Genomic DNA, 57,671 nt, shown 5'->3' on the forward strand with positions numbered 1-57,671 from the left:
TCAGGAATGGCATCATGGATGGTGGCTTTGGTGTAAATCCCGTTCGTGTTCGTAGCGATAATCAGAATATCGACATCTAATAATACAGCCGTTAAAGCGGCTAATTTATCGTTGTCACCAAACCGAATCTCATCTGTTGCCACAGTATCATTTTCATTGATAATCGGAATATAATTGTTCTTGACCAGCACATTGATTGTGTTTACGATATTAACCTTGGATTGTTCTTTTTCAAAATCAGAATAAGAGAGCAAACACTGCGAAATCAGCAATCCTAAATCGCTGAAGTTTTCATGATAAATCCGCATCAAATGAGGCTGACCAATCGAAGCTAATGCCTGTTTTACAAAAACATCTTTGTCTTGATTTTCCAGTTTTACAAATTGTTTGGCTGCGGCAATAGCACCCGAACTCACAATGATAAACTCGTAATCGTCTTGTAAAGCAGCTATCTGCATTCCAATGTCTTCAATCTTTCCTCTCGAAATATGATTGGTTTCTTTGGTTAACGTGTTGCTACCTAACTTTAATAAAATTCTTTTTTTAGCCATTTTTTTAACCGCAAAGTGCGCAAAGTTAATTTTAAACTAAACGTTTATAAACGCTAAGTTCGCAAAGTGTTATGTTAATATTCTGTATTCTTACCTTTTCAATCTTCAATCAAAAATCTTTCACCTGACTTGCCCATTTCCGTAAATATACCATTTATTAGTAACTAAATGTTGCAAACCAATAGGCCCACGTTGGTGTAATTTGTCGGTGCTTATTGCCAATTCTCCTCCTAAACCAAATTGTCCTCCATCAGTGAATCGGGTGGAGGCGTTTTGATAGACAGCTGCAGTATCCACGTTTTCCATGAATTCCTGAGCAATTGCATCATTTTTTGTGATTATCGAAGCCGAATGTCCGCCACAATATTTATTTATTTTGTCAATCGCTTCTTGGTCCGAATTGGTTGTTCCAATAACAATTTTATAATCTAAAAACTCTTCGTGCCAAATTAAATCCGATTCGATCTCAGGAACATTTGTGGCGCTAGAAATTGTTTTATCTCCTAAAACGGTTACGTTTCTTTGTTGTAATTCCTGAATTATTTTGGTAGCAAAAGCTTCCCAATTTTCAATATTGGTATCAATTAAAACTTTATCTAAAGCATTGCAAACGGATATGTTTGAGGTCTTTCCGTTAATAATAATAGCGAGCGCTTGTTCTAAATCAGCTTCAGCGTTTACATATACAAAATTATTTCCTCGACCACTTATAATCACCGGGCAGTTGGCGTGTTTTTTAACAAAAGCAATCAATTTCTCACCACCACGCGGAACAATTAAATCTACTTTTTGCGTTGGTTTCTCTAAAAATGCCTGCGTTTCTTCGCGATTGTAATTCAAATATTCCACCCACGTTGTAGCAACATTATTTGCTTTTAATGCTTGATGCCACAATTCTACAATCTTTAAGTTGGATAGTAAAGATTCTTTTCCGCCTTTCAACAGAATTTTATTTCCAGATTTAAAGGCAATTCCACCTGCTTCAACAGTCACATCGGGTCTGGATTCATAAATAATCATTATGGTTCCAAAAGCGGCTGTTTTATTTATGATTTTCATTCCGTTTTCATGATCGAAATTAAAACGCTCCACACCAATAGGGTCTTCTTGACTCGCTAATTGTCGCAGGGACAAAATCATTCCGTCAATTTTAGCATCATCAACTAATAGACGTTTTTCCATTGCCAAATCATCCCCGGAATAATTACTTAAATCCAGCTGGTTTATAGTTTTAAGATCGGCTCTTTCTTGCTCAAGAAGTTCCGCCATAAGGCTTAAAACCGCATTTCGTTTTTCGATCGAAAGTAATGTATTCATAGTCTATTTTTTTATTTGGGCGTGACCCTCCAAAAAAGTCGGGTCGGGCTATTCGTTGCAATCTTTTTGATTGATTTTCGCTATCGCTACAATCAATCAAAAAGGATTTTCACTTCTATCCCTCACGCAAACTAATCACGTAATGGATTAACTAAATCAGCTCATCTAAGTCTTTAACTTGAATGATGTTTCTTGAAGGTTTAAAACCTTTGTTTTGTTTTAGACGGTCAGAGACCGTTATTCACATCCTCAAAGTCGGAGACTTTGCGGAGCATTATGATTTTAATTCTGCTAAACTTTCTTTTAAAGCAATGATAAAAGTATCAATCGCTTCTTTCTTGATTGTCAATGGTGGAAGGATTCTCAATAAGTTTTTATTACTAGCACTACCTGTAAAAATATGTTTCTCCAAAATCATTTTTTTACGAAGGGCGCTCACATCAAAATCAAATTCAACGCCCAGCATTAATCCTCTTCCTTTTACTTGAATAACTTCGGGAACGCTTTTTATTTGTTCCTGAAAATAATCAGAAATTGCGATAGCATTTTCCATTAAATTTTCTTTTTCTATGATATCTAAAACGGCTATCCCTGCAGCGCAAGAAAGATGATTCCCGCCAAAAGTTGTTCCAAGCATACCGTAAACTGCCGGAATATGATTGCCAATTAGAACGCCACCAATAGGAAAACCATTGCCCATTCCTTTTGCAACGGTAATAATATCTGGTTTAATATTGTGATGTTGAAATCCAAAAAATTTGCCAGTTCTTCCGTATCCTGCTTGAACCTCGTCTAATATAAGAACGACATCATACGTTTTACACAACTTTTCGAGTGCTTGAAAAAAATGGGTCGAAGCTTGATCTAATCCCCCAACGCCTTGAATAGATTCGATTATAACTGAGGATACATCGCCTATTTTTAATTCATTTTCTAAGGCCTCAATATCATCAAATGGTAAAAAGGTAACTATTTGTTGCTTGTTTAATGGCGCATTTATTTTTTCATTATCTGTGACAGCGACTGCCGCCGAAGTTCTTCCGTGGAAAGAGTTGTTAAATGCTATTATTCTTGATTTTCCATTGACAAACGAAGCTAATTTTAACGCATTTTCGTTGGCTTCGGCACCAGAGCTGCACAGGAATAAGTCATAATCTTCGCAGCCTGAAAGCTTACCAAGTTTGGTTGCTAATTCTTCTTGAATGGGATTTTGAATCGCATTAGAATAAAATGCAAGCTGATCCAATTGGTTTTTAAGTTTGGCTACATATTCGGGATGCGCATGTCCTACTGAAATAACAGCATGACCACCGTAAAGGTCTAAATATTCTGTGCCTTGATCGTCTGTAATGATGCAATCTAATCCTTTTACAGGAGTTACATCGTATAAAGGGTAAACGTTAAATAAGTTCATTGTATTAAAATTTAAAGATTTAAAAATTGAAGAATTTAAAGATTTTAGTATTGTCTAAATTTTTAAATTTTGATAATCAAAATTTCATAATTTTTCAATCATTTAATCCTTCAATCTTATAATTTTTTTTTAGAAACCAGATGGTTTCAAATGCAATCCCGTAGTTTCTTCCAATCCAAACATTAAATTCATATTTTGAATGGCTTGTCCGGAGGCTCCTTTTGTTAAATTATCAATTACGGAGGTAATCAGTAACCGGTTTCCTTTTTTCATTAAACTAATAATGCATTTATTGGTTTGAACCACTTGTTTCATATTGATTCCAGTGGTCGTAACGGTTACAAAAGGTTGCTCTTGATAAAAAGCTTCATATTTTGTAACAATATCTTCTAAACTTTCTTCGATTGTGGTGTATAATGTGGCGAATATTCCCCTGGCAAAATCACCTCTGTTGGGTAAAAAAATCAATTCGTTGGTATAATCGGATTGTAATTGGCTTACACTTTGGTTTATTTCGCCCAAATGTTGATGTTCAAAAGCCTTGTAATGCGACATATTATTGGATCTCCAACTAAAATGCGTCGTTTCTGCTGGCGTAACTCCCGCTCCTGTACTTCCAGTTGTGGCATTGATATGAACATCTGTTGTAAGCATTTTGGCTTTCGCCAAAGGTAAAAGCGCCAGTTGAATCGCGGTTGCAAAACAACCCGGATTGGCTATAAACTGAGCATTTTTGATGCTTGCTTTGTTCAATTCGGGTAAACCGTAAATAAACGATTTACTGCCGAAATCTTTGTCTTTTGTCAAACGGAAATCATTTCCTAAATCGATGATTTTAGTATGGCTCGCAAATTGATTTTGTTCTAAAAACGATTTGGATTTACCATGACCCAAACACAAGAAAACCACATTCACATTTGGATTCACAGTATCGGTAAAGTTCATTTCGATATCGCCCATCAAATCGTGATGCGCCACATGAAGCGGTTTCCCGGCGTTTGTTGTACTGTACACAAAATCCAGCGTAGCATGGGGATGAAACATCAATATTCTGATGAGCTCTCCAGCCGTATAACCTGAACCGCCAATTATTCCAATATTAATCATAATTTTAAAATTTTATTTAAACCATTAAGAGACATTAAGCTTAATTAAACTTTACAGCTTAATGGGATAACTAGTTTGCAAAAGTTTCTGTTAAAAACGAAACTTCTATGGTAGCCCCGATTGCAGTGAAAATCCTTTTCCTTTTTTTAAAGGAAAAGATTGCAACGGAAAGCGGGACAGTTGTTCTTGAAGAGCAAAATATTTCTGCTCCTTAAAAAGAACGTTAAATGTTACTCGTAAGTTTCCTTATTTACGGATGAAAATATGTTTTGTGCATTTCCCAGAATCTTGATAAATCCTTTGGCATCATCAGCTGTCCAAGCGTTATTCATCTCGCCATACTGTCCAAAACCGGTATTCATCAAATCATTTTCAGACTCAATTCCGTCCAAAGTAAAGTGATACGGCTTCAAGGAAACGATCACCGTTCCGTTTACCGTGGTTTGTGTATCCTCCAGGAAAGCCTCGATGTTTCTCATTACGGGATCTAAGAATTGTCCTTCATGAAACAACATTCCGTACCAGTTTCCTAATTGTTCTTTCCAGTATTGTTGCCATTTACCTAGTGTATGTTTTTCTAATAAATGGTGCGCTTTGATGATGATTAAAGGTGCAGCGGCTTCAAAACCAACTCTTCCTTTGATTCCAATAATCGTATCGCCCACGTGAATATCTCTACCAATCGCGTATGCATTGGCCAGTTTTTCTAATGTTACAATATTAACTGAAGGTTTGTCTTTTATTCCATTTACAGCCACTAGCTCTCCTTTTTCAAATGCTAGTGTTACTTTCTCTTCGCCCGTCTTTTGCAATTGCGAAGGGTACGCTTCGCTAGGTAATGCTTGATTGGATGTCAAAGTTTCTTTACCGCCAACGCTGGTTCCCCACAGTCCTTTGTTGATGGAATATTGTGCTTTTTCCCAAGAATAATGCACTCCATTTTTAGACAAATAATCTACTTCCTCTTGTCTTGATAATTTTAAATCACGGATAGGAGTGATAATTTCGATTTCGGGAGCGATGGTTTGGAAAATTAAATCGAAACGAATTTGGTCATTTCCTGCACCTGTACTTCCATGAGCAATTGCCTCGGCACCTACAGATTTTGCATATTTAATGGCTTCGATAGCTTGAAAAACACGTTCTGCACTTACAGATAATGGATAGGTATTGTTTTTTAATACATTTCCATAAATCAAATATTTAATGGCTTTGTCGTAATATTTATCTACGATTGTAAGGTTAGCATGTTTAGCACTACCTAACTCGTAGGCTCTTTCTTCAATTGCTGCTAATTCTTCGTCATCGAATCCGCCGGTATTGATTAAAACTGTGTGAACTTCGTATCCTTTTTCATTTTTTAAATATTTTAGGCAATAGGAGGTGTCTAATCCTCCACTATAAGCTAATACAACTTTTTTCATAATATTATTGTTTTTTTTCTCCTCCCAACCCCCTCCGAAGGGGGCGCCATAACTGGCAAAGGGGGATTTTGTTTGTATTTTTTTCTCTCTTTGGCTCCCTCTCCTTCGGGGAGGGCTGGGGAGGGGATCTATTTTTTTAAGAACAATGCTTCTTTAATTGATTTTAATCTGTTTAAAACTCTGACATTAAAAGGATGTTTTGGTGGGTCTTTCGGTTTCTCTTTTGGATCATAAAGCATTCCGGTACACAAACACATTTTGTTGTCTTTACTTTGCAAAATTTCAAAATTGGTGCAGGTTTTACAGCCGGCCCAAAATGTTGGGTCTGTTGTCAATTCTGAAAAAGGGACTGGTTTGTAGCCCAAATCAGAGTTGATTTTCATAACTGCTAAGCCAGTTGTGATTCCAAAAACCTTAGCATCAGGATATTTTTTCAAGGAATAATCAAAGACAAATGATTTAATTTTTTTTGCTAAACCTAGATTTCTAAAATCGGGATGTACGATTAATCCTGAATGTGCCACAAATTTCCCGTGTTGCCAACTTTCGATATAGCAAAAGCCAGCAAATTTCCCGTCGACTAATGCGAGGACTGCATCTTTGGTTTCCATTTTTTTTTGGATGTACTCAGGAGTTCTTTTAGCAATTCCCGTACCTCTCAATAATGCGGATAATTCTATGGTATCGCATATTTCTTGCGAGTACTTATAATGTTCTTCCTGAGTTATAGTGATAGAAATATTCATTTCAAAAGCTGAATTTTTGAGTTATATAATGATTGTTGAATTTGTTTTTGAAATGCAATTTTGCCAAATTCAAATACATTATTAAAATAGTTGATTGTGGTGCAATAAATTGAACTACAATACAATAGTGATAAATAAATAGTATTTTTTGGATGTATTAATCCAATCGGAAATAAGGTTGATTTCAAAACTAAAAAAATGAAAAATGAATAAAATACGAAACAGCTTTTGGGTACTATAGGGATAGTGTCCGTACTTCGGGAGAAGTGGTAGGTCTGTTTGTCCGTGACAAAGAAGTTATATGTAAACTTGTTTTATTCATTGGTGCAAAAGTACACATAATTTTAAAACACAGCACTGTTTTTATTTTTTCTAACAAAACTTTAATGGATTGTTGATTTTTTATTTAATTCTACAAATTACAGCACTTTACAGAATACATTGGTGAAACATATAAGTCATATAAGTTTTTAATTGGAATAAAATCAAGTAAAACCATAAGTTCATGTAAGCAAAGTCACATAGCCTTACAAAGAACACTTTTAATTTAAATTCCCTTTAAATCACTATTTGAGAAACTAATTTTTTTAATTTATAGGTTTAAAATTAAACGCTGTTTATTGTAAACATATAAGTCATATAAGTTTTTAATTGGAATAAAATCAAGTAAAACCATAAGTTCATAAAAGGAAAACCACTTAGTCTTAAAAAGAATATTTAAACTGAATTTCCCATTAAACCACTATTTGAGAAACTATTCTTTTTTAACTTATATGTTAAAAATTAAATGCTGATTGTTGTAAATATATAAGTGATATAAGTTTTTAATTGGAATAAAATCAAGTAAAACCATAAGTTCATGTAAGCAAAGTCACATAGCCTTACAAAGAACACTTTTAACTTAAATTCTCTTTAAACCACTATTTGAGAAACTAATTTTTTTAATTTATATGTTTAAAATTAAACGCTGTTTATTGTAAAAATATAAGTCACATAAGTTTTTAATTGGAATAAAATCAAGTAAAATCACAAGTTCATTTAAAGAAAGCCACATGGCCTTACAAAGAACATTTTAACTTAAATTCCCTTTAAATCACTATTTGAGAAACTAATTTTTTTAACTTACATGACTTATATGTTTAAAATTAAATGCTGTTTATTTGAGAATATATCGGTTTTTTTTAAACAAAAAAACTCCTTGATAGCTTTAAATATCAAGGAGTTTTATGAAATGGGATGTGTTTTATAGGATTAGTTTCTAAATCTATTTCTGGTGATAATATCCTTTATTTTTGCTTTTAAATCTTCTCCGGTATCATAAACCATCTGTTCACTACTAGGAAAAGTTACCACTCTTCTATCAAAATAGGAGTAATAATTATCGTCAGAGGCACGTTTATCCCCTTTGTATGTTGCGTAAATATTTTCAAAAATAAACTCGCTACTTAAAGGGAAAGATTGTAATAATTGATTACTTCTAAAATTAATATAGTCAATTTTAGCGGAAATTTGACAGGATTTAAACTGTCGAAATTCATAAATGCGTACGGTTGCATTTCTCATATTATCCACCATCACTACTTTTCCTTTTTCGTCTAGTACTTCTTTTCCGTTGGCATCAATGAGTTTTTTGACACCATCTTTAATTACACGTTCTTTTACAAACTCTCTTTCTTTTATTTGTTCCGGCGAAATATAAATTTGTCTAAAATTGATGATCATTCCGTAATCATAATCAATTCCTTTTTGTTTGTTACTGTGGTAAACCGTCCATTTGTCGTTTAAACCATAAGTACTGAAATCCAATAAATCATTTTGAAGGCGAACCGGAATAATCATGTTCGTTTCGTTTTTGGTGTAGACCGAAACATAATCAGATCCCTTAAATTTGGATTCCTCCATGAGTTGTAACCCGTTTTTATAATTTGGAGTTATTTGATTTAAATAGTCCAGATCATCATATGCTTTGCGGTAATTCATTTTGTCTGAAGTTCCCATTAATTTTTTTGCATTTGCATACAAATAGGCTGATAAGGCATTTTTGCTGTCAATGATTTGATCGTTGTAATTTTCAAATGGGAAAATGGCATTTCTCCCTTCTTTAAGTAACTTTAATGGAAGTAATGATTTTAATTTTTCCTGGCGGGAATTTAATTGTAAATAAATATTGTACATTTTTTCCAATTGAGCAGGATTAGCCTCTTTTGCCAACATATTTATGGCATTTAAATCGCGTTCTTTTGCTTTGGCGAAAGCCTCTTCCAACAAGTAAACATAATCTTGTTTGCTTTTTTTATCTTTATTGGTTCGTAAATTAGATACCGCATTGTCAATTGCTTGGTCGTAATTTCCGGAGTTTAATAAGTTTTGGGTTTGCTTAGCACCGCATGCTGAAACAAGAATAAATAATAATAATAACAGTGTAATTTTTTTCATAAGCGATGCTTTTTATCAAGTTTGTATCAACTCGTGTCGTTTAAAAGTGGCCCAAAAATATGAAATTTATTAGAGCTTCATAATTTTATTAGTCAAAATATAATTAATACAAAACTATTTTAATGGAGGTTTTGCAGCTATTCTTTGTAAGTTTATTGGCGACAGGTTATTTTTTGTAGTTCCAAAAGGAGCTTCATTTGATCGTTCTTTTTGAACAACAACAAAACAAAACTTATATTGCTTTTCACTGCTATTTGGACTGTTGCGTGACGTATAAATCAGTACATTTGAATTCTCACAAGTGAATTATCTAGAAATATAAATAAGTCCTGTATGTTTGAGAACCCTTTATTTTTAATTCCATTTATGGCAGGAGCACTCTTTATATTTGCGGGTCTTATCATGCTTAAATTTCCTCCAAAGAAAATAAATTCACTTTACGGATATAGAACTTTAAACGCAATGAAAAGTCAGGAAAGATGGGATTTTGCTCAAAACTATTCCGCAAAAGAAATGATTAAGCTGGGTTTATTACTAATTGTCTGCTGCATTTTGAGTTTCATAACAAAATTTGATCCTATTACAAATAGGAACATTGGTCTATTTTTTTTGATTTTAACTGTAATTGTGCTTTTGGTTCGAGTGGAAAAGGCGATCAAAAATAAATTTGGCAGGCTGTAAAAACTACATTCTATTTATTTTAGTTGTTTTGTTTCGTGAGGATTGATTTGAAACGAAAAAATCTAAATAGACGAGACCCAGAATTTTTGACAAATCTATAATTAATTTGATAACCATGAGCTCGATAAATTTTCTGGCTCATTATGTTTAATACTTTCGTTGTTGGATTAGTTGATCTATTTTTCGTTGATTTAGTGTTTTAAATCTTTTAGAAACAATAAGTTGGATTTAAAAATCAAGAAATAATTTAAGGATTGCACTAGCTCAGTAATTTACTCAACATGCTTTTTTTAAATCATTTTATTTGAATAACTACTGATTTAGACTCATTTGGTTTTTCAATCCTTGGTCCGAGTATAAGGAGAGGTTTTTGTTATTTGAGTGCTTAAAAGTTAGCAATCAAAAAAAAGCATTCAACGAATTTTATGGAAAAAAATAATCAATTCTATTTCTTTAATGGGACTTAACATAAATCCCATTAAAGAAAAATATAATTTATGATTCATCTTTTGTTGTGCGCACTAAGCTAATTCCAGATACAAAGAAAATGATTCCAAGAATACCGTATATTATTAGTGATTTGATTTCGGTTGTTTCACCTGAGGTTCCAGCAAATATAACTGCCGTGTAAATAAGACCACCTATTCCGAGAGCTGTTAGTAACGCTCCAAAGATTCTTTTAAGATTCATGCTATTTAATTTTTAAGATTAATACTTTTTTTAACGGTTTGTTTAAAAACTGAAAGGTTTGCAAACAAAAAATTAAAATTATTTGTTCCGCTTTTCCTTTGCAGACTAATTACTTCACAAATGTATTTTGATTGTCTCCTCCAAGTGTTATACAATTGTTAACAAAAGTTATATCATTCACACTTTAATATAAAAAAAGATGATTTAATAGATTAATTAACATTTTATGTAGGATATCAATCTTATTATTCTGCATTTAATCAATAAATCGAATATAAATTATTGTAGTAGTTCAACTATTTTCGAATATAATAATTTTTCATCAATAGGTTTAGCAATATAATCATTCATTCCAGCACCTTTACATTTTCCCAGATCTACCGTAGTAACATCAGCTGTAAGTGCAATAATTGGGATGTTTAATTTCATGATTTCGCGAATGTGTTTTGTAGATTCAAAACCATTCATTACAGGCATTTGAAGGTCCATTAAAATAATATCGTATGATTTTTTTTCCAGTTTTTCTATAGCAATTTTGCCGTTTTCGGCAATATCACGTTCAAAACCAAAATCATCCAATATTGTTTTCATTAATAATTGATTCAGTGGCATGTCTTCAACAACCAAAACTTTAATTTTTTTTACCATAGTGTTGGATTCAATTAAATTAATCTCTGCCTCAGTATGATTTATTGTCTTTTGAAAGGGTAACGTAAAACTAAATGTAGAACCTTCATTTAGTTTACTTTTGATACGAATGCTACCTCCTTGTGATGTTACTAATTGTTTAACAATGGCTAATCCTAAACCCGTTCCTCCATAATGGCCTGAAGATCCATTACTGGCTTGTTGAAAATTTTCAAATATTAAATCTATATTATCTTCCGGAATACCTATGCCACTATCTGTAATTACAAATTCAATTATTACTTTATCAGCATCTTCAAACAATAGATCAGTACTCACCATAATAGTACCTTGAGAAGTAAATTTAACTGCGTTGCTAACGAGGTTTAAAATGATCTGATGCAGTCGAATGGAGTCTCCTAAAAGAACTGCTGGTATTTTTTTGTCATAATTAGTGATTAATTTTAAATTCTTTTCTTGGATTTTTGTTTCAAACAATTGAAGCATTGAGGCTATTGAAACGGCCATTTCAAATGATTTTTTTTCAAAAACCATTTTACCTGCATCTACTTTAGCTAAATCAAGAATATCATTTATCAATGCAATTAACGTATCGCCACTTAACTGTATGGCTTTTAAATATTCTATTTGTTTAGTAGTCAATTCCGTTTTCAAAAGTACTCTGGTAAATCCAATTATTGCATTCATAGGAGTCCGAATTTCATGACTCATATTAGACAAGAACTGTTGCTTTGCTTTCACAGCATCTTCCGCAACTCGTGTCGCTTTTTCCGCTTTGATTTTTGCTTCTTCGGCTGTTAAAGTTGCCAACTCTGCAAATACTTTTGATTCTATTATTTCAGCTTCAATTCTTTTTTGATCGGTGATATCTCTAGCAACAATAACTACTCCTAAAACATTCGCTTGGTCATCTTTATAAACGGAACCGTTTAATAATACATCCGTTAGCTTGCCGGTCTTATGGCGAAGTTTAAGAGGCGAATTAGTGATAAATCCTTTGGCAAAAACTTCCTTATAAATAGCTTGAGCTTTTTCAGGTTCTGTAAAGTAGCCAAAGAAATCAGTACCTTTAAGTTTCTCTCGCGATAGTCCTGTTATATTTACAGTCGCTTTGTTCATGTCTGTAATCTTCCCTTCGTTGTTTATTGTTGTCAAAGGATCGAGGCTTGCTTCGATAAGACTGAGCGAATATTTTTCTTTGAGATAATACCGAGAACGATCTGTAATGTCTTCAATAGCAAGAAGAATTAGTGGTTTTTTGTTTGTTTTTTGAACAATCAAGTGAGCGTTAAGCAACATTATTCGTTCTCCAATATCAGAAAAGCTATGGGTTACTTCAAAATTTTCGAAACTATTATTTTTGATAAGTATATCATTTAGAACTTCACGAAGTTTTGCAATATTCCATTGTTTATTGCCTAAATCAAATAATAATTTACCTTCTGTTTCTTCCTTATCTACGAGAAATTTTTTATAAAAAGATTTATTAGCGGATATTACATGAAAATCTTTATTTAAGATAAGCATGGGTTCATGGATTGTGGCAATAATAGCTTCAGAATATTCATGTGATTCTATTAATAGATCATGACGCATTTGCAATTCCTGATTGGTAGAAATCAGTTCTTCGTTAGTGGCTTCAATTTCTTCCTTTGAAGTTTCTAATTCTTCATTCAACGTCTGAAATTCTTCGTTAGAAGAAACTATTTCCTCATTAGCTGCTTGTAGTTCCTCATAAATATTTTCTTGTGATTCAATAATATCGATCATTTCAGCACGCGTAGTATTGAGTTCCTCAGTAAGTTTTTTTATTTTTAAATCTTTTAATTTAGTACTGCTTGGTCCATCTATGTCTGATTCAATAATTTTTTCGATCCTTTCCTGCGGTTTAAAAACAATTAGTAGCAATGGTTCGTCCCACTCAATTTTAAGAGGACTAACTTCAAAAGACATCAACCTTAAAACGGACTCAATTTTGATTTCAATACCCGCTTTAGCTACTGATTTCTTTGTTTCTATTACTTTATTAATGGCGTTGCGGAGTTCAAATGCAAATTCTGGTTTGGCCATTTTTAATATATTGAGACTGGCTTTACCTGCTGAATGCTCTAAGTAGGAGGAGATTGGTCCTCTAAACTGGAGTATTTCAAGATCTTTGTTCACTACGGCACAGGCTGGCATGTAGTTTGAAAGAAGTTCGGAGTCAATAGCATTTTTTATAATTTCTTGATTGACACTTATGTTTTTAGAGGCAGTATTCACTTTTTTATTGGACATAGTTGTACGTGTAAAACGTGGTGTTAATTCTAATATTTTGCGTACTCCCAAATTATTTTTTCGAGAATAAATTTTAAATTTATTGTTAACTGATGAGAAAAGCTGTGAGGCTGTACCAATGCTTTCGGCTTTTCCAAGCATTAAATATCCAGTGTCATTCAAAGCAAAATGTAAGGATGCAAAAACTTTCTTTTGTGCAGCAGAATCAAAATAAATCAGGAGATTGCAGCAACTTACTAAATCCATACGTGAAAAAGGAGGATCTCGTAAAATGTTGTGAGGTGCAAATATGCACATTTCTCTAAGTTCTTTAACAATGCGGTAATTTTCACCCGTTTTTGTAAAAAAACGAGTCAAATATTTTTTAGGTATTGATTCAACAGCACTTTGAGAATATTCACCTAGTCGGGCCTCTCTAATGGCCTCTTCGCTCAGATCAGTGGCAAAAATTTGAACCGGTATTTTATTAATTTTTTCCTCTTGCAATTCGGCAATAATCATGGCTATTGAATAAGCTTCCTGGCCTGTAGAGCATGCTGGAACCCATATTCGGAGTGTTTCATCATCAGTTTTATTTTTTAAAAGCTTTATTATTAAATTACTTTTTAAAAATTCAAAAGTTTCCGTTTCCCTAAAAAAGCTAGTTACATTTATTAAAAGGTCAGTGTATAGAATTTCAATTTCATTATTTTTTTGTAATAATAATTCTATGTAATCTTGCATTGACTTTATTCCATATTGATTCATTTTATGATTTATTCTTCTCTTAATGGTAGGCATTTTATAGTGACTAAAATCCACACCTGTTGCTTTGAGTAAAAGTTCAAAAATGGTATTTATATCGTAATTGTTATTTTTAAGAGGAGCTTCTTTTTCGTTGATTTCCTTTTCAGGGTGATCCTTTTTAGTTTTTATTTTCCTTAAACGAACTATTTGGTTGGCAATTTCAACGGGTGATAAAACATAGTCTACCACTCCTAAAGAAATGGCTGCTTTTGGCATGCTACTGGCTTGAGCCGTTTCATCTTGAGCAAAAGTAATACCTCCAGCATCTTTAATGGCTTTGAGTCCCATCACACCATCACTGGCATAACCGGAAAGTATGATTCCAATAACATTAGCTTTATGTGTTTCAGCAAGTGAGGAAAAAAGAAGATCTATAGAGAGATTTGGATTGTTTTTATTGATGCGTGGGTGCAATTGAATGTGACCATTAACTACTTCAATTATTTTATTGGGTGGAATAACATAAACATTGTTTGGTTCCATTTTTTCCATGTTAACGATTTCCTGTACTTTCATTTTAGTGACCTTAGAAAGAATTACAGTCAGTAAACTTTTATGGTCAGGACTTAGGTGTTGAACATAAATATAAGCCATACCAGTATCTACGGGTAGATTTTTAAGTAAAAGGCTAAATGCTTCCAGTCCTCCAGCTGATGCGCCAATGGCTACAACGGGAAAGGAGTTTTTTTTCACCTCTTTTTCTGAGATCAATTTATTAGAAGTAACTTTCTGAGCTGATTTCATAATAGATCAAATATGTGTTTTTATTTTATAATTATGAAATTGGCTCTAATATTATTCCTTACAGAAATTCAAGATGCCTAACATTTTAAAAAGCTAAAAATTATTCATTAAATGTAAGGAAATATGTTTTGTTATAGAGTAAAAAAATAAGGATTTACAAAACAACTAACCAATTAAAACTGAATTTAGACCAGACTATATTAATTTTATAGATTCTTTTTAAGAAGATGAAGTTCTTCTTCTAATTCTTTACATGCCCTTAAACAAACATCTTCTAGTTGTAATACTAAATCATGTATATCTTCATTTTTTTCATGTTCGTTTGCAAAATCTTGAATTTTCTTAGCCACGTTTTCAAAATCTGGATTAATTCCCATGATTGAAAAAGAGGGTAGCATTTTGTGTACCGCAGCACCTAATAAAGTCCAATTTTTCTGCTCTAAACTTTGTATCATTGTTTGTAATAACGGTGGGGTTTGAGCTAAATAAAGTGAAATCATTTCCGTCATTAATTTCGGATTTGATTTTGTCCGCTGCTTTAAATATTGAAGATCAATATATTTTGTTTTAACCTTAGAATTATTGTTTTCCTTCCATTTTTTAGTAAATCCTTCAGGAGGAGCTGTTTTTAAAATGGATGCTATTTTACTATATAACAGTTTTTCATCAATAGGTTTAGCAAGGTAGTCATTCATTCCTGCTGCTTTACATTTTTCTACATCAACAGTGGTTACATCTGCGGTTAGTGCAATTATAGGAACGACAGAATTTAGCGTATTTCTAATGTGTTTTGTTGCTTCAAAACCATTCATTTCTGGCATTTGCAAATCCATTAACACGATATCGTACTCTTGTTCTTCTAGTTTTTCAATAGCTACTTTACCATTTTCAGCAATGTCACTGATAAATCCAAAATCATCCAAAAGTGTTTTCATAAGTAACTGGTTGAGAGCAATATCTTCAACGACTAATATTCGCACGTTTTTTATTTCTGAATAGACTTCTTTTACTTCGTTTTCTAATTCTGTATCGGCATTTGCTTTTTGAAACGGTAAGGTGAAACTAAATATTGAGCCCTCATTTACCGTACTTGTTACACGAATACTACCACCTTGTGGCTCTATTAATTGCTTCACAATAGCTAAGCCAAGGCCAGTTCCTCCATATAATCTTGAAGTTCCGCTAGTTGCTTGCTGAAAATTTTCAAAGATGGTCCCTATTTTGTCTTCGGCGATACCAATTCCTGTATCTATTATTGCAAATTTTAGAATTATTTTAGCCTCATCTTCATATAATAAATCTACACTCACAGTAATCTTTCCTTTTGTAGTAAATTTTACAGCATTGCTAACTAGATTTAAAATCACTTGGTGCAAGCGAACCGGATCTCCTACTAAAACAGTTGGAATATTATTGTCGTATTCCTTAACTAATTCTAAGTTTTTTTCCAGAATCTTTGTCTCAAATAAATGAAGCATGGCTGAAATGGAAGATTTCATTTTGAAAGGTGTTTTTTCGAATGTCATCTTGCCTGCATCAACTTTTGCTAAATCCAGAATATCGTTGATAAGTACAATTAAGGCATCACCGCTTATTTTAATAGCTTCTAAATATTCTTTTTGTTTACCATTCAAATCTGTTTTTAAGACCACTTTTGTAAATCCTATGATTGCATTCATAGGTGTCCGAATTTCGTGACTCATATTGGACAAGAATTGCTGTTTTGCCTTCACTGCATTTTCAGCAATAAGAGTGGCATTTTCTGCTTTTAATTTTGCTTCTTCTGCAATTTCTGTGGCTAATTCTGCAAAGACTCTGGCTTCAATTAACTCCGTTGCGATTCTTTTTTGATCCGTAACATCTCTGCCTACAATTACTACTCCAAGCACTTTCCCTTTGTCATCCTGATACACTGAGCCATTGAATAACACGTCAATCAACGTTCCTTTCTTATGGCAAAGGATCAAAGGAGAATCAGTTATAAGTCCTTTTTCAAACACTTTTTGATACACTTCTCGCGCTTTTTGCGGTTCTGTGAAATAATCAAAAAAATCAGTGCCTATTAATTTTTTGCGAGGTACACCCGTTGCTTTTACAGAGGCATTGTTCATATCCGTTATTTTTCCTTCTGGACTAATAGCAAATAGAGGATCATGACTTGCCTCAATTAAACTAAGGGAATATTCTGATAGTAGTTTTTCAGCAGTAAGGTCGGTATTTAGTTTTTTCAGTTGTTCTGCCTGAACTAATAATTCCTGATTCTTTTTATGTAAATCCACAAAAATCGCCACTTTTGCTTTTAATATTTCTGGCGAAAGTGGTTTTATCATATAATCAACTGCACCGGCTTGATACCCCTTGAAGATTTGTGAAGAATTATCGATACTGGCTGTTAAAAAAATAATGGGAACATGTTTGAGCTTTTCGATCTGGCGAATTAAATCTACTGTTTCAAACCCGTCCATCATTGGCATTTGAACATCTATTAAAATGATAGCAAAATCTTGCTGGTGCAGCAGAATTTTTAAGGCTTCATTCCCTGAATTTGCTTTGACACATAAATAATTTTCATTAGAAAGAATTACTTCTAAGGCAAATAAATTTTCTGGTAAATCATCTACTAGTAAAATTTTGACTGGGCTGTTTATTTTCATTTTTATTGTAAAATAAATGTTTGAATGTTAAATACTCAAAAACGAATTTTAAGTTTCAACAAAAAAATGAGTTACTATCTTTCGCAGCACTACCTGTACGAAGGTATATAGTTATTTACTTAACCATACCCGCATCAAGGACAAAAGGCGTTCTACATCTATGGGCTTTGTAATATAATCGTTGGCTCCAGCATCAATGCATTTTTGTTTATCGTCTTTCATGGCTTTTGCGGTGAGTGCAATGATAGGCAATTTTTTGAACTTCATTTGAGATCGTATGCGCTTCATTGCTTCATAACCATCCATTTCTGGCATCATAATATCCATTAAAACTAAATCAATGTTAGGATGTGTAGCTAGCATCTCTAGAGCATTTTTGCCATTTTCTGACTTGATCACTTCGATTCCTCTTTCTTGTAATATTTTAGATAATGCAAAAACATTTCTCATATCATCATCTACTAAAAGTATTTTCTTTGATTGAAATATAGTGTCTTTATCATGCAAACTATTAATCATTATTTGCTTTGATTTAGGTAAATTACTAATGGTACGGTGCAGAAAAAGAGCCGTTTCATCCAGTAATCGTTCTTCGGATTTTATTCCTTTTATAATAATGCTCTCGGCATATTTATGAAGTAGATTATTTTCTTCTTTTGTAAGTTCTTTTCCAGTGTAAACAATAATAGGAGGCATGTTGTGTCCTTTAATATCTTCGAGTTTTTGAATAAGATCAAATCCGCTCATGTCTGGCAATCCAATATCTAATATGACACAATCAATTTGATTTTCCTGATAAATTTCCAAGGCTTCCTTACCCGTTGCTGCTTCAAAACATTTTACATCACCATTTCCAATGAGTATTTTCATTGCTTTTCTGGAATTTTCACTGTCTTCAATAATCAAAAGATTTTTTATTTTTCTATTAACAAAATTTTCAATGCGGTTGAAAGCTTCTTCTAGACCCTCTTTAGAGATTGGTTTCATCAAATATTCTACCGCACCTTCTCTTATTGGCTCGAGCGAACGATCATTTGCCGAAATAATATGAACTGGAATATGTCTTACAATTGGATTTGCTTTTAACTCCTGCAACACTTCTTTCCCATTCATTCCTGGCAAGCCCATATCAAGGATAATGGCTTGTGGTAAGTATTTTGAAGCAAGTGTCAAACCATCTTCACCACTGGCTGCTGATAAGCATTTGAATCCTTTTTTGTTGGCCTGTTTTAAAAGTATTCCTGCAAAATTTCGATCGTCTTCAATAATGAGTACTATTTTGTCTGTTGCGTTTATGGTTTCTCTATCATCTTCAATAGTTTTATAATTGAGAAAGTTAGCGTTATTTTCAGCACGCGGAATATAGCGTAAAGGTTCCCTTACTGTTGACGAAGTAGGCTCTTGTTCAGGATGAATTTCTAGCGGGATGTGGAGTGAGAATGTAGATCCTTCTTCCGGTTTGCTCGTTACTCTAATCTCGCCTTCTAATAGTTTTGCAAGTTCGCGAGAAATTGAAAGACCTAATCCTGTACCGCCATATTTTCTTGAAGTACCACCTTCAGCTTGTTGAAAAGCTTCAAATATTGCAGCTTGTTTGTCTTCTGATATTCCAATACCCGTGTCAGAAACCGATAGGACTAATGTAGTTTCAGTGCCTGGGTCAATATGTATGTTTACACTTCCTTTTTCTGTGAATTTAATAGCATTAGACAGCAAGTTTTTCAATATTTGATTCAAACGCTGTAAATCGGTGTGAATGAATTCAGGTAAATTAGTGGCCAATTGGCAGGTGAGTAGCAATCCTTTTTGTTCTGCTTGATGTTTAAAATTGAGTAGTAGTTCGTCTGTGAAATTTTTCAAGAATACTTTTTCAACATTAATAGACATTTTTCCTGCTTCAATTTTAGAGAGGTCTAGTACTTCATTTATTAATACAAGAAGATCATGACCACTTTTATAAATAATTTCAGCACTTTCAACTTGCACGTCATCTAAGTTTTTCTTTCTGTTTTCTGATAAATCTTTGGACAAAATAAGTAAACTATTAAGTGGTGTTCTTAGTTCATGCGACATGTTAGCCAGGAATTCCGACTTATACTTGCTGCTAATTTCAAGTTGTTTTGTTTTTTTCTCAATATTATCTTTAGAAGCCTCTACTTCTTTGTTTCGCTCTTCTAACGATTGTGTTTGCTCTTCCAATTCTTCATTGGTCATTTGCAATTCTTCTTGTTGTTGCTTAAGATTTTGTGCTTGCTGCTCTAGTTCCTCATTTAATTGTCTAAGTTCTTCTTGTTGTATTTGAAGTTCTTCAGCTTGATTAGAAAGTTCTTTATTAGCAAAAAACAACTCGACTGCTCGTTTTTCTTTTTCTTCATTTTGGTATGCTAATTCTTTATTAGCAATTCCCAACTCTGCGGCTCGTTTTTCTTTTTCTTCATTTTGAAAAGCAAGTTCTGTATTGGCTATAGCCAACTCAGCAGCCCTTTTTTCCTTTTCTTCGGCTTGTTGAATCGTGTTCACACTTATTGCTATACTCCTCATAGAAACAGCAATAAATTCTTTTTCAGTTTCGGTAAAATCAGTAAGCTTGCCAATCTCTATTACTCCTTTTGTTTTTCCATCTAATAAAAAAGGAGTAATCAGAACATTTGTTGGTTTGGCATTTAGCACGGTAGAAGTAATGCGAATTTGATCATCAGTAATGGCTGTAAACAAAAGTTGTTTTTGTTCCCAAGCAGCTTGTCCAATCAATCCTTCGTTCAACTTAAAGTTTTCTTTAGCTTCATTTGCAGGTGTAAACGCAAATTTTCCGCTAAGTAAAAGAGTATTTTCTTTTTCATCTAATAAATAAACGGCGCCTATGTTGGCTTGGAGATAGGAACATAAAAAGCTAATAGTATTGTTTGCCAATTCGATCATGCTTTGGTCACCTATTAATTTTTCATTAAGCATTGCGTTTCCTGTAAGCAACCAGTTTTTGCTAGCCGTTTCTAATTCGGAACTTTTCAGTGCTTTTAAATTAGTAGTCACTATATTATAGACTACTACAAGAATTAAAGTAATGATTAACAATAAAATGGCAAATACAATGTTAAATCTGCTGGCATCTTGTTCACTGGCTTGAATCCTTTCTGTAAGTAAGAGATTTTCAGTTTCCTGAGCCTGATCAACTAAATTTCTGATTTCATCTTGGATCTGTTTTCCTTCACCAGAAGCAACAAATTCTTGGGCTGGTGCATAACCTTTTTTACGAAGAGCGATGCATTTCCTAAAATTATCGAAACGCATTTTAGTTTTCTTCTTTAGCTCTTCAATATTCTTTTGCTGGTTTGGATTGTCTTTTGTTAGTTCTTTGACTTTATTGAGTTGCGGAATTATATTGACATTAGAAGAAGTAAAAGGAATTAAAAAATCATCATTTCCAGTAATTACATAGCCTCGAATTCCTGTTTCGGCATCAACAGTTAACATCAAAATTTGCTCGAATTCATACAAAACAGAATTGGAATGATTGACTAAGGTATTAGAGGCGATGAATTTTTCGCTGTTTTTATAGGAGAAAATTGCCACTCCTAAAAGTACTATTGCACAAGCAATAAATCCTGTCGCTATTTTTTTACCAAGGGTCATTTTCATTTTGTTAGTTGTAAAATTGATTTTGATTATCTCTTTTGTTGTTCTATTTTTATTAAAAATTCGGCGATATCATCTAATGACCCTATAAAATTAGGTTCAATAGCTGCAATTGCCGCCTTTGGCATATAGGCTGATTCTGCAGTTTTTGGGTCCTGAATTATAGTTAGACCACCACATTCTTGTATTCGTTTGATGCCTTTTGTACCGTCATTATTAGCGCCAGTGAGTACTATTCCAATTAATTTGTTTCTATAGGCTTCAGCGGCCGACTCAAATAACACATCAATAGATGGTCTTGCATAATTTACGCGTTCATCTATAGTGAGGGAAAAGGTTTTGTCTTTTTCTATCAACAAATGATAATTAGGAGGAGCAATATAAATGGTGCCTTTTTCAATTTTTTCTTTTTCATCTGCTTCCTTGATTTCAAGCTGACTTTTATCATTCAAAATAGTGATCCATTGGCCATCAGAGTGTGCTCCTAGATGTTGCACAATAATAATAGGTATACTAAAATGTGCCGGCATGGCTGAGAATATAATTTTTATAGCATTCATACCACCAGAAGAAACTCCTATTACAATTGCTTCGTACTGCATTTTAGTATTTCTTTTTAAATATTCTTTGTTTAAGATCTAATTCGCTATAATCTTCAAAATAATCGGTAAACCGAATACTTTCTTTAGATCCCAACGATAAAACACCTCCATTTATCAGGCTATTATAAAAAAGAGATTGAACTTTATTTTGTAAATTTTGATCAAAATAAATTAGTACATTCCTACATAATATTAAGTGTACTTCGGCAAAAACACTATCGGTTACCAAATTATGATTGGCCCAAACAATATTTTTTTTTAAAGATTGATTCATAATAACATTATCGTAATGTGAAGTATAATAACTTGAAAAAGATTCTTTTCCTCCTGACAATTGATAATTAGAAGTGTATTCTTTAATTAATTTATTCGAAAAAATACCTTCTTTAGCACGATTCAACGCCAGCTGATTAAAATCAGTAGCATATATTGTCGTTCTATCATACAAACCTTCTTCTTGCAATAGAATTGCCATCGAATACGCTTCCTCTCCTGTAGCACAACCAGCATGCCATATTTTTATAAAAGGATAGGTTTTTAAAATAGGAATCACTTTTTCTCGCAATGATCTATAAAATGCAGGATCGCGAAACATTTCGGTAACCGTTATTGATAAATCTTGTAAGAGTTCTGAAGCGAATGGTACATTATTTAAAACCATAGATTGCATTTGAGCTATATCTTCAAAGCCAGAAAGTGCCATTCTATTTAGTATTCGACGCCTAATATGCGCTTGCGAATACTCTCTGAAATCGTACCCATATTTCCGATAGATGGCTTCTAATAGCAATGAAATCTCCAGATCTGATGTGTCTTTATACTGCATTTTTCTTAAATAATATTGGTTTTAATAGAACCAAATTTAAGTGTGATTAATCTAATTAGGAATAAGTACTTGTGTAATTAATTTACATGCGATCCATATACCAATTTAATTCTTTTTCCATTTTCTGGTATTTAAAAATAGCAGTGATTATTTTTTGCAAGCGAACAAATGCAGTTTCACTTTTCACTACATAATCAAATGCCTTGTGGTGCATGCAGTTTATAGCCACTTCAATTTTATCTTGAGAGGAAAGCATAACCACAGGAATTTCTGGATTAAAAGCTTTAACTTTATCTAAAGTTTCAAGACCGTTCATTGCATTTTCTACAATACCATCTAGTTGATAATCTAAGATTACTACATCCGGATTGTGTGATAAGTTTGCAATGCAAAGTTCTCCTGTAGGATACGTTTCTACTATAAAATCAGCATTTTCTAAAAATTCAATTTCTAAAGATTTTAAAAATAGGGCATCATCATCTACTAGAAATATTTTTACTTTCTTGTTGTCGTTCATTTTATGGTATTTATAATTATGTTTAATTCTTCTTCTAATTCACTGCAAGCTTGCTCACAAACTTCTTCAAGTTGTTGAACTAAAGCTTTAATTTCTTCTATATCTTCTGGCGCTGTTGTTATCTCTTGAATTTGTTTGGCTATGTTTTCAAAATCTTGACTTATTCCCACAATAGCAAACGACGGAATCATTTTGTGTGCCGCAGCACTTACTAAATGCCAATTTTGGTTGGCTAAACTTTCTTTGATCGTTTTTATTATAGCAGGCGTTTGGGTTAAATAGAGTTTGATCATTTCTTCCATTAAAACGGGATTTGATTTTGTTCTTTGTTTCAAATACGTCAGATTAATGCACTTTACTTTTTTTACTATAACTTCTTCTTCTTTCACACGTTCAATATTTATGGCACTAGGAATGGTTTTTTTTAAGAGTCCAATTATCTTACTGTATAGCAGGCGGTCATCCACGGGTTTTGCAAGATAGTCATTCATTCCCACTGCTTTACATTTAGCTAAATCTACTGTAGTCACATCTGCTGTTAAAGCAATAATTGGTATTTTTGATTTCAGTGTATTTCGAATGTATTCTGTTGTTTCAAATCCGTTCATTTCTGGCATTTGCAAGTCCATTAAAATGACATCATATTCCTTATCTTTTAATTTTTCGATTGCTATTTTACCGTTTTCGGCAATGTCACGCTCAAATCCAAAATCATCAAGAAGTGTCTTCATTAACAATTGATTCAACGGAATATCTTCAACAACTAAAATTTTTATATTTTTTATTTCGGTATCCAAAGCAATAATCTCATCTCCCATTTCAGCATCAGAATTTGTCTTTTGAAAACTTAATGTAAAACTAAATGTAGAACCTTTACCTACCACACTCCGGACACGAATAGTTCCTCCTTGTGGTTCTATGAGTTGTTTGACAATGGCTAAACCTAATCCTGTTCCTCCATACAACCTTGATGTTCGGCTGGATGCTTGTTGAAAATTCTCAAATATTTTTCCGATTCTGTCTTCTGGTATTCCGATACCGGTATCCGTGACAGCAAATTCAATAATTACTGTATCAACATCTTCATGTATTAAATTGACGCTTACAGTAATTTTTCCTTTGGATGTAAACTTGACTGCGTTACTGACTAAATTTAAAATTATTTGGTGCAAACGAACTGGGTCACCAATAAGAACTTGTGGAATTTGAGGATCGTATTCTTTAATTAATATTAAATTTTTTTCTTGAATTTTAGGTTCAAATAAATGAAGCATCGCAGATACCGAAGAATTCAATTTGAAAGGAGTTTTTTCAAATGTCATTTTGCCGGAATCAACTTTTGCTAAATCCAATATGTCGTTTATAAGTACGATTAATGCATCTCCACTCATTTTAATAGCATCTAAATATTCTTTTTGTTTCAGCGTCAAATCTGTTTTCAGTACCACTTTGGTAAAACCAATAATCGCATTCATCGGGGTACGAATCTCATGACTCATATTCGACAAAAATTGTTGTTTTGCTTTTACTGCATTTTCAGCTATAATAGTGGCTTTTTCTGCACTTCTTTTAGCTTCTTCTGCTATTTCTGTGGCAAGTTCTGCAAAAACTCTAGCTTCAATCAATTCGGTAGCAATTCTTTTTTGATCTGTAATATCTCGGGCAACCACCACCACGCCTTGTACATTTCCCGCTTCGTTTTTATAAACGGAACCGTTAAACAATACATCAGTCAATTTGCCGTTTTTGTGACGCAGTGTAAGTGGTGAATCAGCAACAGAGCCTTTTTCAAATACTTCCTGATACACTTCACGGGCTTTTTGTTGTTCTGTAAAATAATCGAAAAAATCAGAACCTGTGAGTTCTTCGCGGGTTTTTCCGGTACTGTTGACCAAAGCCTCATTCATATCCGTAATCTTACCTTTTGTATTTATGGTTACCAAAGGATCCCGACTAGCTTCAATCAAACTAAGCGTATATTTAGAATCTAATTTTGTAGTATAGTTAAGTTCTTCAAGCTCTTTATTAACAATTTCCCTTTTCTCTTTTTCTTGGTTTTGAAAAAGAAGTTCTTTATTAGCAATAATTAATTCGTTGGCTCTTTTCTCTTTTTCATCATTTTGAAACGCCAATTCCTTATTGGCAATAACTAATTCAGCCGCTCTTTTTTCTTTTTCTATATTTTGAAAAATAAGTTCTTCGTTAGCAATGATTAATTCGTTCGCTCTTTTCTCTTTTTCGTTGTTTTGAAACGCAAGCTCTTTGTTAGCTATCACTAATTCAGCTGCACGTTTCTCTTTCTCATCATTCTGAAATGCTAATTCTTTGTTAGCTATTACAAGCTCAGAGGCTCTTTTTTCCTTTTCTTGGTTTTGAAAAAGAAGTTCTTTATTGGCAATAATTAATTCGTTAGCTCTCTTCTCTTTTTCTTCATTTTGAAATGCCAATTCTTGATTTGCTATAACTAATTCTGCGGCTCTCTTTTCCTTTTCATCATTTTGATACGCCAGTTCTTTATTAGCATTTTGTAAATCCAAAGCCCATTTTTGTCCGCCTGTATTTCGCGCTACGATAACCACACCTTGAACCTTACCAAGATTGTCTTTATAAACAGAGCCATTGAAAAGTACGTCAGTTAATTTGCCGCTTTTATGCCGAAGTGTTAACGGAGAGTCTTCTATGGCATTATTTTGAAAAACTTGTTGATATACTTTTTGTGCTTTTTGTTTGTCTGTGAAATAATCGAAGAAATTAGAACCAGTTAGTTCGTTTCGAGTAACACCAGTAATATGTACTAGTGCTTCATTCATATCCGTGATCTTGCCTTCTCTATTTATTGTAATTAAGGGGTCAAGACTTGCTTCAATTAAACTTTTTGAATATTGTGCTGCTAATTTTTGAGTGGTACTGTTTGTTGCTTCAGTAAAAAAACCATGAGTAACTCCATCAGAATCTTCATAAATAGATGCATTATAAACTACGTCTGTTAATTCGCCGTTTTGGTGCTTTACCGTTAACGAATAATCTTCAATAAACCCTTTTTCAAAAACGTGTTGCCATCTGTTCTTTACTTCCTGCTTCTCTGTAAAATGATCAGAGAAATTAGTTCCTATCACTATATCTCTTGCTATTCCTATGTTTTTTATTGACGCTTCATTAATATCAGTGATTTTTCCTTCGGCACTAATAGTAACAAAGGAACCTACACTGGTTTCAATTGAATCGGTGGAATTGAGCATACTGATACTTTTCATTTAGTCATTTACATTTCCAATTTCCTCAATTGGATTCCGTCTTTTATCTTTTAACTGTTTAAAATGAGAAGGGGATAGGCCAGTTACTTTTTTAAACTGACTAGATAAATGAGCTACACTGCTGTAATTCATTTTCCATGCAATTTCAGTGATATTTAATTCACCATAGATAATTAACTCTTTTATACGTTCCGTTTTATGGGAAATTATAAATTGTTCTATTGTAGTTCCCTGAACCTCTGAAAACAAGTTCGATAAGTACGTATAATCGTGATTCAATTTTTGACTCAAATAATCGGAAAAATTGATTTTGATAGGCTCCGTCGAATGGTGTACCATTTCAATAATTACATTCTTTATTTTCTCTATCAACATGGATTTTTTATCATCCATCAATTCAAGCCCTGAATCTAAAAGTGCCGCTTTCAAGAGTTGTCTTTGCTCCATAGAAATATTTTCCATAATTTCTACTTCTCCTAAATCAACAACCATGTAGTGAAGTTTAAGCTTTTTTAATTCTTCTTTTACCGCCATTTTACAGCGGTTGCTTACCATGTATTTTATGTATAGTTTCAAAAATTTTCAATTTACAGTTTGCACAAATGTAACTTTTCGCAATAAAGATACATTATAAAATTTTACAAATAAGTTATAATATAATTCGCAATCAAGAATGACTCCTAATAATCCGAACAAATAGCGAAAGAAAAACCCACTTTACTATGGAATTGTGAGATTATCGGTTGGTATTTCCTATTTTTTTGTATTGAGAAAATTAGTATAACAGTTCTTTCAATTTTGAGGACGTAATTATTTGCTTTTTTTATCATAGTCTAGGATTCAATACTTAGAGCTGTTTTTTACCACTGTTATAATTTGTTTGAATGTAGTTATTGATTTAATTTTTAAGTACATAGTTCAGTTGTCAATTGATTTAGAGGTTTCTTTTTCAATTATTAAATCTATGATCTCAAAATTTATTTTTGTTATATAATTATTTGCAATAGTTGTTAAATTATCACTTTATTTTTTTGAGGCCAATTGTGTATTAAAAAATTAGAAACATCACTTCACTATTAATCAAATTTACTTTCGGTAAACAGTTTTCGACGATTAAAATTAGATGCACATTTTGGTTAATTTTCGAAAGGATTAAACTAGAAAAACGACAAGCTTATAAGTAGCAATGCACTTTTTTGAACAGAAATTTTAAAAATTCGGTAACAGACTGAAAGTAGGTATCAATAGGTTAGAAAAAAAATACCACAGATTATAATATGTAACTAGAGTTACAATTAAAATCTGTGGCAAAAGTAAAAAATTTAAGTAATAGCAATTACAAGCGACTGCTTTTATACGACACACTTGAATTAAAGAGGGATTAAGTTTTCCTCTTAATTCATAGGAAAAGCATTAACCCAATCCAGCGATTTTATGGAGGATACTTTATTTTCCGCATTCATCGTTACTCGTAGCTCTTTATTAGCTACTTTTTTTGAATACGATGCTTTATAGCGAAAAACGATAGATTGGTCAAAGTTGTTTTTAAAAGCTTCGATTAATTCAAGATCTATAAAAGTGCCATAATATTGACGAAAACGAGTACATGTTTTTGTTAATCTTGCCTCGGTCGTGTTTTTAATAACAGATGGAGTCGCTTCACTCAATGTAAATGGTTTGAATTTAGATGTATTGCAAGTCATTAATACTCTTTTTCCCAATTCGTACGCTTTACTTTTTTGGCTTTCACTAACTTCTGACAAGCCCAATCTAACAGTTTTTACTACTTCAGGCTCTGGTATGGCAACCACTTTTTTTGATTTACATCCAATGAGTAAAAGGATACTTAAAACTAGAATTAATTTTTTCATGATTTATTTAATTTTTAATAAGATATTGGGATCGGGACAGTTTTCTAAATACTGAGTCAGATCCTTTTTACTGCAAACACCAGGATAATCTCCAAAACTACTCGTGATTTCTTTTATAATTTGAAAATGCAAATGCGGAGCATAATCACCATTTACGGAAGCATCGCCCAAAGTAGCTAATTGTTGTCCTTTTTCATAAAAATCTCCAATTGTAATATCACTAATACTTTCTAAAGATAAATGACCATATAAAGTATGAAATTTTTGTCCTTCTATTTTATGTTCTAAAATTATTGTTGGACCATAATCACCCATGCCCGTATTATAATTAAAGCTATGAACAAAACCATCAACGGCCGCTAAAACGGGAGTTCCTGCTTTAATCCATAAATCTAAACCAATATGGATGTTGCGCTCTTCTGTGTTTGTGTCATTAAAAATTTCACTTCTTTTATACAGATTTCTAACTTCATTGTACCCTCCATAAGCTACTTTTGCATTATTTTCAGTCAGGTAATTTTCAATATAATCTTCAAAATCTAGTGCATTATCAATGTTAAGCGATTTAAAAGCTTCATTTGTGATGGATAAATCCAAGGGAATATACTGTTTATATTCAATTTTTGCATCTATTACTTTAACGTTTTCTTGGTCTCGTAAGATGGTTTCTAATGATTTCATTTACTGTTAATTTTATAAAACACTAAATTTAATTAAAAAATGCCAACATAAAAATTTTACGCTGGCATTATAACTTTTAATTTACATTAGCGCAGTTACATTTCCCAAAAAAAAAAAAGATGAGTTTGAGTTTAGCTTAATTCATTGTTTAGGAGTTTTACCTTAGACTGCTATTATTTTACCGCTAATAAATCAACAAATTCAATAACGGGATCTTTAGACAATAATTCGCCGGCATTCGCCATTAGAGCTGCTGCAATTTTTCCGGCAAGGTGCGCTTTTCGACTTTCCTCAGTTTCAAAAGTATCAAAAATTCCAAACGTGGAGGCGCCTATTTGCCATCCATACCAGTTTACGGTATCTGGTTCATCTAATACCAACGGTAATGCGCTTTTTAAAAATGCGGCAACTTCTTCTTCTTTTCCAGGCTTAGCTTCTAATCGTGCTAATAAAGCATATTTTTCCATAATCGTAATTTTTAGAAATTAAAAGTAGTGATTTTAGTTTTTAGATTTATATAGTTTAACTTTTGTTCACCGCTGTAATGCAGTAGAACGCTGTTTTTAAATAATATTGAAAAAAAAATCCTAACCGTTACCGATTAGGATTAGTATAGATAATACTTAAGTTTTAATACAAACTTGGATATTTAGAAGGATTCACTTCATTCATCATATGATACACTTTTTCAAAAATATCTTCGGAAGATGGTTTAGAGAAATAATCTCCATCTGTGCCATAAGCTGGGCGGTGTGCTTTAGCAGTGAGCGTTTGAGGTTTACTGTCTAAATAGTTGTACCCATCTTGATGTTCAATAATTTGTTGCAAAATGTAAGCTGAAGCTCCACCAGGAACATCTTCATCGATTACCAGCAAGCGATTTGTTTTGGCAATACTTTTTACTACGTCTTGATTTATATCAAATGGAAGTAAAGACTGCAAATCAATAATTTCGCAATCAATACCTACTTCAAGCAATTCTTTTGCCGCTTGTTGCACTAATCGTAGGGTAGAGCCATAAGAAACCAGTGTGATATCTGAACCTTCTTTTAAAGTTTCCACCACACCAATGGGAGTTTTGAATTCGCCATAATTTAACGGCATTTTTTCTTTCAATCGATAGCCATTCAAACATTCAATAACTAGAGCAGGTTCGTCGCATTCTAGCAAACTGTTATAAAAACCAGCTGCTTGTGTCATGTTTCTTGGAACCAAAACATGGATTCCTCTGATGGCGTTAATAATCATACCCATAGGAGAGCCTGAGTGCCAAATGCCTTCTAAACGATGACCGCGAGTACGTATAATTAGAGGTGCTTTTTGTTTTCCGACCGTTCTGTATCGCAAGGTTGCCAAATCATCACTCATGATTTGGATCGCATATAATAAATAATCTAAATATTGAATTTCGGCAATAGGACGTAATCCTCTTAGTGCCATTCCTATTCCTTGACCCAAGATGGTAGCTTCTCGAATTCCAACATCAGCAACACGCAATTCACCATATTTTTCCTGCATTCCTTCCAGCCCTTGATTTACATCACCAATAGTTCCTGCATCTTCCCCAAAAATTAAAGCCTCTGGATATTTGGTAAATATAGCGTCAAAATTATCACGTAAAATCATGCGTCCATCGGTATCTTCCTTAGCATCTTCAGCGTAAACTGGCAGGACTTTGTCGACAGAAAACACATTTAAATCTGTTTCTGAGAATAAGTTACTGCTAAAATTCTTCTGTGTTTTTGCGGTATAGGCTATAATCCATTCTGAAAGTACTTCTTTGCCATTTTCATTAAGTACTAAACGCAATACTTTACGTGCTGTTACTAGAATTTCCTTTTTTATAGGAGATTTAATGCTACTTAAATCAGAAGAGAATTTTAGAATGGCGTCTCTGTATTTGCTGGTTTCCGCTATTGTCTGTAATAGTGAAACCAACTCTTTTTGTTCTTCAGCAATAGGTTCTATAAAGGCATTCCAAGCGGCTTTTTTACCTTCTAAAACCTCTTTTTTTGCTTGTGCATCAATTGCTTCAATTTCTTCTGGAGAAGCTATATTTATAGCAATCATCCATAATTTCATTTGACGAACACAATCAAAGTCTCTTTCCCAAGCCAAGCGATCAGCATCTTTGTAACGTTCATGAGAACCGGAACTAGAATGTCCCTGTGGTTGCGTCAATTCATTAACATGGATCAAAACAGGAACGTGATTTTTTCGAGCTATATCGGCAGCTTTCTCATACGTTGCAATTAAGTCAGCATAATCCCAACCTTTGACTCTCAGAATTTCATATCCATTAGTGTCGTGTTCCTTTTGGTATCCTTTTAAAATTTCGGATATGTTTTCTTTTGTCGTTTGGTGTTTTGCATGCACAGAAATTCCGTATTCATCATCCCAAACACTCATAACCATAGGAACTTGTAAAACCCCTGCGGCATTAATAGTTTCAAAGAACAACCCTTCAGACGTGCTTGCGTTTCCAATGGTTCCCCACGCTATCTCATTTCCTTCGTTAGAAAAATTTGCTGCATTTGGAATTCCAGTAACCTGTCTGTATATTTTTGATGCTTGAGCCAGTCCTAATAACCTGGGCATTTGCCCAGCTGTAGGAGAAATATCAGCACTTGAATTTTTTTGTTTTGTTAAGTCTTTCCAAGTACCATCCTCATTTAAACTATGGGTTGCAAAATGGCCTCCCATTTGTCTTCCTGCTGACATAGGCTCTTGTTCAATATCAGTATGTCCATACAAACCTGCAAAAAATTGTTGTATCGTTAATTCGCCAATCGCCATCATAAAAGTTTGATCGCGATAGTAGCCAGAGCGGAAATCTCCGTTTTGAAATGCTTTAGCCATGGCCAATTGTGGCACTTCTTTTCCATCTCCAAAGATACCAAACTTAGCTTTTCCAGTCAATACTTCCTTGCGTCCTAAAAGGCTGCATTCTCTGCTTATTATGGCTGTGGTGTAGTCCTTTAAAACTTCGATTTTGAAATCTTCAAATGTCAATGTTGTATTGGTTTTTTCTTTTATCATAATTGAAAAGTATAACTTTATAAAGCAAATTTACTTAAAAACAACCTATTTTCATAGCACATTGAAAAAAATAGAATTTAATTATTGCAATTTATTCTAATAAAAAGAACTTTATTTTTTTATTATGTGTAATTTAAATCGTATTTTATTAATAATAGTTCAATAAATAATGAAAATTATATTCGATTAGAACCATTTTCGATTAAAAAGATTGATTAATGTTTTAGGAGAAAATGTAACAATAAAACGTATTTTTTCATTATAATTATCTTGTGCTATTTCCCATCCATTATTAGAATAGATTGGAAAATACAATTCAAAGTAGTCTGTTACTAAATTAAGACGGATGCCGCTATCGTAAACAAACCGTCCTTTTGTGTCTGCATTTTTGATTAACCCAATGTCTCCGTAGGCTTCAATCCAATTCCAAATACTGTAACTTGCATTTAAGCTCGTAATCCAGCGATTAGCAAAAGGGGTGTCGATTTTAGATTTAAATCCGCCTTCTGCTACTATATATTGTTGACTAAATAGACCGGTACTTTCGGATCTTCCAAAATAATTGTAATCAAAAAGATAATCTGTTGGTCTATCCAATGCGAAGCTAAAGAAATCCGATTGGGTTTTGTTGTACAAAAAAGTTCCGGCATAAAAACGCAAATTAATTTGACGGTTGTTCTCAAATAGTTTTCGATATTCTATTTCACCGGTTATTTTTCCGAATTTTCCTGAAATTTGTAAATCAGTCATAATATTGAAATGATTCGTAACCTCTGTTTTTGTATTGATATACCTTGCATCAAAAACGGAATAATTTTCAGGAGAATTATCAATCACTAAAGCACTTTTTTCCTTGTTTACAATAACTTGTCGGAAAGAGAATAATTGTTTTCTATTATCTCTAAAATTGGGTTCCCGAATGCGCAATTGCAAAGACGGGTTCAATCTTAAATAGGCAGCATCTTCTGCATAATGAAAATAGGAACCGCTTATAGAATATCTCGCATTATAAAGAGTACTGTTCCTGAAATTTTGATTGACTACAAAAACGGCTGAACCTGATAAATTTTTCGATTTTGTTGAGTACGAAGGATTTACATCAAAGATAAACGGTTTTTCCAAGATAGTCTTGTTGTGCAACCTAATTCCAGGAGTTACTCCATCATACAGATTATAATAAATCGAAGGAACATAGAGGACTTGATTGTAATAAGGATCCTCTAAATCTTTCATAAAAACAAATTTAACAGGCCGATTATTAGGAAAAAAACCTTCTAATTTTTTCCAATTGTTTCTTAAATTGTATTCTGGAACTTCATTTTTTAGATTTAAAATAATTTTATCAATGTTGTTTCGGGCAATCGTGAAGGTGCTATCACATTCTTCAATATCAAGCCATTGCTTAAATACGATTTCTCCTTTTTTTGTTCCATAAATAGGAATTGGGATCGGCGCTCCAGTTCTATTTTTCACTGAGAAAGTTATACTATCTTTTGTTTTAATAACGGTTGAGAATTTATAATCGATAATGTCTCTTGAATCTATGATTCTATTAAAAAACCAACTGATATCTTTTGAAGTGTTTGATTTTAATAAATGTTCAAAATCAGATCGCGCTACTTGATGGGTTTTATTTAAGGCGTAAAATTGTTTAATGCTATTTTGCACAGTGTTATTTTCAAGATAATCATCCAGAAACCGGATACTTAATCCAGCACGGTATTTGCTTGCAATTTGCTCATTAAATTTAATTAAAGTGTTTTTTGGAGATCCTAATTTTTGGTCTAAATTTTTACGGGCCATTAACATATAAAAATAGCTATATTGTCCATTAAAATCAATATTCGTCAGATTAAAACTTTTTAGTAATCGGATGTTGGATGCACTTCCCATCATTTTAGTATTCGGATGATGTTCATCCATATATTTCATCATGGCATAAACTTGAATTCCGTCATAAATCCAATTGTCTTTTCTTGGATCTAGATGCAAACTAGTTTTTAAATATTCATTTAGATAGGTTTTCAAAAATTTTATTTCGAATGTAAATTCATCTGGAAACGGGCTTAAAAAGGAGGGTAGTTGATTCAGTCCGTAAAAGGGATTTCTATCATAATTTGTTTGGGTAACGAGAATTTTGTCATTAGGGTATTCCCCTATTAAATTACTTGTAAAAGTTACGATTCGGTCAATTACAATTGCTTTTTGAATGTCATCTAATTTATTGTTTTTTAGATCAGTAAGAACTTCAACGGAAGCGTTTTTAAAACTCTCAAAACTCGCTTTAGGCTCCAAAATTATACTAAAATCTGTTCTGTCTTGTCCCGATAATTTGTAGTTTTTAAATTCCTTTTCGACAATGGTCTTAGAGGCTTTTAAATCCGATGTTGCTTCTAAGAGCGCAGGTATTTTTAGGTCTATTTCAAAGTCAGAAATGCCATTTGCAATATCGTCTAAGTTGTTGTTACTGTTTTTTATAAAAGCATGATTTTCATAGCGTGCGGGAGTTAAGTACCAGTTTTTTAGATTTAAAATTCCATTACTATTGTAGCCATATTTAGTAAATTTACTGCTGGGAATTTTTGAAATATACGAAAGATAGAACTTGATTTTTTGATTAGGAAGTAACGGTTCTTCTAAGTTTAGAACGACGTAATCTGGATTTTGATCCGTTCTATTCCAAGATAAAAATTGTTGATTGGAAGTAGTAATAATTAAATTGATAGTGCTTCCGCGTTCTTCTTCTTTGGCTAAGTGAAATCCTCTATAAAATTCATCCGAAAATCGTTTGGCTAATGGGGTGTTTTTATTGGAATATGCATTATTCCAATCATTCAAAACAATTGATTTTAGAGTATCCTTTGACTGATTAAAAAAAGTAATTTCTTGCTTTATGAACAAGGTTTTATTCTCTGAATTCAGCTCAACAGTCATCTTAGAATGGTGTTGCGCTTGTTGTTTTATTGACGTCAATAAAACAAGTATAAAAAGGAAAACTTTATAAATTGATCTCAAGTATTTGTTTTAAAATGTAAAGAAATAAAATTGCTTGTCTGTTTACCCAAAGATTAAATTACCGCAAATTAGCAAAATTTTCAATATAAATTTGAAACAATTAAAATGATAATTGGCTAATTTGGGGTAATTTTTTTTTAATCTTTCTATTGAAAGTAATGTCTAATAAATTTCTGTTTTTCTAGTCCAAAAAACTTGACCGATATCAGAATAGCGACGACTTAGGCTGCTAAATCAATCGATAATCTTGGGAGTTTTATGGTAAAATGAAATACAAAAGTCATTATACAGCTTGTCGTTAAAAATTTGGAGAAAAATCATATTTTTTGTAAAATTTGTCTAAAATAGCAACGACTTCCTCTTCAGTGTCAACAATTTTAAAAAGTTCCAAATCTTCCAGATTAACGGTCTTTTCTTGTTCAACTAATACTGTTTTTATCCAATCTATCAATCCTGACCAAAAACTGGTGCCCACTAATATTATGGGGAACTTTGCTATTTTTTTTGTTTGAATTAAAGTCATTGCTTCAAATAATTCGTCCATTGTACCAAAACCTCCTGGCATTACAACAAAACCTTGGGAATATTTGACAAACATCACCTTTCGAACAAAGAAATAATCAAAATTTAAGTTTTTATCGCTATCAATATAGGGGTTAAAATGCTGTTCAAATGGCAGCTCAATATTCAGTCCCACTGATGTTCCCCCACCAAGATGTGCGCCTTTATTACCTGCTTCCATAATTCCTGGTCCACCGCCAGTAATTACACCATAGCCCGCTTTACTTATTTTATAGGCAATTTTCTCTGCCAGTAAATAATAGGGATCCTCCGGTTTTGTTCTAGCCGATCCAAAAATACTCACACATGGACCTATTCGACCCATACTTTCATAACCGTTCACGAACTCTGCCATAATTTTAAAAATGGCCCAACTATCATTGGTTCTAATCTCATTCCAAGTCTTTCTTTTTAATCGGTCTTGGATTACTTTATCCTCGTCATTGTCAAAATCTTCTAATCTCATCTTCTAAAATATAATTTAATATCTAATTTTTTTTTGGAGTCTTACTGCCTTTAACCAAATTCAAAGGTTTCTTTTCAATCGTACTATTTACAAGTTCCGCAAGCATAGTAGGAATATTTAAAAGAAATTTCAATTTAATTTTGGATAGAACTCCAATCGACTAAAGTAATTCTTTTTTCAAGAATGGCACAGTATCGCTTTTTTTATTTTTTATATTTTTTTGCAGATTTGTTGTGTTCAGTAAAAAAGAGCATCTTGCAATAGGTATTTTTGTAAGTAGAAAGAAATAGAGAATGATTTGTTTGTTTCAACATAAGACCTATTCGTTTTTGATTTAACTAGATGTATTTTTAGTAGTTCGTACTTATAAATTGCTAGCACTTGCTTACTAATATTCTCATTCTGTTTCTAGTGTATTAAAATAAAAATCGTTTCTTACAAAATCTATTTCTTTGTATTTCTATTTTAACAAGTTTGCAATTCAATGATAAAATTTAAAGATTTAATTTAATCAAAAATAAATCTTTAATACTAAGTCTATAAATAACAAAACCACTGCCGGTACAAAAAGCAGTGGTTTTGAAACAAACAGGAATCAATAATAATTAGTCAAGCAATCTTAATTATTGCCAGCCACCACCAAGAGCTCTGTACAATTGAATTATCGCTTTATATTGTTGGAATTTATTGTCTATTAAACTTAGTTCGGCATTCAAAGCATTGTCTTTTACGGTCAAAACTTCTAAATAATTGGCTAAACCGTATGTTAATAATTCATCGGAGTAATCGGTGGCTTTATTTAACGCGTCCACTTGTTTTTCTCTTATTGTCAATTTATACGTTTCGTTATTGTATTGAGCCAAAGCATCTGAAACTTCTTTTCCTGCGGTTAAAAGCGACTGCTCAAATTGCAGATAAGCTTTTTCTTGATTGGCTTTTGCAATTTCGAATCTCGTTTTAATTTGGCGCTGATTGAAAATAGGCTGTGTTAAACCAGTAATTATGTTGGCAAAGATGGAATTAGCACTAAACCATTCTTTCAGATCAATACTTTGAAGTCCACCAGATGCAGTCAGTTTTAATGTTGGATAAAAATTACTTTTGGCTACATTAGTTTGTTCAAAATTAGAAATTAAGTTGTACTCTGCTGCAATCACATCAGGCCTGTTTCTAAGCAAAGTTGCAGGAACACCAAGCGTAATATTGGGTTGCATCAATTGATTTTCAAAAGTGCTTCTTTCAATTTTTGCCGAACCTTCGCCCATAAGAATACTTAAGGTATTTTCAAAAATGATAATGCTGTTCTTTAAATCGGCAATGATAATTTCAGTCGCATATTTCTGTGCTTCGGTTTGCTTAACGCCAACTTCGGTTACATTTCCCGCTTTTTTTAGTGCAATAATAGTTTCGACACTTTGGTTTCTGTTTACCAAGGTTTTCTCTGCTAATTTTATCTGTGCATCAACCGAAAGCAATTGATAATAGGTCGCAGCAATAGTAGCTATCAATTGGGTTTTTACTGCTTGGTTTGCAGCTGTAGTTTGAAGGTAAGCAGCATTTGCAGCACGCTTATTACTTCTTATTTTTCCCCAAATATCGGCTTCCCAAGAGAGGCTTCCAGTCAATTGATATTGATTGGTACTTCTGTCTTGTAATAAGGCGCCAAACTGACTGTTTCTAGAAAGTTCCTGATGCGTCCAGTCGGCACCTGCGGAAAGAGTAGGGAAGTATCCCGCTTTTCCTTGTTTCATGGCCGCCTCTGCCGCCACAATATTTTGCATGGCAATTTTAATATCCAAATTATTTTCTAACCCCTTCTTGATATATCCCTGTAAAAGCGGATCCGTAAAAACGTTTTTCCAAGCAACATTGGCAAGAGAAACAGTATCAGTTGACACGATTTCGTTTCGGTATAAATTTTCCGTTTTTAATTCCGGTCGTTTGTATTCTTTGGCCACAAAGCACGATTGCATTACCGTTGCGGTTATGACAAGTACAGCTATTTTGGTTAACTTATTTTTCATTTTCTTTGTTTAAAAGTGTGACATTTGAATCCTGATTTTCTATAGGAAGTGGCTTTGTAGAAATTTTTTCCTGCAAGGTTTGGAAAACAATAAATAATATAGGTATCACAAAAACTCCAAAAATAGTTCCTATTAACATTCCCCCAATTGCTCCAGTTCCAATAGCGTTGTTCCCAACAGCTCCGGCTCCTTTAGCTAACATTAAAGGCAATAATCCAAAAATAAATGCAAATGATGTCATCAAAATAGGACGCAAACGCGCAACTGCGCCGTTAATAGCAGCTTGTGTAATACTCATTCCTTTTTTTCTAGAATCTACAGAAAACTCGACGATCAAAATGGCATTCTTAGCCAGCAATCCAATAAGCATAATTAGTGTTATTTGTAAGTAAATATTATCACTTACATCAAATAAATAAGCAAATAAGTACGCTCCCGCTAAACCAATTGGTAATGAAATTAATACGGCAAAAGGCAACATATAACTCTCGTATTGAGCAGCTAACAAGAAATAGACAAATACCAAACACAAAAGGAAAATATACAATGTTTGACCACCTGCACTTATTTCCTCACGAGTCATTCCTGAGAACTCATAACCATAACCAACAGGTAAACTTTGACTTGCCACTTCTTCAACTGCTTTAATCGCATCGCCAGAACTGAAACCTTCGTTAGGAGCACCGGTAATTTTTACAGAAGTAAACAAATTGAATCGTTCTATTGCTTGAGGACCAAATACTTTTACCAATGTCACAAATTGTGAGATAGGCGCCATTTGACCGTTATTATTTCTGACTAACACTTTATTTAATGATTCGGGATTACTTCTAAATTCTGGTTCAGATTGGTAAACCACACGAAACTGTTTACCAAATTTGTTGAAATTAGAAGCATAAACACCACCGTAATATCCTTGCATCGTTCCTAAAACATCAGTAACTGTTAAACCTGATTTTTTTATGGAAGCGACATTCAAATCAATTCGGTATTGCGGATAATTTGGAGAAAAAGAAGTAGTCGCATATTTGATTTCAGGACGGCTGTTTAAAGCTGCCAAAAATTTATTGTTTACTTCACTTAGCTCCGAGATTGTTCCTCCTTTTTGATCTTGTAATTGAAATTCAAAACCATTGGTGAAACCAAAACCAACAAGTGTAGGACGAGCAAAATAAAGTACTTTTGCATCTTTTACTGACGCAGTTCGTTTAAATAATTCCTGTACAACTGCATTTATTTCTTGATTCGTTTCTTTACGTTCCGCCCAAGTTTTCAATTTTACGATTACCATTCCGTAGTTACTTCCGGTACCACTTAGTAAACTTCGACCTGATATACGAAGCACTTCTTTTATTTCAGGAATGTCTTTTACCTTATTTTCGATTTGTAATAAAACCTCTTCCGTTCTTTCCAATGAAGTACCTGGCGGAAGGGAAACATCCGAAAGAATCGCTCCCGTATCTTCACCCGGTACAAAAGCTTTTGGAGTAATATTTAACAGCAAGATAAATATCCCTGCAAAGACTGCAATTCCTAGAAAGGCCAACCATTTTCGTTTTATAAAAAACTCAACAGACCTTTTGTATTTAGCGGTTGTGGTTTCAAATCCAACATTAAATGCAGTAAAAAAGCGCGCTGCAAAACCTTTTTTCTTAGCACTTTTATCGTGTTCTTTTAAGAAAATGGCACATAAAGCCGGGGAAAGTGTCAAGGCATTAATAGCTGATAATACTATCGCAACAGCTAAAGTTATTCCAAACTGCTTGTAAAAAACTCCCGCTGATCCACTGATAAAAGAAACTGGAATAAATACAGCTGACATAACAAGCGTAATTGAAACAATCGCACTACTGATATCTTGCATGGCACTGTGAGCCGCTTTTTTAGGATCATGTTCTCCAGCTTCCATTTTGGCATGGACAGCCTCAACGACGACAATCGCATCATCGACCACAATTCCCACTGCGAGGACTAAAGCAAAAAGCGTTAGTAAATTTATGGTAAAGCCAAATAAACTTAGGAAAAAGAACGTTCCTACAATTGCAACAGGAACTGATATAGCCGGAATCAAAGTTGATCTCCAGTCTTGTAAGAAGATGAAAACTACAATAAATACTAATATGAAGGCTTCTATTAAGGTATGAATCACTTTAGTAATAGATTCGTCTAGGAAGTCGTTTGCATTAATTAATGTGGCATATTTTACCCCTTTTGGGAAATTTACTTCCGCATCATCTAGTACTTTTAACGAACCCTCAATTACTTCTTGCGCATTAGATCCTGCTGTTTGAGCAATTGCAATCGCAATAGATTTGTTTCCATTGGTGTAAGCATTACTAGCATAATTTACAGCTCCCAATTCAATTTTGGCAACATCTCCTAACTTAAGGATTTCTCCGTTTTCGGTTGAACGAATAATAATTTCTTCGAACTCTTTTACATTTTGTAATCGTCCTTTATATTTTAAAGCATATTGAAAAGATTGGTCCCCACTTTCACCTAACTGCCCAGGAGCAGCTTCAATATTCTGCTCAGCCAATAAAGCGGTAATATCCGAAGGAACAAGCCCATAAGCTCCCATTACATCTGGCTTAAGCCAAATACGCATGGAGTAGTCTTTTTGTCCAAAAATCATTGCTTCTCCAACTCCAGCTACACGTTTTATTTTTGGTAAAATATTGATGTTAGCATAATTCTGAAGAAAAGTATCATCATAATCAGGGTTGTCACTGTACAATGATAAAATTAAAATATTATCACTTTGTCTCTTTGAAGTCGTGACACCGGCTCTTGTAACTTCCTGCGGTAACAAAGGTGTAGCGCGAGAAACCCGATTTTGCACGTTTACTGCTGCCAAATCTGGATTTGTACCTAATTTAAAGTAAATGTTTATGACTGCCGAACCATCATTATTTGATGTAGAAGTCATATAAGTCATGTCTTCAACACCGTTTATTTGTTCTTCTAATGGAATTACCACCGAGCTCATTACCACTTCGGCACTGGCACCTTGATAATTTGCTGATACAGTTACCGTAGGCGGTGCTATTTCTGGATATTGTGAAACTGGAAGTGAGATTAACCCTAAAACTCCCAAAATTACGATGATAATAGAAATCACCGTTGACAATACGGGTCTGTCAATGAATTTTGAAAACATATTTTGTTATTTATTCAATAGTTAGTGTGTGAATTATTTTGTTGTAGGATTGATTATAGTTTTAAAATCAACAACTTCAGGGGTAATGAGGGTACCTTCAGTTACGATTCCAACTCCTTCCACAAGTATTTTATCATTTGTGTTTAATCCGCTATCCACTACAAAAAATTTGCCTCCAGGAATTGGTCGAACTACAATTGGAACAGCTTGCACTTTGTTATTTTTATCCACAACAAGCGCAATTCGCTTGTCTTGTAATTCTAATGTGGCGTTTTGAGGGATAATAATAACATCTTCTAAATCAGTAGGAATCTGTATTGTTCCACTTTCTCCTGAACGCAACAATTTGTTCCCGTTTGCAAAACGTGCTCTTACATTAAATGATCCCGTTTGTACATTGGCTTGACCGCTAAAAGTTTCAATTTTACCCTTTTGTTCATAAGGCATACCATTGCTCAAAACTAAATTCACCGCCTCCATTTTGTTTATTTTTTCCTGAAATGACTTTCCTTCCGCATTCATCATGATATCCAATTGCTCTTTTTCATTTACTGAAAAATAAGCATAAATAGTACTCACATCAGAAACTCGCGTTAAAGGTTCAACAGTCTGGCTGCTTACATAACTTCCAAGGCGTAATGGCAATGTCCCTACAAATCCATTAACAGGACTTTTTATAGTAGCATAATTAATTCTGGCAATAATACTTTGAAAAGTACTTTTAGCGCTAGCTAAGTTTGCTTTTGCAGTTTCTAATTGCACATCACTGATAATGTTTCGCTCTACCAAAGGGATTAGACGATTTACCTCCACTTGAGCAGCAGCTACTTTTGCTTTTGCCGCAGCAGCTTCTTGGGTTGCTGTTTGTGTCTCTAATTTAAAAAGTAATTGCCCTTTTTTAACTTCTTGGCCTTCTTGTACATATATTTTTTCAATATATCCATCTACTTTTGCACGAATATCGATGTCTGTAACTCCTTCTAAACTGGCAGGATATTCCGCTAATAAAGTAGTATTTGAAGTTCCTATTTCGACTACTTTGTACGACATAACTGGAGGAGCCGTTGGAGCGGTTTCTTTTTTGCAGGAGAGCAAACTTATTGATAATACGATTGCACTTATAAAATATTTCTTTTTCATTCGGACTATTTACTAAAATTGATTAATTATTTTTGCTATTATTGATTTCTATTTCCTTGAATTTTTCGATGGTTTTAATCAGAAGCTCCTCTACTTCGCAAACATGGATTTTATAGGCTTTTACATTTTCCATATTGCATTGTTCTTCTTTACAAGAAATAGTTTGCTCACGGTAGGTGATTAATTTGTCAATTATTTTTTTTTCAAAATCAAGAATTTTGATATAATTAGAAAGTCTTTCACTGAATGGAGACGGTTTAAAATATTTTTTACGATCACCGCTTAAAGTGTAGTAATTGATTTTATCCATCTTTAGAAGTAGATTCAAATTCGTAGAAATTGAGCTTTTACTGGCACCCATTTTTTCGACAATCTCTTCAAATGTTAATCCAGTCTTACAACCATCTACTATTAATAAACCAAGAATTCTGGAACCTAATGGCGGTAAATTGTATAATAACTCAAAATGAATTCCGAACATTTCGATGAGTTCTTCTCTCTCTTTTTGGATTGTTGCCATGTTTTTTTTTACAAAAGTAAAGTTAGTTCGTAATTTACCGAACTAAACGAACTTAAAATTATGTTAATTTTTAAGAAAACGATTTCTTTAGTATTTATTTTCTTTCGAATAAAAATCTAAAGTTTAAACCTCAATTAGTTATATCTAAATTAAAAAGTAGTTCGTGAAAAAAAAATGCTTAATATTGAGAAGAGAACAATTGCACAATATTTATATTTTATTAAACCAAATGAATTTAACTATGAAATCTAAAAACTTTACGAACTCTTTGCTACTAATTGCGTTATTTTTTGCAACGGCAGCTATGGCACAACACAAATATGTGAACACCCCTCCGGAGGTTTCGCCAATGCAAATGAAACCCGAAATGACTGAAATTTGGGAACCAGAAGTAAAAGTGATTACACCAGCTAAAATGCTTGGAAATGCACCTTCGGATGCAATTATTTTATTTGACGGTAAAAATCTGGATCAATGGGCAAGTCAAAAAGATGCCAGTAAACCTGCACCGTGGAACATTGTTGACAAAGATTATATGGAGGTTGTTCCGGGTTCAGGAGCTATTCAAACTAAGATGGCTTTTGGTGATTGCCAATTGCACCTGGAATGGAGCGCACCAGATGTAGTTTTAGATGGCGGACAGGCAAGAGGAAACAGTGGTGTGTTTTTCCAAAACAGGTATGAATTGCAAATATTGGATTCTTATAATAATAGAACCTACAGCAACGGACAAGCGGGAAGTATTTATAAAGATCATCCACCATTAGTAAATGCTGTAAAAACACCATTAGAGTGGAATGCCTATGATGTAATTTATACAGCTCCGCGATTCAAAGCGGATGGAAGAATTGATTCTCCGGCCAGAATCACCGTATTTTTAAATGGTGTTTTAGTACAAAACAATACGACCATAAACGGTTTGACACTGTACATCGGTTTACACAATTATCCGTCGTCTCATGGCGATGATGTTATTTCGCTTCAAGATCATGATTCTAAAAATCAATTCAGAAATATTTGGATTAGAAAACTTTAAAAAGTTAATCAACGGAGCGCTACAAACGCTCCGTTTCTTTTGGCTCTAAATCAGAACAAGGAACGTTTCTGTTTTGAAATCTAAATTACTTATATTTGTTGACCTTAAAATAAAGTTATAGTGAGTCAAATCAATAAGCTGAAAATATTCAATGATCCCATTTATGGATTTATTACCATTCCAAATGCCTTAATCTACGATTTAGTTCAGCATCCCTATTTTCAACGTTTGCGTCGAATTTCCCAAATGGGATTATCGTATTTAGTATATCCTGGTGCCAATCATACGCGTTTTCATCATGCTTTAGGTTGTATGCATTTGATGCAAAAAGCAGTCGATGTATTGCGTTTCAAAGGAGTAGCAATTTCTCTCGAAGAAGAAAATGCATTGTACATTGCCATTTTATTACATGACATTGGGCATGGACCGTTTTCGCACGCGATGGAAAAAAGCATTGTTGAAGATGTACATCATGAAGAAATATCATTATTATTCATGAACCAATTGAATGTGGAATTCAATGGTCAATTAAGTCTGGCTATTCAGGTTTTTAAAGGTGAATACAACAGAAAATTCATGTTGCAGTTGATTTCGAGTCAGTTGGATATGGATCGTATGGATTATTTGAAACGCGATAGTTTCTATTCAGGAGTGGCAGAAGGGAATGTCAACTCAGAACGACTGATTCAAATGATGAATGTCGTGGACGATTTTTTGGTTATAGAAGAAAAAGGAATTTATTCTGTTGAGAAATTCTTAATGTCTAGACGATTAATGTATTGGCAGGCATATTTGCACAAAACGAGTTTAGTGGCAGAGTTAATTTTGATGAAGATCTTAAAACGTGCCAAAGAATTGACTCTAAAAGGAGTACAGTTGCCTTGCAGTGAACCGCTGCTTTTTTTCATGCAAAATAAAGTCACGATTGAAACTTTTGATGCTGAAACCTTGGATTTATTTGCTCAATTAGATGATTTTGATATCATTGGAGCATTAAAATCTTGGCAAAAGCACGATGATTTTATATTGTCCTCTTTGAGTAAAATGATAGTAAACCGAGATTTATTAAAAATAAAGTTAACTAGCGAAAAAGTAGCGATTGAGGAATTGCAACCGCTTAAAGAGCGTTTTTCCTTGGAAAACAATATTTCACTAATGGAAACCAATTATTTTATTTTTAAAGGGAAAATAAAAAACCAAGCCTATAGCAAAGAAGCGGAACCCATACGAATTTTGAAAAAAGATAGCACAATCGAGGATGTAATTGAATCATCTGATCAGCTGAATTTAAAATCGTTATCTAAATTAGTGACCAAGTATTATATCTGTTTCCCAAAACAACTGTTATAAAAACGTCATTTAAAATCTATTTTTTTATATTTTTGTCGGGATGAAATTTACAGCAGAACAAATAGCGGGGATTTTAGAAGGAGAAGTTGTTGGGAATCCCATGGCTGAGGTTTTTAGATTGTCAAAAATCGAAGAAGGTGCTGAAGGGTCACTTACTTTTCTCTCAAATCCTAAATATCTTAATTATATATATTCTACAAAAGCTTCAGTAACAATAGTTAACAATACTTTTGTGCCTGAATCTCCTGTAACAACCACATTGATAAAAGTGCACGATGCTTATGCGGCATTTTCTAAATTATTAGAATTTTACAACCAAGTGAAATTAAATAAAAGTGGTATCGAGCAACCTTCTTTTCTTTCGCAAAGTGTAAAATACGGAGATAATTTATATCTTGGCAGCTTTAGTTATGTTGGCCAAAATGTAGTTTTAGGCGAAAACGTAAAAATTTATCCCAATTGTTTTATTGGCGATAATGTTATAATTGGTGATAATGTTGTGTTATTCGCTGGCGCAAAAATATATTCGGAGACCGTAATAGGTAATAATTGTACGATACATTCCGGAGCAATTATTGGTGCTGATGGTTTTGGTTTTGCACCAAATCCAGATGGGACATACACTAAAATCCCACAAATAGGAAATGTAATTATTGAAGATAATGTTGATATAGGTTCTTGTACAACAATTGACAGAGCCACAATGGGATCAACAATCATAAGAAAAGGTGTAAAGCTTGACAATCAAATTCAGATTGCTCACAATGTAGAAATTGGCGAAAATACCGTAATTGCCGCTCAAACAGGAGTTGCAGGTTCTACAAAAATTGGGAGAAACGGAATGATAGGAGGCCAAGTTGGAATATCCGGACACTTAAACATTGGGAATAATGTTCGAATCCAAGCGCAATCGGGTGTGGGACGAAATATAAAAGATAATGAAATCTTGCAAGGAAGCCCTACATTTGGTTACAATGATTTTAGTAAATCGTATGTTCATTTTAAGAATTTACCAAAAATCGTTGCAGAAATAGAAGAATTAAAAAAACAAATATTAAACCAAAAAAATGGAAACAATGGTTAAACAGAAGACCATCAAAACAGAAATTTCGCTAACTGGAGTTGGATTACACACAGGAAAAGAAGTAAAAATGACTTTTAAACCTGCTCCAGTGAATAATGGTTTTACTTTTGTTCGAGTAGATCTAGAAGGGCAACCTATTATTGAAGCAGATGCGAATTATGTTGTAAACACGCAAAGAGGAACTAATTTAGAAAAATTAGGTGTTAAAATTCAAACTCCAGAGCATGTTTTAGCAGCGCTCATTGGTTGTGATTTAGACAACATAATTATCGAATTGAATGCTTCGGAACTTCCTATAATGGATGGTTCCTCTAAATATTTTGTTGAAGCACTTGAAAAAGCAGGATTTGAAGAGCAAAATGCCAAGAGAAAAGTTTATGTCGTTAAAGAGGTTATCTCATTCACTGACGAAGCCTCAGGAAGTGAAATTTTAGTAATGCCAAGTGATCATTATTGCGTTACTGCCATGGTTGATTTTGGTACTAAAATTTTAGGTACACAAAATGCAAACATGAAAAGTATTGCTGATTTCAAAACTGAAATAGCCGAATCCAGAACCTTTAGCTTCTTACATGAATTAGAATCCCTTTTAGAAAATGGATTGATAAAAGGAGGCGATTTGAATAATGCTATAGTCTATGTTGATAAAGAAATTTCGGAGGCAACAATGGAAAACTTGAAAGTTGCGTTTGGAAAAGAAACTATTAATGTAAAACCGAATGGAATTTTAGACAATCTTACTTTGCATTATCCAAATGAAGCGGCAAGACACAAACTGCTTGATGTAGTAGGTGATTTAGCTTTAATAGGTACTAAAATTCAAGGAAAAGTTATTGCTAATAAACCGGGGCATTTTGTAAATACACAATTTGCCAAAAAAATGGCTAAAATTATAAAAATAGAACAGAGAAATTATGTTCCCGTTTATGACTTGAATCTAGAGCCGTTAATGGATATTCATAAAATTATGGCGGTATTGCCTCATCGACCACCTTTTCTATTGATTGATAGAATTATTGAAATGTCTGAAAGCCATGTTGTAGGGATGAAAAATGTCACCATGAATGAAAATTTCTTTGTGGGTCATTTTCCTGAAGCACCAGTTATGCCCGGTGTCTTGATAGTGGAGGCGATGGCACAAACAGGAGGAATTTTAGTTTTAAGTACAGTTCCAGACCCTGAAAATTATTTGACTTATTTTATGAAAATTGATAATGTCAAATTCAAACATAAAGTACTACCTGGTGACACCTTAATTTTTAAGTGTGATTTAATAACGCCTATCAGAAGAGGAATTTGTCATATGCAAGCAAATGCTTATGCAAATGGAAAACTCGTTGCTGAAGCGGAATTAATGGCTCAGATTGCAAGAAAACAATAATTTTTGTTGATTTGATTAATCGATTTTTCGATCAATCGCTTAAACAGTTAAACGGTTAAACAAAATAAAATGAATCAACCCTTAGCCTATGTTCATCCCGGTGCTAAAATCGCCAAAAATGTCGTAATAGAACCCTTTACAACCATTCATAACAATGTTGTTATTGGAGACGGTACTTGGATAGGATCCAATGTTACGATTATGGAAGGTGCAAGAATTGGAAAAAATTGTAATATATTCCCAGGGGCAGTTATCTCAGCTGTTCCACAAGATTTAAAGTTTGGCGGAGAAGATTCACTTGTGATTATTGGAGACAATTGTACGATTAGAGAATGTGTGACAATCAATAGAGGTACAATCGCTTCGGGACAAACTGTAATTGGCGATAACTGTTTAATCATGGCAACAGCACACATTGCTCATGATTGTCACGTAGGAAATAATGCTATAATTGTTAATGGTGTTCTTTTAGGAGGACATGTAACTATTGGTAATTATGCTATTGTAGGAGGATTGTCAGCTGTACATCAATTTATTAGTGTAGGAGACCATGCCATGATTTCAGGTGGGTCATTGCTTAGAAAAGACGTGCCTCCGTATACCAAAGCAGCAAAGGAACCTTTGTCTTATGTTGGAATCAACTCGGTAGGATTGAGAAGAAGAGGTTTTACGTCTGAAAAAATCAGGGAAATTCAAGATATTTATAGAATTTTATATCAAAAAAATTATAACGTTACACAAGCTTTGGGTATTATTGAAGCAGAAATGGAAGCTACGCCTGAAAGAGACGAAATTATTGATTTTATCAGAAATTCATCAAGAGGAGTAATGAAAGGATATTCTGGAAATTATTAATCCTTTACCCAACTTTTCCCGAAGGGAAGGGAGTCGAAATAAATTTATTTTGATAAAAAAACAAATGGTAGAACAAAATTAAATAGCAGAAAATAAATAATTAACAAATTTCCAGTCTTAGCTCCTTTCCCTACGGGGAAGGTCGGGGTGGGGAAAATAAATAAAAAATACAATGGCATCAACATCAGATATTAAAAATGGATTGTGCATCAAGTACAATAATGATATTTACAAAATCATCGAATTTCTTCATGTAAAACCAGGAAAAGGACCAGCTTTCGTTAGAACCAAATTGAGAAGTTTAACGAATGGGAAAGTATTAGACAATACTTTTTCTGCGGGACATAAAATAGAAGAAGTTAGAGTAGAAAATCATAAATTTCAATTTTTGTATCCAGAAGGGGATGATTTTCATTTTATGAATACAGAGACTTTCGAGCAAATCACTTTAAATAAAAACATTTTAGATTCACCAGATTTACTAAAAGAAGGAGAAAATGTGATGGTAAGTATCAATACAGAGACTGATTTACCACTTTCTGTTGATATGCCTGCATCTGTTATTCTTGAAGTGACTTATGCTGAACCAGGAATCAAAGGTAATACAGCTACAAATGCAACTAAATCAGCGACTGTTGAAACGGGTGCAAGTGTAAATGTTCCCTTGTTTATTAATGAAGGAGATAAAATTAAAATTGATACTGCATCCGGTTCTTACATGGAACGAGTTAAAGAATAGTTTGCATTGTTCAGTAATCAGATATACTGGACACTGATTACTGAACACTGAATACTAAATAAATGAAATTCCAAAAAGTTTATACTTTAGAAGAAATTGCAAGTATCATCGACTGCGAATATGTTGGTGATACTAATTTTCCTGTTTTAGGAATGAATGAAATTCACGTTGTTGAATCTGGAGATATTGTTTTTGTAGATCATCCAAAATATTATGACAAGGCATTAAATTCTGCAGCAACGGTTATTTTAATCAATAAAAATGTAGCTTGTCCAGATGGAAAAGCGTTGTTGATTTCTGAAGATCCATTTAGGGATTTTAATAAATTAACAAACTATTTTAAGCCATTTCAATTTTCGAACGTTTCAATAGCTACTTCAGCTTCAATAGGTGAAGGCACTGTGATACAGCCGAATACATTTATTGGAAATCATGTTGTTATTGGTAAGAATTGCTTAATTCATTCTAATGTTTCGATTTATGATTATACCGTAATTGGGGATAATGTAATCATTCATGCAGGAACTATTTTGGGTGCTGATGCATTTTATTATAAAAAACGTCCTGAGGGTTATGATCAATTACTTTCCGGCGGAAGAGTGGTTATTAAAGATAATGTAGGCATTGGAGCACTTTGTACAATTGATAAAGGAGTTACAGGCGATACCACTATTGGTGAAGGTACGAAAATTGACAATCAGGTACATGTTGGACACGACACTGTTATTGGAAAAAAATGTTTAATTGCGTCACAAACCGGAATTGCGGGTTGTGTAATTATTGAAGATGAAGTTACTATTTGGGGACAAGTAGGAACGACCAGCGGAATTACTATAGGAGCTAAGGCAATTATCCTGGGTCAAACCGGTGTGACAAAATCTGTTGAAGGTGGGAAATCTTATTTTGGTACGCCAATAGAAGAATCAAGAGAAAAATTGAAACAACTGGCTAATATCAAAAAGATACCCGAAATGCTAAATAAACTAAAATAATATGTCTGCTAAAGAATTTGTTCAGAAATTTTATAAATCGGATGCTTTAATTGATGGTGAGGTTATCAAAGAATTTTTACATCCAGACGTAATCGTTGAATGGAATAGTAGTAAAGGATTTGTAGAACTTAATTATGATTCGTTATTAAATTTGTCTAATGATTTAAGCAAAGCTTATGTTCGATCTAAGGTTCGCATAAGCCATATTATTGGTGAAAATGATCTGATTTCGGTCCGTTATTCTCATTTTGTGAAAACGATTGAGAACCCACGAGAAGAAATGTTATTGGCCCATTTCATAGTTATTTGGCAAATAAAAGACAATAAATTATATCGAGGCTATCAAATGAGTCAATTATCCTAATTTAGTGTCAAAAAACTCAATACTGAATACGTTTTAGTGCTTAGTATTTTATACTTTTGCATAACCATTTTAAAAACTACATAAAAAATATATCATGAGTGTTTTAGTTAATAAAGATTCCAAAATAATTGTTCAAGGTTTTACAGGAAGCGAAGGAACTTTCCATGCTTCTCAAATGATTGAGTACGGTACTAACGTTGTTGGTGGTGTAACTCCAGGAAAAGGGGGAACTTCTCACTTAGACCGACCAGTTTTTAATACTGTAAAAGATGCTGTAGAACAAGCAGGAGCTGATACAACTATCATTTTTGTTCCGCCAGCTTTTGCTGCTGATGCAATAATGGAAGCTGCTGATGCTGGTATTAAAGTAATTATTGCAATTACTGAAGGAATTCCTGTTGCTGACATGATAAAAGCGAATAGCTATGTTAAAGAAAGAAATGCACGATTAATAGGTCCAAACTGTCCTGGAATTATCACTCCAGGTGAAGCTAAAGTTGGTATTATGCCAGGTTTTGTTTTCAAGAAAGGAACTGTTGGTATTGTTTCTAAATCGGGAACATTAACGTACGAAGCGGCGGATCAAGTAGTTAAACAAGGATTAGGAATCACTACTGCAATTGGTATTGGTGGAGACCCAATAATTGGAACTACAACAAAAGAAGCAGTTGAATTGTTGATGAATGACCCAGAAACAGAATGTATCGTAATGATAGGTGAAATTGGTGGACAATTAGAAGCTGATGCTGCTCATTGGATCAAAGCTGATGGTAACCGCAAACCAGTTGTAGGTTTCATCGCAGGAGTTACAGCTCCTCCAGGACGTACAATGGGACATGCTGGTGCAATCGTTGGTGGATCTGACGACACAGCTGAAGCTAAAAAGCAAATCATGAGAGAATGTGGAATTCACGTGGTAGATTCTCCAGCTGAAATTGGTAAAAAAGTAAAAGAAGTTTTAGGTTAATTTAAACTCCTATTAAATATTTCTAGAAGCCTCACAATTTGTGGGGCTTTTTTATTATAAATTCAATTAAAGAAATATCTTTGCACTTTATTAAATATTTCTGTTTTGCAGATTCAATTGTAATAAGAACAAATACAAACGAATGGTTTCTAATGGACCTCACGATTTTGTGGGGTATTTTTTTGCCGAAACCAATTCAAATTAAAATAAAATATTATGTATAAAGAGTTAAAAAAATTCAAAGTTACCAATCAGTTTTCATTTACTGTAGAAGATAGTTTAGCAGAAGTTTGTAACGCATCAGAAGGATCTGGAGTGTTTTTAGTGTATTCTGTTGGGGATGAAAAAGAGCTAATCATGGTTGGTTCTACTGGAACTGTTCAAAATAATGGTACTTTGAAAATTAAAAATGGTGGTCTAAATGACAAAATTGTTGAAGGACACCAATTTGCAAAAACAGGAAGAAAGTATTCTTGGCCAGCACAAATGAAAATTGAAGATATTAGCACGCTAGAAGTAGTTTGGTATGAGACATTCAACGATAAAACTAAAGTGATTCCAACATTCGTAGAAGGACAAGTTTTACAAAATTTCCTAGACGAAAATGGAAGATTACCAAAATGGAATGTAGCTTTTTAATTATTTAAAGACTGTTTTTCAATATCTTACTTATAATTGCGCTACATTTTTATGTGGCGCTTTTTTTGTTTTATTATTTTTTTGAATAAAATTCAAAATATTTCATAAATAATTAATTACTTTTGCACCCGTTATCACGAATCCTGCAATAGGATAGCAACCTGCAACAACAAGCAAGGTGCTAAAACGATAAGCCAAATCCTTTGGAAAAAATGTTGTTTACATTCCCATATTTAGCTTTGTTTTTCGTCATAATTTTTAATTTAAAATTATTTTTATGACTTTATTTTCAAAAGAAAAAGGAAACGCCTTTGCCTTGATTCCTTTATTCATTTTTATTTTTACTTTCTTGGGAGCGGGAATTATTCTAAATGATTTTTATGCTTTTCCATCACCAGTAGCTGTTTTAGTTGGTATCATTGCTGCTTTTTTATTATTCAAATCCTCTACTGAGGATAAAGTGGCTACATTAATTGCAGGTTGTGGTGAGAGTAAAATCATGACGATGTGTTTAATTTACTTGCTTGCAGGAGCTTTCGCAGTAGTTAGTAAAGCGATGGGTGGAGTAGACGCTGTGGTGAATCTTGGTATAAATACAATTGATGTTGCTTATTTTCCGTTAGGAATTTTCTTGATTGCTTCTTTTTTGTCAACTGCTACAGGAACTTCTGTTGGTGCAATTGTTGCGATTGGTCCGATAGCTGTAGCATTAGCTGATAAAAGCGGCGCTTCATTACCACTTATTTCTGGCGCTTTATTAGGTGGTTCTATGTTGGGAGACAATCTTTCCATGATTTCTGATACGACCATCGCAGCAACGCAATCGTTAGGATGTGATTTAAAAGATAAGTTCAAAATTAATGTGTTCATTGCCTTTCCAGCTGCAATTTTGACTATTTTGGTTTTCTTTTATCTTGGTTTAAACTCGGATATTGTGACCGTTGCCATTGCCAAAAATGATTTTTCTTGGATTGCGATTGTACCTTACATTTTAGTAATTGTATTGGCAGTTGTGGGTGTTAATGTTTTTTCAACATTGCTTATTGGAACTTTATTAGCTGGAATTATTGGTTATTTTAGTGGTTCTTTTACGCTGATGGAATTCACTCAAAAGATATATGAAGGCTTTACCAGTATGACTGATATTTTCTTATTATCAATGCTTACTGGAGGTTTAGCTGCTATGGTAGATAAAGCGGGTGGAATTACGTATTTATTAGTTCTAATTAAAAAAAGAATTAAAAGTAAAAAATCAGCTCAAGCGGGAATTGGCGCTATAGTAGGTTTCGCTAATTTAGCGATAGCAAATAACACCGTTTCTATTGTAATTACAGGACCTATTGCCAAAGAAATTAATGATGAATACCATTTAAATCCAAAAAAAACAGCGGCAATTCTGGATATATTTTCGTGTATTATTCAAGGAATTTTACCTTATGGCGCACAAATATTGCTTATTTTGAGTTACGCGAATGGTAAATTAAATTTCTTTGATTTAATTAGTAATGCTTGGTATCATTTATTTTTATTAGTTTTCACATTGGTTGCGATTTACAGTTCGTTTTGGGATAAATGGACCAAGCGATTCTTTAATATTTAAGAATTGAATTTTGACTGTTATTGCTTTTGAATTTTTTTTAAAAAGGGAATTATTATATATTTGACACGTGTAAGATAGCCCTGATAGTAGTGGAAATCCTTTTATGTAAGCGATAGCGTTCATAAAAGATTGAAGCGGATAGCAGGAATAGCTCCAAATAAAATTTAAACTAATTTTTGAATATGAAATTACTAGAAGGAAAAGTTGCCATAATTACTGGTGCGAGTCGCGGAATTGGGAAAGGAATTGCGGAAGTTTTTGCAAAACACGGTGCAAACGTTGCCTTTACGTATAGTTCATCAATTGAATCTGCTATGGCATTGGAAAACGAATTGAACGCTCTTGGAATTAAAGCCAAAGGATATCAATCGAATGCAGCTGATTTTAATGAAGCGCAAACTCTTGTGGACGCAGTTTTAGCTGAATTTGGAACAGTTGATATTCTTATAAACAACGCCGGAATCACTAAAGACAACCTGTTGATGCGTATGTCTGAAGGCGATTTTGATCAAGTAATTGATGTGAATTTGAAATCGGTTTTTAATATGACTAAAGCCATTCAACGTACTTTCCTAAAACAACGTTCGGGTTCAATAATCAATATGAGTTCAGTTGTAGGAGTGAAAGGAAATGCTGGGCAAACGAATTACGCAGCTTCTAAAGCGGGAGTTATTGGTTTTTCTAAATCGGTAGCTTTAGAATTAGGTTCTAGAAACATTCGTTGTAATGTAATTGCTCCAGGATTCATTGAAACGGAAATGACGGCTAAATTAAACGAAGATGTTGTAAAAGGATGGAGAGACGGAATTCCGTTGAAACGTGGCGGAACGACTGAAGATGTGGCTAATGCGTGTCTTTTCTTCGCTTCGGATATGAGCGCTTATGTAACTGGACAAGTCATGAATGTTTGTGGAGGAATGCTTACCTAGATTAATTGAAAGATTGTAAAATTCAAAGATTTAAAGATTTTTGAATTGTGTAATTAATTTTTAATCTTTAAATCATTCAATCTTTTAATACAGAATAAATGACAACAAACACGCTACTATTATTACTTCTTTCTTTACTAATAGCGGGAGGATTGTCGTTTTTTCAATACATCTACAAAGCCAAAAACAAATCGAAAGTCGGTTGGTTTTTGGCTTTTTTGCGTTTTTTATCCATTTTTGGAATTTTGTTGTTGTTGATTAATCCAAAAATAACCAAAAATACGCTTGAAACCGTAAAAACTCCTTTACCGATTGTTGTTGATAATTCGAGTTCTATTTCTTTTTTGAATGCCAACGAAAAAGCAATGGAAGTGTATCAAAAAATACAATCAAATTCCGATTTACAAGAGAAATTCGACGTGCAAACGTATCAGTTTTCAGATGATTTTGAACCAACGGAAAAATTTGATTTTAAAGGTACTCAAACCAATATTGATGTTGTTGCGAAAAATCTAAAAAGCATTTATAAAAACGCAAGTTATCCAACGGTTTTGATTTCAGATGGAAATCAAACTTCTGGGAATGATTATGTGTACAGTTTTGATGAAGCAAATAAAGTATATCCAGTAATTGTAGGCGATACAACGACTTTTTTAGATTTTAAAATCAATCAACTGAACGTTAATAAATACGCTTTTCACAAAAATAAATTTCCGGTCGAGGCTTTTTTGCAGTATTCAGGAGCCAAAACAATAACAGCTGATTTTGTTATTTCACAAGGGAATTCGGTATTCAGTAAACAATCCATTACCTTTTCAACATCCAAGAAAACAGCAACTGTAAACGTACTTTTACCAGCTGATAAAATAGGTTTACAGGTTTTTAAAGCTACAATTTCATCCAAGGAAAAAGAAAAAAACACCTATAACAACACCAAGAATTTTGCGGTTGAAGTCATTGACCAAAAAACAAAGATTGCTATTGTTTCGGCTATAAATCATCCAGATTTAGGAGCGATGAAAAGAGCTATTGAATCCAATGTTCAACGTAAAGTAACGATTGTTAAACCTAATGAAATCAAAATATTACAAGATTTTAATGTTCTGATTTTATACCAACCAACAACCGAATTTAAAACTATTTTTGAGAATAATAAAGTTGTAGGAATCAACACGTTTATCATTACTGGAAATAACACCGATTTCAATTTCCTGAATCAGCAACAAGATAATCTGAACTTTAAAATGAGCGGACAAAAAGAAGATTATTTGTCGGTTTTTAATGGACAGTTTAATTTGTTTGCAGCGGACAATATCGGGTTTGAAAATTTACCGCCTTTGCAAAATGCATTTGGAACCGTAACTGTAAAAGGAGTTGTTTCCGTTTTGCTTTCGTCTAAAATCAGAGCGATAGATACGAATTCGCCTCTGCTAGCTTTTTCAGAAAATCAAGGCAAACGAGCTGCTTATCTTTTGGGAGAAAACAGTTGGAAATGGCGTTTGCAAACCCATGTCAACAATCAATCTTTTGAAAAATATGATATTTTCATCGATAAGATTATTCAGTTTTTGGCTTCGAATAATTCTAAAAAATCATTGGTAGTAGAACATGAAAGTTTTTATAATTCAGGGGAAGCGATTGAAATAACTGCTCAATTTTTCAATAAAAATTATGAGTTTGATGAAAAAGCCCGTTTGACAATTGCGGTAACAAACACCAAAACGAAGCAAACGAAAAATTACGATTTATTAAAAGGAAATAATTCCTATAAAGTCAATCTTGATGGATTGAAAGCGGGTTCTTATGCATTTACAGTAAAAGAATTGAACTCAAAAACGACCTATTCCAGTACTTTTGAAATTCTTGATTTTGATATCGAAAAGCAATTTGTTAATCCTGATGTGGAGAAATTGACACAATTAGCCACACAAACACAGGGAAAAGTTATATTCCCAGATCAAGTAGATGTGTTAATTAAAACACTTTTAGAAAATGAGGAATACAAAGCGATTCAAAAGAATTCTGTTACAAAAACTCCTTTGATTGATTGGATTTGGTTATTGGTTTTAATTTCAGTTTTGCTGGCAACCGAATGGTTTGTTCGAAAATATAATGGCTTATTATAGTATAATTAAACTGCTATATCTTAAAATAAATATAGTTGATTTTAAACATATAAGTTATTGAAGTAAAAAGAAAGAAGTTTGTTAATTGTGTCGTTTAAAAGGAATATAAGTTAAAATCGTTTTTTATAAAGCAATGTGGCTATCTTAAATGTACTATTAGTTTAACTTGATTTATTCAAATTAAAACTTAAATGACTTATATGTTTTAACAATGTACTCAATAAAATACTGATATTTGTAGAATTAAGCGAATTAAATAAATGGATTTTAGACTAAAAGTATTTTATACTGTTGCCAACCGTTTGAGTTTTACAAAAGCGGCAACCGAATTGTTTATTACGCAACCAGCGATTTCAAAACATATTCAGGAATTAGAAGAGCAATATAAAATCAAACTGTTTGACAGGAATGGTTCTAAAATAGCATTGACAACTGCCGGTGAAGTATTATTAAAACATACCAAAAACATTTTCGAAGTATATCGCGAGATCGATTTTGATATGAACACGCTTATTAATCAACGTTCCGGATTGTTGCGATTAGGCGCCAGTACAACGATTTCTCAGTATATTATTCCGCCACTTTTAGCCCGTTTTCATCAAAAATTGGAAGATGTGAAAGTGAGTTTACTCAATGGAAATACAGAACAAATTGAAAACGCTTTATTAAACCAGGAAATTGAAATGGGAATTGTTGAAGGACAATCAAAAAATAAATCGATTAAATATACCGAGTTTTTAAAAGACGAATTGGTTTTAGTATGTAAAAGTACCAATCCATTGGTGAATCGTGATGAAGTGACTCAGGAAGAGCTTAAAAGTATGC

The 57,671-nt window shown here is 33.3% G+C and carries 41 protein-coding genes and 1 riboswitch (2 of these 42 only partly in view); of the genes, 15 read left to right on the forward strand and 26 right to left on the reverse strand.

The window, feature by feature from the left end:
* From proB to E0F91_RS02920, 7 genes are all read right to left on the reverse strand, one after another.
* Nucleotides 1-551, reverse strand: partial view of a glutamate 5-kinase gene (gene proB, locus E0F91_RS02890; RefSeq protein WP_132064848.1) — the 5' portion only. Its footprint begins 211 nt before the window's first position; only the first 551 of its 762 coding nucleotides appear in the window; it begins with the start codon at nucleotides 549-551; the stop codon falls past the left edge of the window.
* A 120-nt stretch (nucleotides 552-671) separates the two neighbouring features.
* Nucleotides 672-1,868 carry a glutamate-5-semialdehyde dehydrogenase gene (locus E0F91_RS02895; RefSeq protein WP_132064849.1) on the reverse strand — a complete coding sequence of 399 codons (1,197 nt, stop codon included), beginning with the start codon at nucleotides 1,866-1,868 and terminating at the stop codon, nucleotides 672-674.
* Between the two features lie 274 nt (nucleotides 1,869-2,142).
* On the reverse strand, nucleotides 2,143-3,282 hold the full coding sequence (locus E0F91_RS02900) for an aspartate aminotransferase family protein (RefSeq protein WP_132064850.1): 1,140 nt from the start codon (nucleotides 3,280-3,282) through the stop codon (nucleotides 2,143-2,145).
* A gap of 129 nt (nucleotides 3,283-3,411) precedes the next feature.
* Nucleotides 3,412-4,389 (reverse strand): N-acetyl-gamma-glutamyl-phosphate reductase, encoded by a 978-nt coding sequence (gene argC, locus E0F91_RS02905; RefSeq protein ID WP_132064851.1) that lies wholly within the window; start codon nucleotides 4,387-4,389, stop codon nucleotides 3,412-3,414.
* A gap of 230 nt (nucleotides 4,390-4,619) precedes the next feature.
* Nucleotides 4,620-5,813, reverse strand: a complete 1,194-nt coding sequence (locus E0F91_RS02910; protein WP_132064852.1) for an argininosuccinate synthase — start codon at nucleotides 5,811-5,813, stop codon at nucleotides 4,620-4,622.
* A gap of 128 nt (nucleotides 5,814-5,941) precedes the next feature.
* Entirely contained in the window at nucleotides 5,942-6,559 is a 618-nt protein-coding gene (locus E0F91_RS02915) for a GNAT family N-acetyltransferase (RefSeq protein WP_132064853.1), read from the reverse strand.
* Nucleotides 6,560-7,810: 1,251 nt separating this feature from the next.
* Nucleotides 7,811-8,995, reverse strand: a complete 1,185-nt coding sequence (locus E0F91_RS02920) for a hypothetical protein (RefSeq protein ID WP_132064854.1) — start codon at nucleotides 8,993-8,995, stop codon at nucleotides 7,811-7,813.
* A 333-nt stretch (nucleotides 8,996-9,328) separates the two neighbouring features.
* Here E0F91_RS02920 and E0F91_RS02925 point away from each other — a divergent pair, with 333 nt between their 5' ends.
* Complete coding sequence (locus tag E0F91_RS02925; RefSeq protein ID WP_132064855.1) at nucleotides 9,329-9,676, forward strand: SdpI family protein; 348 nt, start codon at nucleotides 9,329-9,331, stop codon at nucleotides 9,674-9,676.
* A gap of 495 nt (nucleotides 9,677-10,171) precedes the next feature.
* Here the strand turns inward: E0F91_RS02925 and E0F91_RS02930 are convergent, their stop codons facing one another.
* The 19 genes from E0F91_RS02930 to E0F91_RS03020 form a co-directional block, all read right to left on the reverse strand.
* Nucleotides 10,172-10,366, reverse strand: coding sequence for a hypothetical protein (locus tag E0F91_RS02930; RefSeq protein ID WP_132064856.1), 195 nt, complete (start codon nucleotides 10,364-10,366; stop codon nucleotides 10,172-10,174).
* A gap of 279 nt (nucleotides 10,367-10,645) precedes the next feature.
* The gene (locus tag E0F91_RS02935; protein ID WP_132064857.1) at nucleotides 10,646-14,821 is read right to left on the reverse strand and encodes a CheR family methyltransferase; all 4,176 of its coding nucleotides are present in this window, start codon (nucleotides 14,819-14,821) and stop codon (nucleotides 10,646-10,648) included.
* Between the two features lie 206 nt (nucleotides 14,822-15,027).
* Entirely contained in the window at nucleotides 15,028-17,475 is a 2,448-nt protein-coding gene (locus tag E0F91_RS02940) for a response regulator (RefSeq protein WP_132064858.1), read from the reverse strand.
* Nucleotides 17,476-17,586: 111 nt separating this feature from the next.
* Entirely contained in the window at nucleotides 17,587-21,111 is a 3,525-nt protein-coding gene (locus E0F91_RS02945; RefSeq protein WP_132064859.1) for a response regulator, read from the reverse strand.
* 26 nt (nucleotides 21,112-21,137) lie between these two features.
* Nucleotides 21,138-21,710, reverse strand: coding sequence for a chemotaxis protein CheB (locus E0F91_RS02950; RefSeq protein WP_132064860.1), 573 nt, complete (start codon nucleotides 21,708-21,710; stop codon nucleotides 21,138-21,140).
* Nucleotide 21,711: 1 nt separating this feature from the next.
* The gene (locus tag E0F91_RS02955; RefSeq protein ID WP_132064861.1) at nucleotides 21,712-22,536 is read right to left on the reverse strand and encodes a CheR family methyltransferase; all 825 of its coding nucleotides are present in this window, start codon (nucleotides 22,534-22,536) and stop codon (nucleotides 21,712-21,714) included.
* Between the two features lie 82 nt (nucleotides 22,537-22,618).
* Nucleotides 22,619-23,053 (reverse strand): response regulator, encoded by a 435-nt coding sequence (locus tag E0F91_RS02960; RefSeq protein ID WP_132064862.1) that lies wholly within the window; start codon nucleotides 23,051-23,053, stop codon nucleotides 22,619-22,621.
* The gene (locus tag E0F91_RS02965) at nucleotides 23,050-26,292 is read right to left on the reverse strand and encodes a PAS domain-containing hybrid sensor histidine kinase/response regulator (RefSeq protein WP_243698824.1); all 3,243 of its coding nucleotides are present in this window, start codon (nucleotides 26,290-26,292) and stop codon (nucleotides 23,050-23,052) included. Before E0F91_RS02965 ends, E0F91_RS02960 begins: the two co-directional genes overlap by 4 nt.
* A gap of 15 nt (nucleotides 26,293-26,307) precedes the next feature.
* Nucleotides 26,308-26,862, reverse strand: a complete 555-nt coding sequence (locus E0F91_RS02970; RefSeq protein ID WP_091256480.1) for a helix-turn-helix domain-containing protein — start codon at nucleotides 26,860-26,862, stop codon at nucleotides 26,308-26,310.
* Nucleotides 26,863-27,701: 839 nt separating this feature from the next.
* Complete coding sequence (locus E0F91_RS02975; RefSeq protein ID WP_132064864.1) at nucleotides 27,702-28,178, reverse strand: hypothetical protein; 477 nt, start codon at nucleotides 28,176-28,178, stop codon at nucleotides 27,702-27,704.
* Nucleotides 28,179-28,181: 3 nt separating this feature from the next.
* Nucleotides 28,182-28,859 carry a peptidoglycan DD-metalloendopeptidase family protein gene (locus tag E0F91_RS02980; protein ID WP_132064865.1) on the reverse strand — a complete coding sequence of 226 codons (678 nt, stop codon included), beginning with the start codon at nucleotides 28,857-28,859 and terminating at the stop codon, nucleotides 28,182-28,184.
* 173 nt (nucleotides 28,860-29,032) lie between these two features.
* Nucleotides 29,033-29,326 carry a putative quinol monooxygenase gene (locus E0F91_RS02985; RefSeq protein WP_132064866.1) on the reverse strand — a complete coding sequence of 98 codons (294 nt, stop codon included), beginning with the start codon at nucleotides 29,324-29,326 and terminating at the stop codon, nucleotides 29,033-29,035.
* Between the two features lie 163 nt (nucleotides 29,327-29,489).
* The gene (locus E0F91_RS02990) at nucleotides 29,490-31,898 is read right to left on the reverse strand and encodes an alpha-ketoacid dehydrogenase subunit alpha/beta (protein WP_132064867.1); all 2,409 of its coding nucleotides are present in this window, start codon (nucleotides 31,896-31,898) and stop codon (nucleotides 29,490-29,492) included.
* A 186-nt stretch (nucleotides 31,899-32,084) separates the two neighbouring features.
* Complete coding sequence (locus tag E0F91_RS02995) at nucleotides 32,085-34,832, reverse strand: gluzincin family metallopeptidase (RefSeq protein WP_132064937.1); 2,748 nt, start codon at nucleotides 34,830-34,832, stop codon at nucleotides 32,085-32,087.
* 379 nt (nucleotides 34,833-35,211) lie between these two features.
* Nucleotides 35,212-35,940, reverse strand: a complete 729-nt coding sequence (locus E0F91_RS03000; protein WP_132064868.1) for an LOG family protein — start codon at nucleotides 35,938-35,940, stop codon at nucleotides 35,212-35,214.
* Between the two features lie 623 nt (nucleotides 35,941-36,563).
* The gene (locus tag E0F91_RS03005) at nucleotides 36,564-37,964 is read right to left on the reverse strand and encodes an efflux transporter outer membrane subunit (RefSeq protein ID WP_132064869.1); all 1,401 of its coding nucleotides are present in this window, start codon (nucleotides 37,962-37,964) and stop codon (nucleotides 36,564-36,566) included.
* Entirely contained in the window at nucleotides 37,954-41,124 is a 3,171-nt protein-coding gene (locus E0F91_RS03010; RefSeq protein WP_132064870.1) for an efflux RND transporter permease subunit, read from the reverse strand. Before E0F91_RS03010 ends, E0F91_RS03005 begins: the two co-directional genes overlap by 11 nt.
* 33 nt (nucleotides 41,125-41,157) lie before the next feature.
* The gene (locus E0F91_RS03015; protein WP_132064871.1) at nucleotides 41,158-42,264 is read right to left on the reverse strand and encodes an efflux RND transporter periplasmic adaptor subunit; all 1,107 of its coding nucleotides are present in this window, start codon (nucleotides 42,262-42,264) and stop codon (nucleotides 41,158-41,160) included.
* Nucleotides 42,265-42,286: 22 nt separating this feature from the next.
* Nucleotides 42,287-42,784: a GbsR/MarR family transcriptional regulator gene (locus tag E0F91_RS03020; RefSeq protein ID WP_132064872.1), complete on the reverse strand. Its 498-nt coding sequence runs from the start codon at nucleotides 42,782-42,784 to the stop codon at nucleotides 42,287-42,289.
* Between the two features lie 241 nt (nucleotides 42,785-43,025).
* Between E0F91_RS03020 and E0F91_RS03025 the strand changes: the two genes are divergently transcribed.
* The 14 genes from E0F91_RS03025 to E0F91_RS03090 all read left to right on the forward strand — a co-directional run.
* A complete protein-coding gene (locus E0F91_RS03025; protein WP_132064873.1) occupies nucleotides 43,026-43,820 on the forward strand; it encodes a 3-keto-disaccharide hydrolase in 795 nt (264 codons plus the stop codon).
* A 120-nt stretch (nucleotides 43,821-43,940) separates the two neighbouring features.
* Nucleotides 43,941-45,170 carry an HD domain-containing protein gene (locus tag E0F91_RS03030; RefSeq protein ID WP_132064874.1) on the forward strand — a complete coding sequence of 410 codons (1,230 nt, stop codon included), beginning with the start codon at nucleotides 43,941-43,943 and terminating at the stop codon, nucleotides 45,168-45,170.
* Between the two features lie 40 nt (nucleotides 45,171-45,210).
* Nucleotides 45,211-46,254, forward strand: coding sequence for a UDP-3-O-(3-hydroxymyristoyl)glucosamine N-acyltransferase (lpxD, locus tag E0F91_RS03035; protein ID WP_132064875.1), 1,044 nt, complete (start codon nucleotides 45,211-45,213; stop codon nucleotides 46,252-46,254).
* Nucleotides 46,247-47,635 (forward strand): bifunctional UDP-3-O-[3-hydroxymyristoyl] N-acetylglucosamine deacetylase/3-hydroxyacyl-ACP dehydratase, encoded by a 1,389-nt coding sequence (locus E0F91_RS03040; protein ID WP_132064938.1) that lies wholly within the window; start codon nucleotides 46,247-46,249, stop codon nucleotides 47,633-47,635. Before lpxD ends, E0F91_RS03040 begins: the two co-directional genes overlap by 8 nt.
* A 69-nt stretch (nucleotides 47,636-47,704) precedes the next feature.
* Nucleotides 47,705-48,490, forward strand: coding sequence for an acyl-ACP--UDP-N-acetylglucosamine O-acyltransferase (gene lpxA, locus E0F91_RS03045; protein ID WP_073351284.1), 786 nt, complete (start codon nucleotides 47,705-47,707; stop codon nucleotides 48,488-48,490).
* Nucleotides 48,491-48,662: 172 nt separating this feature from the next.
* The gene (gene efp, locus E0F91_RS03050; RefSeq protein WP_066077467.1) at nucleotides 48,663-49,229 is read left to right on the forward strand and encodes an elongation factor P; all 567 of its coding nucleotides are present in this window, start codon (nucleotides 48,663-48,665) and stop codon (nucleotides 49,227-49,229) included.
* A gap of 62 nt (nucleotides 49,230-49,291) precedes the next feature.
* Nucleotides 49,292-50,221 carry a UDP-3-O-(3-hydroxymyristoyl)glucosamine N-acyltransferase gene (locus E0F91_RS03055; protein WP_132064876.1) on the forward strand — a complete coding sequence of 310 codons (930 nt, stop codon included), beginning with the start codon at nucleotides 49,292-49,294 and terminating at the stop codon, nucleotides 50,219-50,221.
* Between the two features lies 1 nt (nucleotide 50,222).
* The gene (locus E0F91_RS03060; protein WP_132064877.1) at nucleotides 50,223-50,585 is read left to right on the forward strand and encodes a nuclear transport factor 2 family protein; all 363 of its coding nucleotides are present in this window, start codon (nucleotides 50,223-50,225) and stop codon (nucleotides 50,583-50,585) included.
* Nucleotides 50,586-50,679: 94 nt separating this feature from the next.
* Nucleotides 50,680-51,552, forward strand: coding sequence for a succinate--CoA ligase subunit alpha (gene sucD / locus E0F91_RS03065; RefSeq protein WP_132064878.1), 873 nt, complete (start codon nucleotides 50,680-50,682; stop codon nucleotides 51,550-51,552).
* 216 nt (nucleotides 51,553-51,768) lie between these two features.
* Complete coding sequence (locus E0F91_RS03070) at nucleotides 51,769-52,191, forward strand: hypothetical protein (protein WP_132064879.1); 423 nt, start codon at nucleotides 51,769-51,771, stop codon at nucleotides 52,189-52,191.
* Between the two features lie 126 nt (nucleotides 52,192-52,317).
* A riboswitch (SAM-I-IV-variant riboswitch) is annotated at nucleotides 52,318-52,414 on the forward strand.
* 54 nt (nucleotides 52,415-52,468) lie between these two features.
* The gene (locus tag E0F91_RS03075) at nucleotides 52,469-53,791 is read left to right on the forward strand and encodes a Na+/H+ antiporter NhaC family protein (protein ID WP_132064880.1); all 1,323 of its coding nucleotides are present in this window, start codon (nucleotides 52,469-52,471) and stop codon (nucleotides 53,789-53,791) included.
* A gap of 182 nt (nucleotides 53,792-53,973) precedes the next feature.
* Entirely contained in the window at nucleotides 53,974-54,720 is a 747-nt protein-coding gene (gene fabG / locus E0F91_RS03080) for a 3-oxoacyl-[acyl-carrier-protein] reductase (protein ID WP_132064881.1), read from the forward strand.
* 98 nt (nucleotides 54,721-54,818) lie between these two features.
* Nucleotides 54,819-56,846, forward strand: coding sequence for a hypothetical protein (locus E0F91_RS03085; protein ID WP_132064882.1), 2,028 nt, complete (start codon nucleotides 54,819-54,821; stop codon nucleotides 56,844-56,846).
* Nucleotides 56,847-57,106: 260 nt separating this feature from the next.
* Nucleotides 57,107-57,671 carry the 5' portion of a LysR family transcriptional regulator gene (locus E0F91_RS03090; RefSeq protein WP_132064883.1) on the forward strand. It continues 332 nt past the right edge of the window, so only the first 565 of its 897 coding nucleotides appear in the window; the start codon lies at nucleotides 57,107-57,109; its stop codon lies off the right edge, out of view.

Source organism: Flavobacterium sandaracinum, from assembly GCF_004349135.1.
GTDB lineage: Bacteria > Bacteroidota > Bacteroidia > Flavobacteriales > Flavobacteriaceae > Flavobacterium > Flavobacterium sandaracinum.

Excerpts from the sequence above, each read along its gene's own strand:
- lpxD (WP_132064875.1), top strand. The coding sequence starts at position 45,211 with ATGAAATTTACAGCAGAACAAATAGCGGGGATTTTAGAAGGAGAAGTT.
- E0F91_RS03070 (WP_132064879.1), top strand. The coding sequence starts at position 51,769 with ATGTATAAAGAGTTAAAAAAATTCAAAGTTACCAATCAGTTTTCATTT.
- E0F91_RS03010 (WP_132064870.1), bottom strand. The coding sequence starts at position 41,124 with ATGTTTTCAAAATTCATTGACAGACCCGTATTGTCAACGGTGATTTCT.
- E0F91_RS02925 (WP_132064855.1), top strand. The coding sequence starts at position 9,329 with ATGTTTGAGAACCCTTTATTTTTAATTCCATTTATGGCAGGAGCACTC.
- argC (WP_132064851.1), bottom strand. The coding sequence starts at position 4,389 with ATGATTAATATTGGAATAATTGGCGGTTCAGGTTATACGGCTGGAGAG.
- E0F91_RS02980 (WP_132064865.1), bottom strand. The coding sequence starts at position 28,859 with ATGAAATCATTAGAAACCATCTTACGAGACCAAGAAAACGTTAAAGTA.
- sucD (WP_132064878.1), top strand. The coding sequence starts at position 50,680 with ATGAGTGTTTTAGTTAATAAAGATTCCAAAATAATTGTTCAAGGTTTT.
- E0F91_RS02915 (WP_132064853.1), bottom strand. The coding sequence starts at position 6,559 with ATGAATATTTCTATCACTATAACTCAGGAAGAACATTATAAGTACTCG.
- E0F91_RS02930 (WP_132064856.1), bottom strand. The coding sequence starts at position 10,366 with ATGAATCTTAAAAGAATCTTTGGAGCGTTACTAACAGCTCTCGGAATA.
- E0F91_RS02920 (WP_132064854.1), bottom strand. The coding sequence starts at position 8,995 with ATGAAAAAAATTACACTGTTATTATTATTATTTATTCTTGTTTCAGCA.
- E0F91_RS03085 (WP_132064882.1), top strand. The coding sequence starts at position 54,819 with ATGACAACAAACACGCTACTATTATTACTTCTTTCTTTACTAATAGCG.
- E0F91_RS02910 (WP_132064852.1), bottom strand. The coding sequence starts at position 5,813 with ATGAAAAAAGTTGTATTAGCTTATAGTGGAGGATTAGACACCTCCTAT.
- E0F91_RS02950 (WP_132064860.1), bottom strand. The coding sequence starts at position 21,710 with ATGCAGTACGAAGCAATTGTAATAGGAGTTTCTTCTGGTGGTATGAAT.
- E0F91_RS02990 (WP_132064867.1), bottom strand. The coding sequence starts at position 31,898 with ATGATAAAAGAAAAAACCAATACAACATTGACATTTGAAGATTTCAAA.
- E0F91_RS02960 (WP_132064862.1), bottom strand. The coding sequence starts at position 23,053 with ATGAACGACAACAAGAAAGTAAAAATATTTCTAGTAGATGATGATGCC.
- E0F91_RS02940 (WP_132064858.1), bottom strand. The coding sequence starts at position 17,475 with ATGAAAATAAACAGCCCAGTCAAAATTTTACTAGTAGATGATTTACCA.
- E0F91_RS03055 (WP_132064876.1), top strand. The coding sequence starts at position 49,292 with ATGAAATTCCAAAAAGTTTATACTTTAGAAGAAATTGCAAGTATCATC.
- E0F91_RS02995 (WP_132064937.1), bottom strand. The coding sequence starts at position 34,832 with ATGACTGTTGAGCTGAATTCAGAGAATAAAACCTTGTTCATAAAGCAA.
- E0F91_RS02965 (WP_243698824.1), bottom strand. The coding sequence starts at position 26,292 with ATGCTCAATTCCACCGATTCAATTGAAACCAGTGTAGGTTCCTTTGTT.
- E0F91_RS03020 (WP_132064872.1), bottom strand. The coding sequence starts at position 42,784 with ATGGCAACAATCCAAAAAGAGAGAGAAGAACTCATCGAAATGTTCGGA.
- E0F91_RS02970 (WP_091256480.1), bottom strand. The coding sequence starts at position 26,862 with ATGGTAAGCAACCGCTGTAAAATGGCGGTAAAAGAAGAATTAAAAAAG.
- E0F91_RS03000 (WP_132064868.1), bottom strand. The coding sequence starts at position 35,940 with ATGAGATTAGAAGATTTTGACAATGACGAGGATAAAGTAATCCAAGAC.
- E0F91_RS02945 (WP_132064859.1), bottom strand. The coding sequence starts at position 21,111 with ATGAAAATGACCCTTGGTAAAAAAATAGCGACAGGATTTATTGCTTGT.
- fabG (WP_132064881.1), top strand. The coding sequence starts at position 53,974 with ATGAAATTACTAGAAGGAAAAGTTGCCATAATTACTGGTGCGAGTCGC.
- lpxA (WP_073351284.1), top strand. The coding sequence starts at position 47,705 with ATGAATCAACCCTTAGCCTATGTTCATCCCGGTGCTAAAATCGCCAAA.
- E0F91_RS02895 (WP_132064849.1), bottom strand. The coding sequence starts at position 1,868 with ATGAATACATTACTTTCGATCGAAAAACGAAATGCGGTTTTAAGCCTT.
- E0F91_RS02975 (WP_132064864.1), bottom strand. The coding sequence starts at position 28,178 with ATGAAAAAATTAATTCTAGTTTTAAGTATCCTTTTACTCATTGGATGT.
- E0F91_RS03040 (WP_132064938.1), top strand. The coding sequence starts at position 46,247 with ATGGTTAAACAGAAGACCATCAAAACAGAAATTTCGCTAACTGGAGTT.
- E0F91_RS02985 (WP_132064866.1), bottom strand. The coding sequence starts at position 29,326 with ATGGAAAAATATGCTTTATTAGCACGATTAGAAGCTAAGCCTGGAAAA.
- E0F91_RS02900 (WP_132064850.1), bottom strand. The coding sequence starts at position 3,282 with ATGAACTTATTTAACGTTTACCCTTTATACGATGTAACTCCTGTAAAA.
- E0F91_RS03025 (WP_132064873.1), top strand. The coding sequence starts at position 43,026 with ATGAAATCTAAAAACTTTACGAACTCTTTGCTACTAATTGCGTTATTT.
- efp (WP_066077467.1), top strand. The coding sequence starts at position 48,663 with ATGGCATCAACATCAGATATTAAAAATGGATTGTGCATCAAGTACAAT.
- E0F91_RS03005 (WP_132064869.1), bottom strand. The coding sequence starts at position 37,964 with ATGAAAAATAAGTTAACCAAAATAGCTGTACTTGTCATAACCGCAACG.
- E0F91_RS02935 (WP_132064857.1), bottom strand. The coding sequence starts at position 14,821 with ATGAAATCAGCTCAGAAAGTTACTTCTAATAAATTGATCTCAGAAAAA.
- E0F91_RS02955 (WP_132064861.1), bottom strand. The coding sequence starts at position 22,536 with ATGCAGTATAAAGACACATCAGATCTGGAGATTTCATTGCTATTAGAA.
- E0F91_RS03015 (WP_132064871.1), bottom strand. The coding sequence starts at position 42,264 with ATGAAAAAGAAATATTTTATAAGTGCAATCGTATTATCAATAAGTTTG.
- E0F91_RS03060 (WP_132064877.1), top strand. The coding sequence starts at position 50,223 with ATGTCTGCTAAAGAATTTGTTCAGAAATTTTATAAATCGGATGCTTTA.
- E0F91_RS03075 (WP_132064880.1), top strand. The coding sequence starts at position 52,469 with ATGACTTTATTTTCAAAAGAAAAAGGAAACGCCTTTGCCTTGATTCCT.